Below are 45,604 nucleotides of genomic sequence, written 5' to 3' on the forward strand. Positions count from 1 at the left end.
TGACGCCAGGCAGCCCGTTCCATGCCTTCGGGTTCGCCTCCAGGTCGGCGTAGTCGTCGACGATCAGCGTGCCGCCGGGGGCCATGCGCGGCACGCATGCGGTCAGGCAGGTGTGGATGGAGTCGTAGTAGTCGCCGTCCAGGTAGGCGAAGGCGATCTGGTCCGGAAGCTGGTCGGGGAGGGTGTCGGCGAACCAGCCGGGGTGGATCGCCGGCGGGGTGCGGCCCCAGCGGGCGTGGAGGGCGAGCACTTGTTCCGGCTCGGCGCGCAGGTACCCGGTCTCGAACAGGTCCGGGTCCTTCGTCCCGGATTCGGGCAGGCCCTGGAAAGAGTCGTAGACGTGGACGCCGCGCTGGTGCTGTCCGGTGGCGTCGAGGACGGCGCGCATCCACAGCGCCATGGCGCCCTGGTAGCAGCCGAGTTCGATCACGGCACCGGGCACGTTACGTGCTGCGAGCTGTTCGAGTTCGGTGCGGATGGCGGGCAGGCGGTCGGCATCCACGGTGTCGTCGTGGTGTCCGAGGAGCCAGTCGTGCAGTTCCGCGAGGCTCAGCTCGGTGGTGGGAGGGAGGTACATGGTCACCACCGGTCCACGAGGACGTCGCGGTCGGCCGGGTTTCCGGCGAGTGCGTCGAGCAGTTGCCGGTTGACCCGCGGTAGCAGGTACTTGCCGCCGAACTCCTGAAGGGGCACCCACTCGAAGCCGACCTGGATCGGGTCGGGCGGGTCGGACTTGCGCGGGGTGGTGTCCTCGTCGAGGAGCTCGGCGAGGAAGTTGTGCTGGGTCTTGTGGACGGTGCCGAACTCGTCGTCGTACTGCTCGGGGACGTACTCGACGACGAATAACAGCCGCGAGGTGCGCACCCGCAGGCCGGTCTCCTCCTTGACCTTGCGCACGACCGCGTCGCGCAGCGGCTCTCCCACCTTCGCCTTGCCGCCGGGCAGGTTGTAGTGGAAGCCGGAGTGGTCGTCGTACGACATGAGCAGGATGCGGTCCTGGTGGACGATCGCGGCCTTGACCGACACGCTGATGCGGGGCAGGGGCGTCATGGCGCGGGTGTTCCTTCCCTCGTCGAGCCCGCCGCGGCCGACTGCCCGGCGGATGCTGGTAGTGCGGGGATGGAGCAGAGCGGAAGCTTGTGGAGCAGCGGAGCTCGGCGCCTTCTACAGGCAGGCGCGGGCGGTCGGGTCGGCGATCTGGAGGAGGTCGGCGACGTCGGACAGTGGCGTTCCGTCGGCGGTGAAGGAGCCGGTGGTCTGGAAGGAGGTGGCGGCGCGCCGCATTGCGGCGAGCGCGGCGCGCGAGAGCTGGTTGGCGTAGATGGCCAGGGCGAATCCGGCCGTGCCGAGATCGTCCGGGGCCAGGTGTGCAAACGCGGTGGGCACGGTCACCAGCGGCACCGTGCCTGTCCAGGCGGCGGCCGTGGCCAGGGCTTGCTGCCCGGTAGGGTCCTTGGAGTGGATGAGTACCGCGTCCGCGCCGCAATCCGCGTACGCTGCGGCCCGCTCCACTGCCTCCGTCACGCTTCCGCCGCAGATCAGGGTCTCGGTCCGCGCGATCAGGGCCACTCGCGTGCTGGCGACGTCGCGCATTGCGGTGAGCTGTTCGGTCACCGTCTCGATGCGGGCGAGCGCCTGGCTGCGGTGCAGGGCGAAGGAGTTGACCTTGGGGTAGGCGCTGTCCTCCAGGCAGAGGGCGGCGGCTCCGGCGCGGCTGAGGTCAGCGGCGAACCGGCGGGCCGTGGCCGGGGTGCCGCCAGCGTTGTCGATGTCCACGATCACCGGGAGCGCCGCCGTCCGTGTGAGGGCGAGGACAGTGTCGGCCAGGTCGCGCGGTCCCAGCACGTTCTCATCCGGCAGGCCGAGGGCCGTGGAGACCTCCAGGCCGGAAACCCACAGGGCGTGGAAGCCGGTTTCCACGGCGACCTTGGCGGCCACCGCGCTCGCGGCGCCGATTGCCCGCAGCGGGCGGCGGGCGCCCGCTGCGGCGGTGAGCCGCGTGACGAGCGGGGCTATGTCGGCCTTGGTGGGGGCGGTCACGACGCGGCTCCTTCGCGGTCGGGCAGCAGGCCGTGCTGGGCCAGCGCCTCCCAGGCGGTGTGCAGGACGGTGGCGCGGTCCTGCGCGGCATTGATCCGGACGACCTTTCCCAAGGCGGGGAACGCGCCAGGCGTGTCGGCCACGGACTGGTACACCTCCCGGACCGCGGTCTGAACGCCCATCACATCCCAGTCGGGGCGTGTGGCGTCCCCCGAGCGGTCGGCAGCCCGTTCCATCGCGGTCTCAGGTGTGATGTCCAGGACGAGCGTGAGGTCGGGCACCAGGTGAAGGTGCTCGGTGAGACGGGCGTACGTCTCCTTCGGGGCGCGGTCGTGCTTGACCGCGAAGAAGGCCAGCTCGGACAGCAGCCATCGGTCCGCGATGACCGGGCGGGTCGGCAGGCTGGGGGTGATCAGCCGTTCGGCGGTGGCCTGCTTGTCCGCCGCAAGTGCCGCCAGGTAGCGGTCGCGGTTCTCCTCGGTGGGCTGGTACTTGCCCTCCACCAATTCCAGCGCGACTTCCGCGTCGAGAAAGTTGGTGGTCAGTACGGCGAGCGGCGTGATGCGGAACAGGCCCTCGAAGAGGCGGAACAGGCCCTTGCGCAAGGTCGTCTTACCGGTGCCGTCCAGGCCCTCGATGACGATGAAGGGGTAGCGGTCCATCGAGTTACTCCACCTGCCCTGCGCCGGTGCCCCCGGCGTACTTCGTGAACCGACCGCGCCACGGGATCGACGTCGATACCAGGTCGACCAGCCGCAGCTCGCCCAGCTCGTCCAGCAGCCCGGGAAGCCGGCTCTCGACGACGATGCTCTCGGTGACCGCGCGGCAGTAGGCCATGCGTACTGCCTCGTCCGCCGAAGCGGTCCGCAGCTGCTCGGCGAGGATCCGCTGGGCGGTGCCGAGCGCCACGATGCTCGTCGCGCTCTGCAGTGTCTTGAGAGTGATCGCGGTATCGACAGGCTGGAGGGAGGTGTGATGGACGCCGAGGTGGCGGATGACAGCGAACGCGCCTGTCCACCAGGCCGACGCAGTGCACACGCCGGCCACCGCACCGCGGACGGCCCTATCGCTGACGCCCCCGAGCAGGGTGGCGGCGACCTGGTCGGCGCTCGCGGCCAAGGGGTTCGTCCCGGCGTCGGTCGTTCCGTACTCGGCCGGCATGTGCAGCCAGTACTGAAGTCCAGTCTGGTCGATCACGGCCTCGGCCGACGCGTCCGCGAGCGGGGCAGGGCGCGCGGTCAGCGCGCTCGGCGGGGTCTGCGCGAACAAGGCGATGCTACTGGGCGGTGCGAGGAGTTGCTCGCACAGCTGCGGCAGGTGCAGGGCCAGACGCTGGACCTGCAGGCCGTCAGCGAGCGTCTCCCAGGACGCGGACAGGTTCGGGCCTGGAGGGGAGAGGGTCACACGGGCTCCTTTCTCGGGCATGAGGACGCCCTTTCTGGACTCATCGGGGCCGGACGCACCACAGCGCCCGCGATCGCGGCGCACGGCCGTGTGCAGTCCGGGCAGCTGGAGGACGAAACCGGGCAAACGACCCTGATTCTAGATCTCGCGGGAGGGAGTCACAGAAGCACGGGAGTACTCGAACTTTCGTACGCATTCGAGAAGTTGGCTCGGTCCGGGCACTCGCGCCGACGGTTGTCATTGGCCTTCCTCCGTGTCGGCGGCATGGCCGATCCGGAACCAGACCTGCTTCCCGTACAACAGGGGCTGGCTCTGCAGCTCGTCGGCCAGGCAGGACAGCAGGAACAGGCCCCGGCCGCCCTCGGCATCCCCGTCGGGGTCCTTCACGGTCGGCAGCGCGTCCTCGAAATCGGTGACGCCGACCAGGATGCCGTCCGGCGTCTCGCGCACCAGCAGCTCGCAGTCGCCCGGCGTGTGCTTCAGGACATTCGTCAGCAGCTCGGTGACGCCGAGCTCGGTGACGAACTCCAGCTCGCTCTTGCGCCACATCCGCAGGAGGACCCGCACGATCTCCCGGACGCATTCCATGCTCTCGGGGTCGATCGCAGGCAGCGTCATGTGGTGCTGCCGAACTGGGCTGACCGCCATCACAGGCACTGACCCTCCAGGTGGCACGTGCGTCCACGGCGGAGATGGCGCGGTGTAACCGGGGCGCCACCGTCCGCTGGGTGAGCTTCGATAATGACGGCCAACTGCCCGTTCGACAAGCAGTCCTTGAGGAAAGTCTTTCCTCTCGGAGACTTGGCATATTCACGAACTGGCCCAGCCGCTAGTCTGGCGTAGAAATGGACGAGGAGGTTAGGGATGCCGGTCGAGCCGACGCCTCGGCGCCGTCGCCTGGGTGCTGAACTCCGGCGTATCCGCGAAGCCTTGGGCTGGACGCAGGAGGAGGCGGCGAGCCGTCTGGGCTACCGGTCCTTCTCCACGGTCAGCAAGATCGAGAAGGGGGTGCAGGGCCTCAAGATCCAGCAGCTGCCGCACTTTTTCGAGGTATACGAGATTACTGACCCCGAACTGCGCGAGGAACTGCGCGGCCTGGTCCGCCGGGCAGGGGAAGCCGACTGGTGGCAGCGCTACCAAGGTGTCGTCGACGACCCTCTCGGCGACTACCTCTCCCTGGTCGAAACCGCCAGCAACCTGTTCGTCTTCAACCCCGCAGCCATCCACGGGCTCCTTCAGACTCCGGAGTACGCCAGGGCCGTGACCGAGGGCAGCCGGGCCTGGAAGACGCCGGAGGACATCGACGGCTTCGTGTCCATGCGCCAGGAGCATCAGAAAAACATGCTGGAGCGCGACCCGGCGCTGAAGATCTGGGCCGTTCTTCCCGAGGGGCTCCTGCGCCAGGAAGTCGGAGGCCGGCCCGTCATGCGCGCCCAGATAGAGCATCTGATCGACCTCGCCCGCACAGCGCCCAATATCACCATCCAGGTCCTGCCGCACCGGGCCGGCGCACACGCCGGGATGGACGGACCGTTCATGCTCATGTCCTTCCCGACAGGGCGGGACTTGGTGTGCATCGAGTCCATGCGGGCCTCGCTCCACCTCAACGAGCCGGAGACGGTGGAGGTGTACCGCACCACGAGTGATCTGCTCAAATCTGACGCTCTCTCCCAGAAGGCGTCGCTGCCACTTCTCACCTCCATCGCCAAGGACCTTGCATGAACAAGAACGAACTCGACCCGGCCTGGGTCGAGTCCCAGCTGCGTGACGCCCAGTGGCAGACCAGCAGCGCCAGCAGCGGCGGCACCAACTGCGTCCAGATCGCCTTCCTCGACCAAGGCATCGTGGCCCTGCGTGATTCCAAGGACACCAACAAGGCTCCGCACCTGTTCACCGACTCCGAGTACGACGCCTTCGTCAGCGGGATCCAGAACGGCGAACTCCGCCGCCGCTGACCCCGGACGTACCAGCGAACACCGCTTCAGGCTCCTCATCTATGCGGGGGCACGGCTCGTAGCCGTGCCCCGACAATCTCGCCTCCATCACCGTGCGCGCCGCGGCATTTTCCAGCGACTAGTGCGAGTTCAACGCGCCAGGTCATTGCCCAGCGCATGCACCAGCCAAGCCGCTCGGGGACGGGCGGGGTGTAGGCGCGAGCGAGTTGGCGCTGGCCGTAGATCTGCCAGGCCAGGGTGTTGGTGTCCTCGGCGGGCACGGTTGCCTCCTGGTGGGCGGGTGTCCTGGGGGTCAGGTGTGGGTGATCAGGTAGGTGGGGCCCTCGCCACGTCGTGCTCGTTCGATGGCGTCGAGGCGGGCGAAGGCGCCGGGTGCCATCAGCTCCTGCCAGGTTGCAAGGTCATGGACGGCCCACATGTCGTGTTCCGCGGGATCGAGGCGGATCCGGTCGAGCTGGTCGGCGGTTACTGACCTTCAAAGCGTGGTGTCGGTAGGGCTGACCGCCCATGATCCCTGCGGTATGCCGAGTGCATGAGGTATGCCCAGGGCGGTGGCCTGACCGACGAACGGCGGGCCTTCCGTGAGAAGTTGCGGTTGGAGGCGGCCGAGCGGTTCCACCACGGCGATGAGAACACGGTCATCGCGCACGATCTGCGTGTCAGCGTCCGGTCGGTACAGCGCTGGCGCAAAGCCTGGTCCCGCGGCGGGCCGAGGGCCCTGGCCTCGAAGGGGCCGGCATCACTGCCGCTGCTGAGCGACGACCTGTTCGCCATACTCGAGCGGGAGCTGTTCAGGGGCCCTGTCGCGCACGGCTGGCCGGACCAGACCTGGACGCTGTCACGGATCAAGACCCTGATCGGGCGCCGGTTCCACAAGAGCTACACCGTCCAGGGTGTCGCCGCACTGCTCAAACGGCACGGCTGGACCTGCCAGGCCCCCGCCCGACGTACCATCGAGCGCAACGAGGCAGCGGTGGCCGGCTGGGTGAAGCAGACCTGGCCAAGCGTGGAAGAACCGTGGCGGCGCTCGACGCCTGGCTCGTCTTCGAGGACGAGGCCGGCTTCTCGATGACGCCGCCGACCACCCGCACCTGGTCCCGCCGCGGCCACACCCCCGTGGTCCGTGTGCGGGGCCGCTCCCGCCGCCGCTTATCCGTCGCCGCCCTGGTCTGCTACAAACCCGGCGAACCCTCGAGGCTGATCTACCGACCCTGCCCCGATGCCCGGCCCGACGGACGCAAAAGCTTCTCCTGGAAGGACTACCGCGACCTCATCCAGAGTGCCCACCAGCAACTCGGCGGCCCGATCGTGCTGGTCTGGGACAACTTGAACACTCACCTGACCGCCGGCATGCGCCGCTACATCGCCGACCGCGACTGGCTCACCGTCTTCCAACTCCCGCCCTACGCACCCGACCTCAACCCGGTCGAGGGCATCTGGTCCGTCCTACGACGCACCAGCACAGCCAACCGTGCCTTCGCCGACCCCGACGACCTGATCACCGCCGTCCGACGTGGCCTACGCCGACTCCAGTACCGCCCCGACGTCCTCGACGGCTGCCTCACCGGTACCGGCCTCCAGCGCGAGCCACTATGACGACACCACGCTTTGAAGGTCAGTAGCTGACCTCCGTCGAAGACGAGTCCCACCTTGTTCAGCGGCTGGCGCGGTCCGGCGTGCAGGAAGTGTGTCAGGAGCAGGGGCGGCGTGTTGAGGGCGAGTTCGAGGCCAGTTTCTTCGACCGCCTCGCGCCGGGCGGTCTGCAGCGGGTCCTCGCCTGGGGCGTCCAAGTTGCCGCCCGGGAACTGCCAGAGTCTTGAGCCGTAGACCGAGCGGAGCTGGATGGGCCGGTCGTGCTCGTCGCGAATGTACAGGCAGCCGTACACCGTGTGATGGGGGACGGTCTGCGCGTACTCCTCGGCTGTCATCGGCATGGGGCGGCCTGGCCGGGCAGGGCGGTGGTCGAACGCGAGGGCGAGAGCGCCGAGGGCTTCCTTGGCCGGCGCGTAGATGCTGCGGAGGTTGGCGAGCAGTTCGCCGGGCGGCCCGTCCGGGTCGATGCGTGCGGTGTCCTCCGAGCGGAGCAGGTTCTCGAAGGAGGGATACGGGGTGATCCGCTGCACGATGATGTCGAGTTCCCGGCCGGTGTCCCGGTCGTGGAAGACGACTGTGTCGGAACCTGTCAAAGCGATCAAGGCAGGTAGATCGTTCTAACGCTGTGCCGGGATCAGTGGGCCGTCTGGTGCCGGCTTGTTGATCCAGGCCGCTTCGGGGACCTTCGGGGGTTCCGGTGGTTTGCGGACGAAGCGTTCGGGGTGCTTCGCGTAGACGGCCCGCAGGACGTCGGTGCGCATCTCGCGGAGCTGATCGGCGAGGCCGAAGTGCACGTCGTAGGGGGTGTGCGGGCCGATTCCGGAGTGGCGGTGCGCCTCGTTGTACCAGGTGAAGAAGCGGGTGCACCACGTCCGGGCGTCCTCGAGAGATCCGAAGCGGTCGGGGAAGTCGTGCCGGTATTTCAGGGTCTTGTACTGGCTCTCGCTGTAAGGGTTGTCGTTCGACGTCTTCGGGCGCGAATGCGACTTCGTGACGCCGAGGCCGGCCATCATCTGGGCGACGTTCTGCGCGACCATCGGGGACCCGCGGTCCGAGTGGATCGTCAACCGGCCTGGCACGATGCCGTACTTGGCGATCGTCTCGGACAGGAACCGCTCGGCGAGATCCTTGTTCTCGTGGCCGGCGATCATTCAGCCCACCGTGTAGCGGCTGAAGATGTCGATGATCGTGTAGAGGCAGTAGTAGACGCCTTTGACCGGTCCCTTCACTTTGGTGATGTCCCAGCTCCAGACCCGGTTCGGGCCCTCGGCGACCAGCTCGGGCACCGTCCGGGGCGGGTGGACGGCCTGGCGGCGGCGTTCACGGACTTCGCCGCAGCGTCGCAGGAGCCGGTACATCGTCGACTCCGAGCACAGGTAGATGCCCCGGTCGAGGAGGGTGGCGTAGATCTCGGCGGGTGCCATGTCGGCGAACTCCGGGGAGTGGAGCACGTCGAGGACCCGCATTTCCTCCTCCGGGGTGAGGGCGCGGGGGTGCCGGCGCCGTTCCTGCCGCGGCCGCTCGGGGGCGGGGCTGCGGCGGTGGTGACGGTAGTAGGTGGCCCGGCTCACGCCGAGCGCGGTGCACGCCTGGACACGTCCGACCAGCCCGGTGAGCTCTTCGAGGGCCTGATCGCGGGCAGTGTCGAAAGCGTCCGTGGGGCCGGCCTTCGTCACTTGGTGTTCTCGCCGTTCTGGTTCGGGGCGCTGTCCGTGGCGAACTGGTCGAGCAGCGCGGAGAGTTTTCCCTGGACCTCAATGACCGTGCGGGCCTTGGCGAGGTCGGCCTCCAGACGGGCCTTCTCCGCCTTCAGCTTCGCGATCTCCCGCTCCCGCGGGTCCGCCTTCGGCCGTCCGGCCGGCGCGGCGAGCGCCGCCTGGGCGCCCTTGTCCCGCTGTTGCCGCCACGTCGTGATCAACGACGAGTACAGGCCCTCCCTGCGCAGCAGGGCACCCTTGCCCCTCTTGTCCAACGTCTCGTACTCCGCGAGGACCCTCGCCTTGTACTCCGCGGTATACCGGCGCGGACCGGTCGAACGGGCGTCCACCTGCGGATCAGGGGTCCCGTGGTCGTTGGTGCTGGCCACCCGGGCACTACTCCTTCTCCGCCCTCGACTCAATGAATCATCCAGTATGCCTGACTCAACCTATTCTGACAGGGAGGGGCGCCTACAGGTCGGCGATCACCCCGTTGGCCTTTCATGGAGTCCGCTTCGGTCACCTGCGGAGCCGACACTTTGGCTGGGCGCCCCATACCTGATCTCGAAGGACAGCCGCAGCTCCTCGTCGGTAAGCCCGGCCACCTCCGCAGTCACGATCGCCGTCATGGCATGACCATCCCCATTCAGCCACTCGCGCTTGACCCGCCCAGTCATGGCGCTCTCCGTATTGTCGCAGGACAGGGTGGCAGACTACGGACCTCACACCCATCTGGGTAGAGCGCGAAGTGCGGCGCAAAACCGCCTTCATGATTGTTGGAATGCAGGCAGCCTGCCTCCTTTCTGCCGATTGACCCTGTCATGACCAGAGCCAAAACCCTGTCAGCATTTCGTTCAAGGCTCACCCAATATTTATCTGAGCCCAACAGCAGTGCGACAGAGGTCACTTGCTCAGCAGCGGTTGCGCGCACCGTATGCACGATTTTCGGCGCTGCCGACTTCGGCCGGGGTTGCAGCAGGGCGGGCACTACCCGCTAGGATCACGGCATGATTACGGCGCGGTCACCCATTGGTGTGCTGCGGACCCGGGCCTCCCGGGGTCCGCTGCACGTCCTTTGGCTGGCTCTGCTCATGGTGGGCCTGCTGTACGCCCATGGAGGGAGCTCCGACAGCACCGTCCATCATCTTTCCAGCAGCGGCCTCGTCGCTTCTGTGACCTCGGGCCATGCGGCCGCCGATAACGCCAACCTTTCCCCGGACATGGCTGAGCCTTTCATAGAGGCGGGTGCGGAGCATCCCGGTGAGAGCTCGTCGCATCCGGGCGAAGAGTGCATGCCGGGACAGCCTCAGCAGGGGGCTTCCCTGCAGGTTCCCTGCACGGGCGTTGTGAGTCACGGTGCGCTCGAAGGTCAGGTGGCGCACCGTTCTGCCGTCACAGCCGGCGAGGCGAGCGGCCTTCCTGCGGCCGGTGCGAGAACGACAGGCGTCCTGCGGATCTAGGACTGGATCTTTCCTCAGAGGCGATCGACGGCCAGCGCAATCAGGCTGCGTCATGGGAGTTGTCCTGTGCGGTGGGCCCGGTGGAACCGGGGCGAGTCACCTATGCAGGTTGCGAACCTCTCTCAACGCTGTCGACGGCCCGTGCCGAGTAATTGATCTCAGTCCTTGCTTCCTTCTCCTGGAGCGACTCCAGGAGAAGAGAACCGCACGGAGGAACTGTGTCGTTCCACCCCCTCGACATTGTCGATACCACAGGCGCTCGAATGCGCCGTGCGCTCGTCGTATGTCTTCTTGCCGCGCTGACGGTCGCCGTCATTTGCTGTGCCGTCCATTCTCATACAACAGGCCATTCTCACGCTGAGACGTCATCGCTGTCCGAGGCGACGGCAAACGGTGTCGAATTAGCCAGTAACGCGCCTGCGGTGCCGGATTCGGCCGAGGTCTGCGTTCCGGCTGCCCGCACGCTGAGGGCGGTCCAGGAAGCGGCAGCGTCCAAGATGCCAGTCGGCGCGGTATCGGTCGTGGCCGTTGGCACCGCGTTGAGCATCTGGTCTTCGATCGCTTCGCGCTGGCGATTGAGAACTCCGTCCATATGCACGGGCCGCTGCACACTCATGCGCGTTTGTTGTTGGCGTCTTTAGACCTCACTCGTGCGGCCAGGACAACTGGCCGTCGCTGGGCGCTGCCGCTTGGACGGAAAGCTTTTCCCTTCAGGCGCGGCGCCGGGCGAGATGCGTACAGGAACCGTCATCTACGAACGAGAGTCGAAGAGATGTCCATTCCCCCCACGGCTGAGTCCACGCCGCCCGCTCGTACTGCCCTGTCCGGACTGGTCGGTGACACGCCACTGCTCCGGGTGTCCGAGCCCTTCACGCAGGATGACCGCGGCTTCTGGGCCAAGCTCGAAGGATTCAACCCCGGCGGCATCAAGGACCGGCCTGCCCTGCACATGGCTGAGCGCGCCCGCGCACGCGGTGATCTGCGTCCGGGCGCCAGGATCATCGAGTCCACCAGCGGCACGCTCGGTCTGGGCCTGGCGCTGGCCGGCATGGTGTATGGCCACCCGGTCACCCTGGTCACCGATCCGGGCTTGGAGATGTCCATGACCCGGCTGCTGACGGCGTACGGGGCGCAGGTCAACGTCGTCTCCGAGCCGCATCCCACAGGGGGCTGGCAGGAGGCGCGCCGCGAGCGCGTGAAGCAGCTGATGGCCCAGCACTCCGGATCGTGGTGCCCGGACCAGTACAACAACCCGGACAACACCACCGCGTACACCCCGCTTGCCCTGGAACTCGCCACCGAGCTGGGCCACATCGACGTGCTGGTGTGCAGTGTGGGCACCGGCGGGCACTCCGCCGGTGTGTCCCGCGTCCTGCGCCAGCTGTACCCGGAACTGGCGGTCGTCGGCGTCGACACCATCGGCTCGACCATCTTCGGACAGCCGGCCAGGTCACGGCTGATGCGCGGCCTGGGATCCAGCATCTACCCGCGCAACGTCGCCTACGAGAACTTCAGCGAGGTGCACTGGGTCGCACCCTCCGAGGCGGTGTGGACGTGCCGCCAGCTTGCGACGTCGCACTACGCGACCGGCGGGTGGAGCGTCGGCGCGGTGGCTCTGGTCGCCGGGTGGCTCGCACGGACGCTGCCCGCCGACACCCGCATCGCGGCGGTCTTCCCCGACGGGCCGCAGCGCTATCTCGGCACGGTGTACGACGACGACTTCTGCGCCGCGCACGGACTGCTCGACGGGCCACCGGCCCTCGAACCGGAGGTCGTCGGCAGGGCGGACGAGAAGGAAGTCGCCCGCTGGACCAGGTGCACGACGGTCGTCGACCCGCTGAAACTCTCCGAAGCCTCGACGCAGGCAAAGGCCCTGGTGTTGGACGGCGTCTCCGTCACCGAGGGCCAGACGGAGGACGAGGACCGGTGAAGGGCACACTCGCGCAGGTTCGTACCTACGAACGCAGCGTCCAACTGTTGATGATGAACCAGTTCACCATCAACCTCGGCTTCTACATGCTGATGCCGTACCTCGCCGCCCACCTGTCCGGCACCCTCGGTCTCGCCGGCTGGGTCGTCGGACTGGTCCTGGGCGTACGCAACTTCAGCCAGCAGGGCATGTTCCTGGTCGGCGGCACCCTCGCCGACCGGTTCGGTTACAAGCCGCTGATCGTGGCGGGCTGTGTCCTGCGGACGCTGGGCTTCGCCACGCTCGGTTTCGTGGACTCGCTGCCGGCCCTGCTGGCCGCCTCCGCGGCTACCGGCCTGGCCGGAGCCCTGTTCAATCCGGCGGTTCGCGCCTATCTCGCCGCCGACGCGGGTGACCGGCGGGTGGAGGCGTTCGCGCTGTTCAACGTCTTCTACCAGGCCGGCATCCTGCTCGGCCCCCTGGTGGGCATGGTGCTGACCGGCGTCGACTTCCGCATCACGTGCCTGGTCTCTGCCGGGATCTTCGCTCTGCTCAGCATCGTGCAGATCCGCAGCCTGCCGACGCGGCGGGCGGACGACGCGAAGGAGGCGAAGGACGGTGAGCGGGAGAGCGTCCTTTCCCAGTGGCGCGGCATCCTGACCAACCGTCCCTTCCTGCTCTTCTCCGCCGCCATGATCGGGTCGTACGTCCTGTCCTTCCAGGTCTACCTGGCCCTGCCGCTCGAAGTCCGGCGCCTGGGCGGGCAGGACACCTTCGGCACAGCTGCGGTCGCGCTGCTCTTCGCCGCCTCCGGGCTGAGCACGATCCTCTTCCAGACCAAGGTGACAGCCTGGTGCAAGGCCCGGATGGAGCCAGGCCGGGCGCTCAGCTGGGGATTGCTCGCGATGGGCGTGGCCTTCGTCCCGCTGCTGGCGGCCACGGCCGTGCAAGTACCGGACGGCGGTGTAGGACTGTGGTTGCTCGCAGCAGTGCCCCCAACCTTCGCCGCGCTGTTGCTCGCTCTCGGCACGATGATCGCGTACCCCTTCGAGATGGACACCATCGTCCGTCTCTCCGGTGACCGGCTCGTGGCCACGCACTACGGGCTGTACAACACCATCTGCGGCGTCGGCATCACCCTGGGCAATCTGCTCACCGGAGTGGCGCTGGACGCGGCCCGCGCGGCCGGCATGTCGGCGCTGCCGTGGATCGCGCTGTCCACACTCGGCCTGGCATGCGCCGCGGCCCTGTTCGGACTGCACCGCAGCGGCCGCCTCGCCTCGCCGCGCGAAGCACAGCCCGAGCCCGCGACAGCCTGACGAACCGCGGCCCCACGGCAGAGGGGCGGGCACGAAGCCATGCCCGTCCCTCCCCGGCCAGGTCCACCTCGGCCGTACGGACACTGGCCGGTGCCGGCGTGTTGCTGCCCCGCAAGTCGACTTCGTTCGGCCCCAAGCCAGGCGCCGGGCTCACCTTGCGTGTGCTCGGACAGCCCTGGCCCTGCCTATGCCACATTTGCTAGGAGCGATTCCTTTGCCCTCCGCCCAGCTCATCGAGCGACCCTACGAGACCTACGATCAGACCGGCCCTGGACCAGGGGGTCGGGCCGCACTCCGCAAAGCGCGGTCGCAGCGGGCCCGTAGGAAGGCGCTGCTGGCGCGCTACCTCGGTTATGTCGGCTATTTCGTCGGCGCCGGCCTCATCAGTGGCGCTGTCGTGCACCACCCGCTGGATCCCGCCCGCTACACGCCTATCGCCGGTTACGGTGTGCTGGTCTTCCTCGCCGCCACCCTGCTCAACGAATACATCCTCGCCGAAGAGAAGCCCGCCCTGCCCAGAATGGTCCAGGTCATGGGTGCTTCTCTGCTGCTCTCGTTCGGCATAGGCATGCTCAGCGGCGGCCTCCAGCATTTCGAGGACTTCCCGGACCGGGCCGCCATGCTCGTTCCTCTCGGCATCGCCCTTTCGTTCGTGGCGTATGTCCTCAAGGACGTCGAATCCTCGTGGCGCCGCATCTTCAGTCTGGCGGGACTGGCCGTGCTCCTCGCGGTCGCCGTCAGCTTCATGGGCCTGCGCTATGTGGCGTCGACCATCGACGTACCGGCAGAGGGCAGGGGACACAGCCATGGAAGTGGGGAAGAGGCAGAGGTAGAGGGGCATGAGGAGAAGGAACCAGGAGACGCCGCCCCCACCGCGGCTGTGCCGGAGCCGGGTTCAGCACCCGCGGATACCGATGAGGCGGAAGCACCTGGCCACAGCCACTGAGTACAGGGCACGCACGACCATTGCCGTGCCCGCGCGGAACCTTGCCACAAGCCCGCGACGAGCTTCTGGCGACACGAGAGCGCAGCGAGCGCCCGTCTGTCCGGCGGAGGGGCCGGCCGAAGAGACCGGTCGGCCCTCGCCCCACGTCGGGTCTCCGCAGGTGTCTACCTCCACCATTTTCTGCAGTCCTTCGATTTGCCGCAGCCGCCTGGTGACGGCTTCCTCGTGGTTGCTGATCATCGTCACTCTGTGTCCGGGCAGCGGTGTATGCGGCAGGCAGCGCAAGGCGCCCGCACTTGCCCGAGATACCCAGGGGGGGTATACATAACTCTGTGCCCCGACGGGTATGGATCTACTTGCTGGTCGTTTCTTGGGAGGAACCCATGTCCTGCTGCTCCACCGATGGCAACTGCTCCACCGAAACCGCTGCGACGCCCGCCACCCCGGGCTCGACCACTGTGTACAGCGTTGCTGGGATGACCTGTGGGCACTGCAAGGCCACGCTCACCAAGGAGATAGGCGCACTGGAGGGTGTGACGGCGGTGGAGGTCGACCTTGAGACCGGCCAGGTAGCTGTCACCACCCTCGGTGCACCTGATGACGCGCTGCTGGCGAAGGTCGTCGACGAGGCCGGGTACGAACTGACCGGCCGGGCCGCCTGAACGCGCGTCCCCGCGGGGCCTGTGAGCAAGCCCAGCGTTGCCCCTTCCCTTCTTCTTCCACCACCCTGAGGAGCGGTGATGACTACGACGGTCCATGACAGAGCCGAGGTCGAACTTGCCATCGGCGGCATGACCTGCGCTTCGTGCGCCGCTCGGATCGAGAAGAAGCTCAACCGCATGGACGGCGTCTCGGCCACGGTCAACTACGCCACCGAGAAGGCGAAGGTGGCCTTCGGTGACGGCGTCGGCGTGCCGGATCTGATCGCCACGGTCGAGGCCACCGGCTACACCGCCAGGGAGCCCCGGCCCGACCCTGTGCGGTCCGGGGCCGCCGACGGCGAGGGCGGCAGGGTCGAGGACGAGGAGAGCGCCGGACTGTGCGTGCTTCGCCAGAGGCTGGTCACCGCGGTGGTGCTCTCCGTGCCGGTGATCGCGATGGCGATGGTGCCGGCCTGGCAGTTCGAGTACTGGCAGTGGCTGTCGCTGACTCTGGCCGCGCCGGTGGTCACCTACGCCGCCTGGCCCTTCCACCGGGCCGCTTTCACCAATGCCCGGCACGGTGCGGCCACCATGGACACCCTGATCTCACTCGGTACCACGGCTGCGTTCCTGTGGTCGCTGTGGGCACTGTTCTTCGGCACCGCCGGAATGCCCGGCATGACACACGGCTTCGAGCTGACCATTGCCCGCTCCGACGGCGCCGGCAACATCTACCTGGAGGCAGCAGCCGGTGTGACGGCCTTCATCCTCGCCGGCCGCTACTTCGAGACCCGGTCCAAGCGCAAGGCCGGTGCGGCCCTTCGGGCGCTGTTGGAGATGGGCGCGAAGGACGTCACCGTGGTGAGGGACGGGCGCGAGGAGCAGATACCCGTCGCTGAGCTGAGGGCCGGTGACCGTTTCCTGGTCCGGCCCGGCGAGAAGATCGCCACCGACGGCACGATCACCGAGGGCGCCTCCGCGGTGGACGCGTCGATGCTCACGGGTGAGTCCGTGCCTGTCGAGGTCACGGTCGGGGACGCGGTCACAGGTGCGACGGTGAACGCCGGGGGGCGCCTGGTCGTGGAGGCCACCCGGGTCGGTGCCGACACCCAGCTCGCCCGTATGGCCAAGCTGGTCGAGGATGCGCAGAACGGCAAGGCGGCCGCCCAGCGGCTCGCCGACCGTATCTCCGGGGTCTTCGTACCCGTCGTCATCGCCCTGTCTCTGGGCACCCTGGGCTTCTGGCTGGGCAACGGATCGGGGCTGACGGCGGCGTTCACCGCCGCGGTCGCCGTGCTGATCATCGCCTGCCCGTGCGCCCTGGGCCTGGCCACGCCGACCGCGCTGATGGTCGGCACCGGGCGCGGCGCGCAGTTGGGCATCCTCATCAAGGGCCCCGAGGTTCTGGAGTCCACCCGCCGCGTGGACACGGTCGTCCTGGACAAGACCGGCACCGTCACCACCGGCCGGATGACGCTGCTGACCGTTCACACCGCCGAGAGCGCCGACGAGGTGGAGGTGCTGCGTCTGGCGGGCGCGCTGGAGCACGCCTCGGAACACCCGATCGCGCAGGCGGTCGCCGCCGGGGCCATCGAGCGCATCGGCGTCCTGCCCGTGGTGGAAGACTTCGCGAACGTGCCGGGCCTGGGAGTCCAGGGCATCGTCGAAGGCCACGCAGTACTCGTGGGCCGCGAGAAGCTGCTGCGGGAATGGGCGATGGACCTGCCCGAGCCGCTGGCTCAGGCCAAGGCGCGCGCCGAGGCCGGCGGCCGGACGGCGATCGCGGTCGCCTGGGACGGAGAGGCGAAGGCGGTCCTGGAGGTCGCCGACGCGGTCAAGGACACCAGCGCCGAAGCCATCACCCGGCTGCGCGCCCTCGGCCTCACCCCGATCCTCCTCACCGGGGACAACGAGGCCGTCGCCCGGGCGGTGGCCGCAGAGGTCGGCATCGAGGAGGTCATCGCCGAGGTCATGCCCGAGGACAAGGTCGCCGTCGTCAAGCGCCTGCAGAGCGAAGGACGCTCGGTGGCGATGGTCGGCGACGGTGTCAACGACGCCGCCGCGCTCGCCCAAGCCGACCTCGGACTGGCCATGGGCACCGGCACCGACGCCGCCATCGAGGCCGGCGACCTCACCCTGGTCCGCGGCGACCTGCGCGCCGCCGCCGACGCCATCCGGCTGGCCCGCAAGACCCTGGGCACCATCAGGACCAACCTGTTCTGGGCCTTCGCCTACAACGTCGCCGCCCTGCCCCTGGCCGCGGCCGGGCTGCTCAACCCGATGATCGCCGGAGCGGCCATGGCCTTCTCCTCGGTCTTCGTCGTCGGCAACAGCCTGCGGCTGCGCAGCTTCAAGGCAGCGCACTGAGAGCACTTGAGATCTTCTCATCCGCGCACGCGCGAGGGGCGGGGTCCGGCCGGACCCCGCCNTTCTTGTTCGGCAGGTCGCCGAGGATCGGGTAGTCCTTGCCCCGCCCCTCGCTCACTGCCTTCACCGACCCGCCCCCAGGAGACGTCCCCTATGACGCACAGGGAAGACCGCATGAACAACTTCGTCTACCGGGGCAGCGACGGCTGCCCCCTGCACGCCACAGTGCTGGGACAAGGACCGGGACTGGTCCTGCTGCACGGGGGCGGGCCCGACCGCTACAGCCTGCTGCCCCTGGCACGCTGGCTCGCCGACGGCTTCACCGTGGTCCTGCCGGACATCCGCGGCTACGGCCGCTCGGTATGCACCGACCCCGCCCGCCACACCTGGTCCCAGTACGCCGATGACGTCCACGCCCTGCTGGAGCATCTCGGACTGCAACGGGCGGCAGTGGGCGGCACGGGCCTGGGAGGCACCATCGCCTTGCGGGCTGCGGCCGCCAGGCCCGAACACGTTCGCGCCGCGGTCGTCATCAGCATGGAGGACATCGAAGACGACGCGGCCAAGGAAGCCGAGAAGAAGATGCTCGAAGATTTCGCCGCCCGAGCTCTGGAACAGGGCCTCGACGCGGCGTGGGAGCCCCTTCTGCCGCACCTGGCTCCGGTGATCGGGGCTCTGGTGCGGGACGCGATCGGCCGCAGCGACCCGGCCAGCATCGCCGCCGCCTGCGCCATCGGCCAGGACCGGGCGTTCACCGACGTCACCGACCTGGCGTCAATCACCGTGCCCGTCCTGGTCGTCCCCGGTGCCGACGAACGCCATCCCGCAGTCCTGGCGGCCCAGGCCGCCCGCACCCTGCCGCACGGCCACCTCGCCGCCGTGTCCCTGTCCGCCGACCTGCGCAACGCCGCCGACCTCGGCCGCGCGTTGGCACCGGTCCTGTCGGACTTCCTCCTCATGCACATGACCCCGCACTCAGACGCATCGCAGCGGCCCGCCGCCGGTTGAAGGCGGGCCGCGCCGCGCGACACGGCCCGTACCAAATAACCCGCGTGGGGCAACGAAGCAGACCGCGAGCCGACCTGAGGATCATTGGGCTGGCCGGATTGCAAGCGGTCTCGGGCCACGGGTGCCTGCAGAGCGACGACAGTGCGCTGCCCGCGACGCGGCGTTCCCCATGGCCGCCACGTGGAAGCCCATCGCCGACTTCCGGCTCAACGTTTCGGCGGCGCGGCAGGAGCGCTTACTCATGTGGTGCCTGCGTGAACGGGGTTCTTCCAAGCCGCTTCGCGCAGCAGACGCAGACCGTTGAGGCCGACGATGACGGTGGAGCCTTCATGGCCGGCGACACCGAGCGGAAGTGGCAGGGTGCCGATCAGGTCCCAGGCCACCAAGGCGGCGATGAAGATCCCCGCGATGACGAGGTTCTGCATGACCAGGCGCCGGGCGGCCCGGGAGAGGGCGACCACGGTAGGGATGGTGGCGAGTTCGTCGCGGACGACGACAGCGTCCGCAGTCTCCAGAGCAAGGTCGGAGCCGGCCTTGCCCATGGCGATGCCGGAGTGCGCGGCGGCCAGGGCGGGGGCGTCGTTGACGCCGTCGCCGACGACCAGCACCTTGCGGCCTTCGCTCTCCCACTGCCGGACCGCGGTCACCTTGTCCTGGGGCAGGAGACAGGCGCGTACGTCGGTGATGCCGACCTGGTCGGCCAGGTGCTTGGCGGCCCGCTCGTTGTCGCCGGTCAGCAGGACGGGGGCACGACCGGTCAGTTCGGTGAGAGCTGCGACGGTGGCAGCGGCGTCCGGCCGCAGCCGGTCGGCGATACCGATCACTCCGACCGGGGCGCTGTCGCGCAGCACCAGCACCGCGGTCTGTCCGGCGTCCTCAAGTTCCTGCACCACTGCCTGCACGGGTCCGGCGGCGGGCTGGAGGCGGGCGGGGGATCCGACCTGGATGGTGTGGCCGTCGATGGTGGCGCTCACGCCCTGGCCGGGTGCGGAGGTGAAGTCGGCCGCCTCTGACAGGGACAGGCTGCGCTCGCGGGCGGCGTCGACGACGGCGCGGGCGAGCGGATGCTCGCTGGGGTGCTCGGCCGCGGCCGCCAAAGCCAGCAGTGCCTCCTCTGTCAGGCCGGCCTCGGGCAGGGGGCGCAGATCGGTGACGCGCGGGGTGCCTTCGGTGAGGGTGCCGGTCTTGTCCAGGGCGACGGTGTCGATCTGTCCGAGGCGTTCCATGACGACGGCGGACTTGGCCAGGACGCCGTGGCGTCCGGCGTTGGCGATGGCGGAGAGCAGCGGCGGCATGGTGGAGAGCACCACGGCGCACGGCGAGGCCACGATCATGAAGGTCATCGCACGCAGCAGCGCGGACTGCAGGTCGCTGCCGAAGGCCAGAGGGATGGCGAAGACCGCCAGGGTGGCGATCACCATGCCGATGGAGTACCGCTGTTCGATCTTCTCGATGAACAGCTGGGTGGGCGCCTTGGTCTCGGAGGCTTCCTCGACCATCTTCACGATCCGGGCGATCACCGAGTCCGACGGGTCGCGCTCGACCCGCACACGCAGGGCGCCGGTGCCGTTGACGGTGCCGGCGAACACCTCGTCCCCGGTCTGTTTGGCCACCGGGAGCGGCTCACCGGTGATGGTGGCCTGGTCCACCTCGCTCTCTCCGGCGAGAACCTGACCGTCGGCGCCGACCCGCTCACCGGGCCGTACCAGGATCGTGTCCCCCACCTTCAGGTCCTCGGCTGCGACCGTCTCCTCGCCGCCCTCGGGCAGGAGCCGGGTCGCCGTGGAGGGAGCCAGATCGAGCAGACCGCGTACCGAGTCCGCGGTGCGGGCGGTCGCCACCGCCTCCAGCGCGCCGGAGGTCGCGAAGATGACAATCAGCAGCGCCCCGTCGAGGACCTGCCCGATGGCCGCGGCACCGAGCGCGGCGACCACCATCAACAGGTCCACGTCCAGGGTCTTGTCCTTCAGCGCCTTCAGACCCTCCCACCCAGGCTCCCAGCCGCCGGTGATGTAGGCGGCGGCGAACAGCGGCCCCCACGTCCACGCGGGGGCGCCGAGCAGGTCCAGCGGCAGGGCGATCAGGAACAGCACCAGAGAGGCCAACGCCCAGCGTGCTTCCGGCAGGGCCAGCACCCGGGTGCGGCGCCGCGAAGGGACCCGGGAGGGCAGTGCGGAGGGCGGCGCGGACCGCTGGTCCAGAACAGAAGACATGACAAAACAACCCTTCGCGGGCGGACGGTGGCAACACGCTCACCATACAGGAATGTCTGAACAGGTCTTCATAAGTCACGAGTAGGATGGCCGTATGGGCCACGGAACCGACACCACCAGCAGCGCCACCACCCGCGAGCGGCTCGACACGGTCGGTACCGCCGACGTCGCCGCGACCCTGCAGGCCCTGGCCACCCCCTCACGGCTGTACATCCTGGCCCGGCTCCAGGAAGGGCCCTGCTCCGTCAGCGATCTGGCGGCCGCCGTCGGCATGGAGTCCTCCGCCTGCTCCCACCAGTTGCGCCTGCTGCGCAACCTCGGCCTGGTCACCGGCGAGCGGCACGGCCGCTCGATCATCTACGCCCTGTACGACAACCACGTGGCCGAACTCCTCGACCAGGCGCTCTACCACGTGGAGCATCTGCGCATGGGCGTCCGCGACGCCCCGGCCGAACTGGCGGAGCCCGTAGCGGCCGAGTGACCCGGCTGCAAAGGGTCAAGCCCGGAGCCTTGCGGGTACCGCACAACTAACCGGAGTGTGGGGTCGTCCAGGCTGCGGTGAGCGCTGCAGCGAGGGAGACGGCGGTAGGACACCGAAGAGGGCGGCGGCGTATCCCTTCAGCGGCGCGGGTGAGCGGGGCCGCTACGGCGGCGCTTGTGGTCGGGGCCGCAAGGGTTCTGTCGTGAGCGGCGCCTCAATGGGTCGGTGACGGCGATGGCTCGGGGAATGAGGTTGCCGCGCACCAGGCTGGCCGCGATTGATATGCCGATCAGCAAGGCGTACGGGCCCGGTGTGATGGCGAAGGCGCTGGTCGTGATGCCGCCCAGTGCAACGAGGACCGTGGTCCGTGTCATGGCCGACGTGCGGCGGTGGCTTCAAGGGGCGGCCGGCCGACCCGCCTCGGTCGGAAGCTGGGTCCTTGTTCCGGTGTACTCACAACCGCAGTCGGGGTGCGGGCGCTGGTCCACCTCAAGTTCGATGAACGGCATGAGACGACCTCCTTCCCACCTCCTGTCCGCGCGACGGTGCTGGAACCTTCCCCAGGGACGAGGCCAGAATTCGTTCACCTCGGGTGGGGCATCTCATTCAAAGTGGGCGTCGGTGTGCTGCCGGGCCGGCTGGCAGTCGCACGCACAGAAGGAGGCGCCCACGGAACGTCGGCACCGTCTTCGCGCTAATTGCGACGGTGCCTGTCCGTCTGGCCATGGCGATGCTGACCGACGTAGCGGGCGTAGACGATGACGTTGCTGTCGTAGCCGCTGCCCTTGGTGTAGGAGCCGCCGCAGGTGATCAGTCTCAGGACCGGGGACGGGGCCGAGCCGTACACCGTGCGGGTGGGGAAGTCGGACTTCGCCACGACGGTGGCCGCCTCGACGACGTACTGGGCCACGGCACCGTCAGTTCGGGTGATGTCCACACGGTCGCCTCGCCGGGCTTCGCCGAGCCGGTAGAAGACGGCCTTGTTGTCGGGCAGCCGGCTGGAGTCGACATGGCCGAGGATGACCGTGGGGCCCCGCTGTCCGGGGGCGGCACCGCTTTCGTACCAGCCCGCCTTCGCGGCCTGGTCGGGAGTGGGGACCTCGACCGTTCTGTCGTCGTTGAGGCCCATCGGGAGCACGGTGGCGTCGATGGCGAGACGCGGTACTTCGATACGAGTCGGCGGTGAGAACCCCAGAGGCCGCGGTGCCGCCTTCAAGGCCGAGTCCGGTACAGCGGTCAAGACGGAGGAGGCTTCCCTGCGGTCCGGTTGCGGTGGGCTTTGCGGGGCGGTGACGAAACCCTGAAGCATCATGGCCAGACCCACGACCAGGCCGGTGGCGCCCGCCCCGAGCAGGCGGCCGCCACCGGCCCGGCGGGGCCGGCCCGGGTCAGACTTCGTGCGCACCGCGCCGCCGGCGCAGCGCGAATGCGCCGGCGCCCGCACCGGTCGCCGCCAGCAGCGCGCCACCGGCTACCAGCGGGGTGGCGGATGCCTGGCTGGCGCCGTCACCGGTGTCGGCCGCGCCCTTGGGCATGCCGTTGTGCTGCCCGTCGTCGTTGACCTGCCCGGACAGCCATGTGCGGAAGTCGGCGATCTCCGACTCCTGGGTGACGATCCCGGACGCCGCCGCCACCCGCAGCTGCGGGTGGACGGCCCGGGCCTGCGGCTCCAGGAATTCGATGACCCCGGAGGAGTGGTGGGGGATCATGTGGCGCACGAACTCGACGTCGAACTTCTTGCCCTTGCCGACGTGTCGCAGCTCGGAGGTCATGCGCTGTGTTTCCTGCTCCATCTTCTCCATTTCCCGGCGTGCCTCGTCCGGGACATGCTTCATGGCCTGCTCAGGCGTCAGCCCGTACCACTCGTGCAGCCAGCCGGTGAATTGCTCGATCTGGTGCCGCTGATTGGCGATGATGTTCTCCGCGTGGGTGCGGATGTCCAGGTCTACGCCACGCTCCAGCTCCAGCTTGGCCATCTCGATGGCCGCGTGGTGGTGGGGAATGATCTCCGCCAGGAAGGTGATCTCCAGCTTCTTGCCGGACAGCTTGGCCAGCGTCTCGCCGAGCTCGTACGCCACCGGGCCGGTTGGCATGGGCTGGTGGTGGTCGCCGGCCTCGCTGCCACCCATTGCGGCCGAGGACGTGAGGTTCGGGGCGCTGAAGGCGACAGCGGCCGGCGTGCAGGCGAAGGCGCCCAGGGCGACTGCGGTGACGCTGACACGCCGGAGGGTGGATATGTTCACGGAGGCGTCCTCTTGGCCAGAGCCGGCGCGGGTGTCCGCGCGGCAGATCGGAGTCTGAGGCGCCACGGTGTGACCTCCTCATCGCTCACAGTAAGAACCCCGATGTGCTGTCGCTCTTCGGTGTGCTCCGTTCGGCCGCAGCGCGGCAAGGGCGCATCAGCCGGCTCGATCGCCGGTCCGCTTGAGATGACCCGCCTTCGGCAGCAAGAACCCCGGCCACGGGGGCCGGGGCCGTGCGGGCGTCAGCGCGTGGGGAGCTGGCGTCAGCCGAGGGTGGCCAGCAGGTCGTTGCACGCCTGCTCGCATCGGCGGCAGGCTTCGGCGCAGATCCGGCAGTGCTCGTGCATTTCGGCGTGGGACTCGCACTCGTCCGCGCATGCCTTGCATGCGGTCGCGCACGCCTGCACGATCGCGCGGGTGATGTTGGCGTCGTAGCCGGTGTGGCGGGAGAGGACCGCGGCGGTGGTGGTGCAGATGTCGGCGCAGTCGGCGTTGGTGCGGATGCACTTGGTCAGCTCGCCGACCATGCTCTCGGACAGGCAGGCGTCCGCGCACGCGGTACACGTCTGGGCGCAGGCGATGCATTCCTCGATGCAGCGGGTGAGCTTGTCGCGGTCGATGCCGCCGAGGTCGGCCGGGTAGGTGGCCAGCATGTCCTTGACGTTGGTCATCGCTCTTCGCCTCCTGTTCTGTCCGGGGCCGGCGGGCCGGGCCGGCCGCACCTGATGACCCCGCACGTTCAGCGTGTGGCCGGGGCGAGGCGGGTGCAAACAGGAACAGGGCGCCCTCGCGGGCGCCCTGAACAGGCTGGCGGCGTCAAGTCCGAGGATCTTCTCGGTCAGTGGTAGGCGTGGACGACGGCGTGGCCCTTGCCCCGGCCGATCATCCACTTGTTGACCGGGGTCGTGATCAGGAAGGCGACAGCGAAGCCGCCCAGCAGCGCAGCCCAGAACAGTCCGTCGCCCAGGTGGGCGTCCATCGCGCCCGGCGTGAGGGCGATGATGCCGTTGTCGACGAGTTCCATGATGGCGATCGAGACGGTGTCGGCGGCCAGCGCGACCTTGAGCGCAGTCCTGAAGTCCAGACCGGCCCGGCGCACGGCGAGCAGCGTGAATGAGTAGCCGAAGACGAATGCCAGGGTGACCGCCAGGATCATCGTCGACACGTTGCCCCACATCAGGGCCGTGCCGATGACCATGCCGAGGATCTCACCGATGGCGCACCCGGTCAGGCAGTGCACGGTCGCCTTCGCCGCCGTACCCCAGGAGGCCCCCGCCTGTCCGCCGTGGTGTTCACCAGGGCCGGCGTGATTATGCGCAGCCCCGTGGGTCTGGTGAGCGGTGTGGTCCATGACTTTCATCCCCATTCCCGTTCAGTGCACGGCGTTCCTGTCCCTGCTTGCCCTACATACCCGAACCGTATACCCCCTAGGGGTATATGCCTAGTGGTCTCCGGTTCCCTCCGGGGGCCGGTGCAGTACTGCCCAGGTGCGGCCCGTGTCCGTGGATTGGTAGACCGTGTCGGTGCTGTCGGCGGCCAGGAGGCGCTTGCCGCTCACGGCGGTGAGCACAGTGGGGCTGCCCCGCCCGGGCAGGCGGCCGCCTTGCGTCCATTTTTGAGCGTCAAGGGTGCTGACGGTGCGGCCGTCTGCGGTGAGAGCGATGAGGAGTCCGGGCTCGGGTTCGTCGACCGCTACCAGGTCGGGGGCGCCTGGGACGGAGCGGAAGGTGGCTGCGCCGTCAGTGCTGCGTTGCAGGCCGTTGCCGGTAGCGGCCCATACCGTGTCGGGAGTCTTGGTGTGGGCGGCGAGGTCGAGCAGCGGCAGCTCGGCCCGCTTGTCCCAGGTGCGGCCGCCATTGGTGCTCGCCCATACCTTTCCGCTCTGGCTGTCGTACCCGTACAGCAGGTCACCGGCCTTTTCGAGGGCGTGGAAGTCTGCCTCGCCTTCGGCGGAGAGTGTGGTCCAGGTCCGGCCGGCGTCCGTGCTGCGGATCAGGCCCAGGTGCGGTGAGCGGGCGTCGGGATCGGTGGGGGAGGGATGGCCGCTGGCCAGGAACGTGGAGGGGCCGGTGATCGTGAAGCCCATGGTGTCCTGGTAGCGGTCGGCCATGCGTACGGCCTTGCCGTCGGTCAGACGGAAGACGCCGAAGTGGCCCGCGGCGTAGACGGCGTTGTCCGCGGAATTCACGCCGAGCCCGTGCAGGTGGCCTGTCCCGGGGTCAGGGGGAGATGCGTCCTGGGGGGTGCCCGGACTATCAGGGCCGGCGCAGGCGACGATCAAGAGGCCGCCGGTCATCAGGAGGAGTACGGCGCGCCCGCGGCGCCGGAGTTTACGGGCAGGAGTCATCGCGTCGGGTCCAAGGGGTGTCAGGAAGAAGACGGCCGGTGCGGGGCGTGCGTACACGCCCCGCACGGGCGTTCGGGTCAGTTCTTGTCGAGCAGGGTGTTCATCTGGGTGATCTCGGCGGTCTGCGAGGTGACGATGGCGTCGGCCATCTTCTTGGCAGGCCCGTAGGCGCCGTCGGTCTGCTCGCTCTTGGCCATGGTCACCGCACCCTCGTGGTGCTTGATCATCATCTCCAGGAAGGCGGTGTCGAACGCCTTGCCCGAGGACTTCTCCAGCTTGTCCATGTCTTCCATGGTCATCATGCCGCCGGAGTCGCCGTGCATGGAGTGGTCCATGGCGTCCTCGGCGGGCACGTCCTCGCCCCAGGAGGTGAGCCAGCCGGACAGCGTCTTGATCTCCGGGTCCTGGGCCTTCTTGATGTCGTCGGCGAGTGCCTTGACCTGTGCCGACTCGGCGCGGGTGGATGCCAGGTCGGCCATCTCCACGGCCTGGCGGTGGTGCGGGATCATGCCCTGGGCGAACGTCACGTCCGCGGCGTTGTGCTGTCCCTGGGACGCCGACGCCGACGCGGACGGCGACTTCGTGGTGTGGCCGTCGTGTCCGGACGTGGCGCTGTCGTCGTTGCCGCCACAGGCGGCGAGGACGACAGCAGCCGCGCCTGCCGTGGCCACGGCAACGGTACGGCGGACGAGGGATCGCTTGCTGTTCATGGTGGTGCAACTCCTTCGCGCGCGACGACGGCGCGCTGGATTCACGGAAATGAGGTCTGCCGAAGCGCGGCGCCACTACCCGGCGGGGCCGGGGCAAGGTGGTGCCGTGCGGGACGCTCTATATCCGCAGGAGTTGCAGTTCAGACAGGTCAGGCGGTGCCCGGCTGGCCCGGGCCGACACCGGCGCGGTCGCCGAGAACGGGGTCGCGGCGGGCGCGTCGACTGCGGCGGCGGTCAGCGCGGGCGGAGCGTACGGGGAGCCGACGCCGGTCGCGGAACATGTCCCGTCTGCGTGGTTGAGATGCCCCGGTTCGTGGTGCGCGTGCGAGCAGCCCTCACCCGAATGCGGAGCGTCCACCGTCCGGACCATTTCGTGCCCGGCATTCGCGTGTGCCGCGGGTACTCCGCCTGGAGCCAGAGCGTGCATGCCCAGTACGCCGGCCAGGACTGTCATCACCAGCAGCACAAGCCACCGCCCGGCAGGGCGGTGGCTCGGACGATGCGTACTGCTGGTCATGCGGCCCATCGTACGGGCCCTCGACCCCTGATGCCTGTGGTGTGGCCCGCGCCATGCGGCGCGGCACCCGCGAACCGGTGCGATTACTGCCGCTCTTTTACGGCCGTTCGGCGGTGACCAGCCACGCCGAACTGCGCAGCCGCACCCCTCCCTGAGCGTCTTCGCAGGGGCGGAGCGTTTCGGTGAGTCGGCGCCGTGCCCGGTCGCCGGTCTCCGTGTCCACCTGCTGCAGCAGGTGGCGGCCCGGACCTGAGTCGAGCAGGAAGTCCGCGGCGTCCCCGGCGCCTTGCCCCCACCTGCCGTGCGCTTCTACGGGCCGTATCCGGATGCGGGTGAACGCAGCAACCTTGAGCACCTCCTCCACCCGGGCGGGATCGGCGAGCGAGAACATGCCCGGCCCGCCGGTCGCCCCGAAGCCGCCGACCGGCAGGCAGTCCCGCAGCGAGGCGAGCGCTTCGAGCCACTCGTTGCCGTCGGCGCCGGCTGCGCAGATGAGCGCCATCCGGCCCCCGGGGCGCAGACCGCCGCCGATGTTGGTGAAGGCGGCCACGGGGTCGGCGAAGAACATGACGCCGTAGCGGCTGATCGCCACGTCGAAGTCCCTCCCGGCGAGCGGGTGCACCTGGGCATCGCCCTGCTCGAACGTCACGTTGCCGAAGTGCTCGGCGCGCGCGGTGGCGCGGGCCCGGTCCAGCATGGGCCCCGACAGGTCGACGCCCGTGGCCCGCCCCTCGGCGGCCCGGCGGGCGGCGAGGCGAGTGGTGGCTCCCGCGCCGCAGCCGATGTCCAGGACCGCGTCGGCGGGCAGGATCGCGGCGGCGTCGAGCAAGGAAGCGTTGAACCCTTCGTTGACAGCGTCCCATCGCTCCTGGTTGCGGGCCCAGTGCTCACCCTCGTAGCCGTTCCACGCCTGCTCCTGCTGGACGTTGACGCTCTGCCGCATGACGGGTCTCCTGACCTAGAATGGGCGTACGCCCAAACAGTATGGGCGCTTGCCCATACTGTCTACCCGTACCCACCCGTGACCGGAAGGTGTTTGATGTCCCCCCGTGGAGTAGCCGTCCCCGACGTCCGCGAACTGCTTTTCGCCGCCGCCGAACGCGTCGTCGCACAGGACGGCCCCGGCGCCCTGACCAGCAGGGCTGTCACGGCGGAGGCCGGCTGCGCGAAGGGCCTGCTGCACACGCACTTCGCGGGCGGGCTGGATGAGTTCGTCGCCGAACTCGTGCTGGACCGCCTCGCCGGCACAGCCGCACTGGCCGCCGACCTGCCAGATCGGGCGGGGCAGGGCACGGTCGCCGAAAACCTCTCTTCGGTGGCGAGGGCACTGCTCACCTCGGCCGGCCCGGCGATGGCCGGCCTGGCCCTGACCCGCCCCGGTGCGGCCACGCTCTTCCGCGAGGCACTGACCGCCGGCGCCCCTGGCTTCACCACCATCCAGACATCGATCGCCTCCTACCTGGCAGCCGAGCAGCACCTGGGCCGGGTAACCACCACCACGGACGCCGAAGCCTGCGCCCTCGCCCTGGTCGCCACCGCCCACCATCTGCTGATGACCAGCTGGCCCGGCGCGCCCGAACCGACGAGTCAGATGGACCGGATCATCGCGGCTCTCACCTGACACGGCCGACGACGCACACACCCCGTGGGACACGAGCCGCCCTCGGTGGGCTCAATGCATGCCGCGCCAAGCGATTCAACGGCGCCCACACTTGGAACGAGGTCACTAAGCTGCTTAGTATGCGTGCGTCGAGTCTTCGCCTGTTCGACCGCCCGCCCGGGGCGGCAGCGAGGACGCGTCGCATCGCGCTGCCTGCGCGAATCCGGGCCGGGTGCGTCCGGGGTGCGACGGCCGAGGAGAAGGAGCTCGCCCCAGTGGCGTCCCACCGTCGTCCCAAGCAGTCGAATGCCGCCTACGCCACTGTGCTCACCGCTGCCACCGCCGCCGCGGTGGCGATATCGACGCAGTCGGCATCCGCCGACCCGCTGCCGGACCCCAGCAAGAAGGGCGTCCAGGCACAGGTCGACCGCCTCTATGAGGAGGCGACCCAGGCGACGGAGAAGTACAACGGGGCCAAGGAGAGCGCGGACAAGCTGAAGAAGCAGGTGAAGGACCTGCAGGAGACAGCCGCACGCAAACAGGGTGACCTCAACGCCCTGCGGTCTCAGCTCGGTTCGGTGGCCGCCGCGCAGTACCGCAGCGGAGGCATTGACCCCTCCGTGCAGCTGCTGCTGTCCACCGACCCGGACGCCTACCTGGAGCAGGCCGCAGGGCTGGACCGGCTCTCCGCCCGCCAGTCGCAGACCCTGCAGACGTTCCTGTCCCAGCAGCGCGCACTGACGCAGCAGCGCACCCAGGCGGCCGGGAAACTGAAGGATCTGCAGGAGTCCCGCACCGAGGTGGCCGCGCAGAAGAAGAAGATTCAGTCCAAGCTGGCGAAGGCCCAGCAGCTGCTCAACACCATGACCGCCAAGGAGCGCAGTCAGCGTGCGGCGGAAGAGGAGCGCGCCAACCGGTCCAGCGAGCGGGTCGATCTGGGGAACGAGGCCAGCGCCTCCGGGCGTGCGGCCGCCGCTTTCAGCGCGGCCAAGTCCCGGGTCGGCCTGCCCTACGTCTGGGGTGCGACCGGCCCGTCGTCCTTCGACTGCTCCGGGCTGACCTCGTGGGCTTTCCAGCAGGCAGGTGTCTCCCTCCCCCGGACGTCGCAGGCCCAGGCCAATGTGGGCACCCGGATCAACTCCCTCAGCGCACTGCGGCCCGGCGACCTGATCATCATGCGCACCGACCTGAGCCACGTCGGCTTCTACGCCGGCAACGGCCAGATCCTGCATGCCCCCAAACCCGGCGCGCAGGTGCGCTACGAGTCCATCGCCCGCAGCGGCATGCCGTTCATGTGGGGCGTCCGGATGTAAGCTGTGCGGCCTGTCCGGCTATACGTCAGCAGGCCAGGGCCAGCGGAAGCACCGGCAGAGCGGCAGACACCGCCAAGGTCACCCACCTCGCGGCAGGGTGTGCGGCGGGCCCGGGTCTGAGGATGCGCTGCAGGCGTACCACCGCCGTGGGGCCCGCGGCGGACAGAGCCCCAAGCGGAGCCGGCTGCCCGGAGGCGATCTCGATCAGCGCGGCGGCGAGTACGCCGTGCGGGTAGCGGCGCAGGGCCCGGTCGTCGGCGGCCATCTCCAGCAGCAGCGGCATCTGCCGCAGCAGATGGCGGGCGAGCGGCAGCGGACCGAAAACGGTGGCGAAGCCGTGGACGGCCGCCAGCACCAGATGGTGACGGCCGGCGATGTGGGCGCGTTCGTGCTCGACGACGGCTCCGAGTTCAGCGTCGCTCAGGCGCTCGACAGCACCACGGCTGACGACGATCCGAGGATGCCGCCCGGGCAGGCAGTAGGCGGCCGTCGCCGGGTGCTCGATCACGGTGGCCCGCAGGGCGGGCGTACGGCGCCCGATCATGTCCAGCACAGTGCGGTGGCGGTTGCGCGCGCCCCGGGCCCGCAGCGCGTGAAACGCGAAGACACCGACGGGGGCACCGGCCACGACAGCCAGCGCGGTGATGCCCCACTTGGCCACCGCCCCCTCGCCAGGGCTGATACCGAGCGCGACCTGACAGGAATACAGCACACCGACGTGCGCGTCGGGAGTGAGCGCATGGACGACGGCCAGCGCAACGCACAAGGAAAACGACACGGCCAGGGCCGACCACAGAGCCGCAGCCAGCCGCGGTGACCGGTGCGGCCAGCGGGCCCGGGCCATGACCGGCGGCACAATCATTGCCACGGTGGCCGCATACCCCAGCAGAGCAGGCGCCGCGTTCACGACACCGGACGCCGTCCCGCGGCCCGCAGCGCCTCGCGCAACGCGGCGACCTCGTCCTCATTCATCTGCTCGACGAAGTGAGCCAGAGCCGCCGGGCGGTCCTCACTGACCCCGAGAGCGTCCTCCATCAAGGCCGCCGCATACGCCTCGCGGCTGCGCACCGGCGTGTAGAGCCATGCCTGACCCTGCTTCTGCCGGGTCAGCCACCCCTTCTTGAACAGGATCGTGGCCACCGTCATGACCGTGGTGTACGCCGCAGGACGGCGGATGTTGATGTCATCGACGACCTCGCGGACCGTGGCCGGTCTGCCCCACGTCCACAGGCAGTCCATGATCTCGGCCTCAAGATCCCCCAGCCGCCGCATGGCCCGCACCCCTTCTCTACCCACCGCGTTCACTCACGTCATCGTAGAGGCACACAAAGGCTTCCCCTCGGCGAGGGCTGAGGTCCAGAGGCGGACTGCGGCGAAGGCGCAGGCCGCCGCGAAGATCGAGAAGGCTCAAGAATGCGGAGATCACCACCACCTCCGGCCAACTGAACGCCTGGGGGGCAAGAGGCGGGCGGCAGCCGCCCCGGAATGTCCGCCTCGGGCGGGCGCGCCGCAGGCGCCTTCGCGCACCGCAACCGGGATGCTCGGACACCAGACCCACGGGATGCGCACACGTACCAGGATTCGATATGCCCCCCGGGGGTACGCGACGGAATCGGACGACGGGACGGGAGCAGGAATGGGAGCGGAAGAAATCCGATGGGGGCGGCCACGCGTCGGCCTCTGTCTGGCTGCCTCCGGGCGGCCGTACTCCGCCGCCCGGGAACACGGTGACGGCCGGTGAACGGCTTCACAGCCGTACTGTCCCTACTGGGTTTGGTCGCGCTCGCCATCGCCGGAGTTTACGGGGCGGGATGGGCGCTGCGTGTTTCCGCGGAGCCTCTGGCAGCCGCTCCGTTCGGGTCGGGGCTGGAGCCGGTCGAGCATGCGGTTAGCCGGTTCCATGTGCGCTGGTACACGATCACGATGCTCTTCCTCGCCTTCGACATGGAGATGGTCTTCATGTACCCATGGACGCTGGTCATCTCGACCATGGGACCCAGCGCGGTGATCGAGATGTTCGTCTTCCTCGCGATCCTGCTCGCCGGAGTCACCTACGCCTGGCGCGAGGGGGCCCTGCGATGGACCTGACCGCCACGATGCTGCGCGCGGCAGCCGCCCGACCCCGCGTCCTGGTGGCCAGCATGCCGGGCGGAGCGGCCGTGCGGCTGGCCGCCGAGCGGCACCTACGGCTTCGGGACTGGCCACCGGCCACAACCCCGGCGGAGGCCGATCTGTTGCTCGTCGCCGGCCCCCTCTGCCTGGACCTGCACGCGGCGCTGGAACGGCTGTGGCAGGACCTGCCCGCCCCACGCGTCCGCGCACATGCCCGCACCGCTGACGAAGTACCGGCCGCCCTTGATGCCGCACGCGCCCGCCTGGCCTCGTCGGCAGCCCAGCGCGAGCAGGCATCCCCGCCCGGACCTGGCGGCCGCCCACCGCACGATCACCATCATGAGCAGAGCGCGGAACAAGACGGAACTGGGGGCCGCGCCTCACCGGAGACGGCCCCCGGGGACGGCGAGCATGGCGAAGAGACCGAAGATCTTGATCAGGATAAGGACAACAGCCCGCACACCGGCTCAGGCGACGCTCACTCTTCTCAGGAGCACCACGGCAACCACGGCAAAGAAGAGGGGAGAGGTGACGGCGGCAACGCCCACGAAGACCATCAGGGCCACGGCGGGCATGAGGGGCACGGCGGTCATGGCGGGCACGGCGGAATGGAGATGCCGGGCGGGCTGCCGATGGCCGAGCAGGGCGAGGACCGCGACGGTCTGACGCTCGACCGGCTGCATGTGCCGCTGGGACCGTTCTTGTCCGACTGGCCCGCCGGGCTGACGCTCCGTCTCGTCCTGCAAGGTGACGTCGTCCAGGCGGCCGACCTGGACGAGGCAACTGTTCTCGTCCCGCGTCCTGTCGAGCCGTTCTGGGCGCAGCCCTGGCTGCGGGCCGCAACCGGTGAAGCGGTGAGTTCCGGAGAGGCGGCGCGGCGGCGGGCCGCGTCCCATCTGGACAGTCTGGGGCGGCTGCTCGCGGTGGCAGGCTGGCCCGCCGAAGCGACGAAAGCACGCCGACTGCGCGATGATCTGCTCGACGGTGCCCCTGCTGCCGCGCTCGCTTCCCGGCTGGAGCGCCTCGTCCGGCGGATCGGCCGGTCGCGAACCCTGTTCTGGCTGACGCGCGGCATTGGCGTGGTGACCGCGCAGGACGCGCAGCAGGCAGGGGTGAGCGGTCCCGCCGCCCGGGCCGGCGGGGATGTTCCCGCCCGTTACCGGCAGTGGCTGGCCGATATCCGCCACGACGTGGTGCGGCTGGGCGATCCTTCGCCGCTGGATCCGGCGCAGGAGAGCCCGCGGGGCCGGTGGGATGCGCAGGAGCCGCCGTCGGCCGCCTTGGTCGCCCTGCTTCCCCGGCTGCTGGAAGGCGCCGAGCTGGCCGCCGCGCGCTTGATCGTGGCCAGTCTCGACCCGGACCTGGACGAACTCGCCGCCTGCTCCGCGGAGGTGACGGCACGTGGTTGAGGCGGGGGCGTGGTGGACGCTGCTGGCCGCCCCGGCGATGCTGCTGGGCTTCGCCGTGCTGGCCGTGGCGGCCGATGCGGCCCTGGCCGCCCGGGACGCGGGCCGGCCGGTCACTGTGTCCGCCGCGATGCGGCCGCTGCTGGCGGTGCCGCGGGCGCTGGTGGCCCAGCCCCGGCGGATGCCCCCTCCCGACCGGCTGCTGTGGCGGGCCGGTGTGGTGACCGTGCCGGTGGCCGCCGTGCTGTCGACGCTGGTCATCCCCTTCGGGAACGTAGCGGTCGCCGACCTGTCGGTGGGACTGGTGTGGTTCAACGCCATGGAGGTGCTGACCTGGGCCGGTCTGTGGCTGGCCGGGTGGGGGCCGAACGCGGCGTTCTCCCTGGTCGGCGGCTACCGCTTCCTGGCCCAGGGGCTGGCCTACGAGCTGCCGCTGATGTTCGCCCTGATCTCGACCGCGACCGGCGCGCAGTCCCTGCGCATCGGCGACATCGCCGCAGCCCAGCACGGCCTGTGGTACGCGGTGTGGATGCCGGTCGCCTTCCTGGTGTACCTGGCCGGGGTGCTCGCCTTCAGCTTCCTGGGACCGTTCGCCTACCCGGCCGGACAGGACATCGCAGGCGGCGTGCTGAGCGAGACCTCCGGAGCCGACCGGCTGCTGTTGCAGGCCGGGCGATGGATGTGGCTGGCGGCCGGCGCGGCGATGGCGGTCCCCCTGTTCCTGGGAGGGGGTGCGGGACCGGGCCTGCCCGCCTGGGCGTGGTCGCTGGTGAAGACGGTGCTGGTGCTGGCTGTCCTGGCGTTCGCGGTGCGGCGGTTGCCGGTGATCCGGGCCGACCGGTACGTGGAGTTCGCCTGGGTCGTCCTTATCCCGCTGACGATCGTGCAGACTCTCGTCCCGGCTCTGGTCAACCTCAACCGATAGGAAGGAAGACCCGCTCGATGGGAACGACGGCCGCTGTGTTGCTGTGGACGCTGGGAGTGCTGGCCCTGGCCGGTGGCGTCCTGGTGTTCACACTGAACTCGATGGCCCGGGTCACGTTCGCGCTGCTGGGCTCCCTGGTGTGCGTCGGCGGCGTGGTGACCGTCCTGGGACTGCCCTACCTCGGGGTGGTCATCGTGCTGATGATGGTCATGGAGATGGTGATCATGGCGGTGTTCATGATCGCGTACATGATGAATCCGGCCGGTCTGATGCCGATGTCGATGCTGCACAACAAGCGCGGAGCACTGGTGATCAGCGGTGCGGTGTTCGCCGCGCTGACCGCCGGGATCTTCGTGGTGCCCTGGCCCGACCGTGTGCGAGTGCGGCCGGCGGACACCACCGTCCAGGTGGGCATGTCGTTGATGGGCGATCAGATGCTGACGATGGTCACGCTCGGGTTCGTCCTGCTGGCCACCATGGTCGGCGCAACCGTGCTGGCCACCCGACGTGGCCGCTACGACCGGTTCGGCGACGACCTCGACCAGCGGCCCGCCCGCGACCCGGCCGGCGGAGGGGTGGGCCGGTGACCTTCGAACTGCTCCTGGTCCTGGCCGCGGGCCTCTTCTCGATCGGCCTGTTCGGCGCCCTGTCCCAGCAGTCCATCGTCATGATCATGATGGGGATCGAGCTGATGATCGGCGGAATCATCGTCGCCGCCGCCGACTTCTGGCACTTCCTCGCTCCCGCCGTGGGCAGCGGTCAGGTGGTGATCGTGACGGCTGTGGTGGCCATGGCGGTGGAAATGGCGATGGGCTTCGCCGTCACCACCGCGATCTACCGGGCCCGGCAGGTCGACATGACCGACATGGCCGAGGACCTTAAGGGATGAGCTCACTGATCTGGTTGCTGATCGCCCTGCCCCTGGCAGCGGGGGCTGCCCTCGCGGTGACCGGGACACGCCTGAACCGGCAGGCACCTGCCCTCGGCGTGCTGGTGGCCGCGACGACGCTGGGCCTGGCCGTCGCTGCCGCGTTGATCGGGCCGTCGGCGAGCGTGCCGCTGTTCGCCGGAGTGCGGGCGGGAGTGGCGGTAGACGGCCTTTCCGCGGTCATGGCGATCACCGTCGCCGCGGTCACCACCGCCGTTCTGGTCTTCTCCGCCGGGGAATTCGGTGAGGACGAGAACCGGGGGCGGTTCTTCGGCCTGATGCTGCTGTTCGCCGGCTCCATGCTGGTCACCGTCACCGCGACGACGCTGCCGCTGCTGCTGATGGCCTGGGAGCTGATGGGCGCAACTAGCTGGGCACTGATCGGGTACTGGTGGCACGACCCGGAACGGGCACGCGCGGCGGACACCGCCTTCCTCACCACCCGTACCGCGGACCTGGGCCTCTACCTGGCGGCGGGCGCGGCCATGGCCGGAGGCGCCGGGACATTGAGCTTCGACACTCTCCCGCACACCGCGTCTCCCTGGCTCCACCTGGTCACCGCCGGAATCGTGGCCGCCGCGCTGGGCAAGTCCGCGCAACTGCCGTTCTCCTTCTGGCTCTCGCGCGCCATGCAGGGCCCCAGCCCCGTCTCCGCGTTGCTGCACTCGGCGACCATGGTCGCCGCCGGCGCCTACCTGCTGCTGCGCCTGCACCCGCTGCTGGCCGCAACCGACTGGGCGGGGCCAGTAGTCGCCTGGACCGGCGCCGTGACCGCCCTTGTTCTCGGCGTGGTGGCCGTGGCGCAACGCGACCTGAAGCAGCTGCTCGCCGCGTCGACCGCCTCGCAGATCGGCTTCATGGTGCTGGCCGCCGGCAGCGGCGGCGTGGCTGGCGGTACCTTTCAGCTCGTCGCGCACGCCGCCGCCAAGTCCGGTCTGTTCCTCGCCGCCGGGGCCTGGCTGACCGCACTGGGCACCAAACAGCTTCCCGCCCTGCGCGGCGCCGCCCGCACCCATCGTCTGGTCGGTGCCTGCTTCACCGTCGGCGCGCTCACACTGGCCGGGCTGCCGCCGCTGTCGCTGTGGTGGGCCAAGGACGATGTCCTCGCCTCCGCCCGCGCCGAGAGCACCGGCCTGTACGTGGTCGGACTGACGGCGGCCTCCGTCGCCGCCGTCTACAGCGTCAAGGCCCTGTGGTACGTCACCCGCCCGCTCCCCGAGAACCCCCAGGCCGGGTATGACACTGAGCGACCCGGCACCCGGCGTGTCCCCTCCGCTTCGGCTGCCCCGCTGCTCGTCCTCGCGGGCGCGGCGGCCGCCTTGGGCGTTCTCGCCCTGCCGGGACCGGCCGCGTGGCTGCGCGACCTGCTCGGCGTCCCCGGCGAACCCTCACCCAAGGCATGGGAGCTGGGATTGTCCGCCGCCGTCGCCCTCACAGCGGCAGCGATGGCCTGGTGGCGACCCTTCTCCCCACGCACCCTCCTGCCACCGGCGGTCGTGCGGTACGCCGAAGGCTGGCTGCACCTGGAACGCGCCGCCCACGCCATCGTCGTCAGGCCGGTGATAGCGACGGCCCGCGCGCTGGCCGTCTTCGACGACCGGGTCGTGGACGGTGCCGTGCGGCAGGCGGCCCGGGGCGGGCTCGCCGTCGCCCGTAGGGCGCGGCGTCTGGATGACGCGAGCATCGACGCCGCCGTCGAATCCGTCGGTCGCGGTGGCCTGGCTGTCGCCCGGCAGACGCGCCGTCTGGATGACGGCGGAATCGACGCCGCCGTCAGCGCCGTCGCCTCCGGTGCCCGGAGCCTGGGGCGGTGGGCACGCCGCCCGCAGACCGGGCTGCTGCACCAGTACTACGCCCAAGCCGCCGTCGGCTTCTGCGTGCTCGTCCTGATCGTCCTGTTGGTGAGGTAACCCCTGTGCTGTCCGCTGTGACCTTTCTGCCGCTGCTGGTGTGCGTGGCTCTGATGCTGTTGCCCGGCAGGTTCCCCGAGCGGGCGTACCTGTGGGTGTGGATCACCACCGCCGCCGTCGATCTCGCTCTGGTCATCGCGTTGTGGGCGGGGTTCGACTCCCGGGGCGGAATGCAGTACGAGCAGCGGGTGCGCTGGATTCCGGGCGCGGGGGTGAGCTACCACGTCGGCGTCGACGGCCTTTCCCTGCCGCTGGTCGCTCTGACCTGCGTACTGTTCCTGGCCGTCGCGGTGTACTCGCTGCGCGAGACGAGCCGGGTACGCCCGTACGTGTGCCTGTTTCTCTTCCTGCAGACGGCGAGTCTCGGACTGTTCGTCGCGCTCGATCTGATCCTGTTCTTCGTCTTCTTCGACCTGTCCATCGTCGGCATGTTCTTCGTCATCGCCGGCTGGGGCCACGGGGAGCGCGCCCGGGCGGCGGCGTTGAAGTTCTTCCTCTACACCTTCATCGGCTCGCTCGCCCTGCTGCTCGGTTTCATCGGCCTGTACCTGGCCGCCGACCCGCACACCTTCGACATCGTCGACCTCACCCGCGCCAACCCGCTCGCCGGGCACGGTCTGTACGCGGGCCTGGTGCTGCTGGCCATCGGCGTGGGGCTGGCCGTCAAGACCCCGACCGTTCCCTTCCACACCTGGCTGCCGCCCGCCCATACCGAGGCCCCCGCCGCCGGATCGGCAATCCTGGCCGCGGTCCTGCTGAAGATGGGCACCTACGGTTTCGTCCGCATCGCGATGCCGTTGCTGCCCGGAAGCTGGCGCCACTACGCCCTGGTCATCGTGATCGTCGGCGTCGTCTCCGTCGTCTACGGAGCCTTGGTCGCGCTCGCGCAGACCGACTTCAAACGCATGATCGCCTACACCTCGGTCAACCACATGGGCTACATCATCCTGGCCGTCGGCGCCGCCGGAACCCTGGCCGGAACCGACGACCAAGCCCGCTCCCTGGCTGTGACCGGCGCGGTCACACAGATGGTCAGCCACGGCCTGATCACCGGCGCACTGTTCCTGCTCTCCGGGGTCCTCTACGACCGCGGACAGACCTACAAGATCGACGCCTACTCCGGACTAGCGGCCTACGCACCTCGCTTCGCGGCCGCCACGGGCGTCGCCGCGTTCGCGAGCCTCGGAATCCCCGGCTTCTCCGGCTTCATCGCCGAGTTCCAAATCTTCACCGGCTCCCTCGCCTCCCAGGCCATCGCCACCGCGATCGCCGTGACCGGCATCCTCATCACCGCCGCACTGTTCCTTCGCGCACTGCGCGCCATGCTCCTCGGCGCCCCACGCCTGCCCGAGTCGGTGCACACCACCGGATTCGGTGACCTGAAGGCCCGCGAAGCGGTCTCCAGCATCAGCCTGCTCGTCCTCGCCCTGCTGATCGGTATCGCACCGCGCTGGCTGCTGGACGTCATCGAACCCGCCGGCCGCACCGTGACCGAATTGGTGGCGCGGTGAACGAGAACCTCGCCGCCCTCATCCCTGAAATCGCCCTGCTCGCAGCCGCCGTGATCGGCCTGCTCGCCGGTTCCTGGCTGCCGCGCCGCCGCCAGTGGATCGTCGCCGTCCTCGCTACCGCGGCCTGCACCGCCGGCCTGGTTGCCACGGGCATCACCATGGCCACCGGCCGCGTGCAGGCCGTCTTCGCGGACGCCTTCGCCGTCGACGCCGCCACCAACGCCGGCCGCCTCACCGTCCTGGGAGCCCTGCTGCTGGTCATCACCATGTCGGTGGAGACCGTACGCGGCCACAAACGCGAAACCGAGTACTGGGTCCTGCTCCTGCTGACCGGAGCGGGCACACTCGCCCTCCTTGGTGCGAACGACCTGCTGATGCTGTTCGCCGCCTACCTCCTCGCCAGCATCCCCGCCTACGCCCTGGCCGCCTTCGCCAAGGACGACTCCGGCACCGAAGCAGCCCTGAAGTACTACCTGATGGGCGCTCTCCTCGGAACCGCCATGCTCGCCGGCGTCGCCCTGTTCTACGGAGCCGGGCACGCCACCCTCTACCGCGAACTACGCACCACCTTGCCCGAGGCCCCTCATGGTCTCGTCGCCGTAGCCCTGGTGGCCGTTCTGGCGGGACTGCTGTTCAAGGCCGGGGCGGTGCCCGCCCACTACTGGGTCCCTGACGTCACCGACGGCGCATCCGCCCCGGTCGCCGCCTACGTCACCACCCTGCCTAAGATCGGCGCACTGATCGCCGGCTACCGCCTGCTCCATCAAGCCCTCCCCGACAGCGACGTCAACTGGCCACTCCTGCTCGCGATCCTGGCCGCCGTCACCATGTCACTGGGCAACCTGGCGGCCTTCTTCCAGACCTCCGTCAAACGACTGCTCGCCTACTCCACCATCAGCCAGGTCGGCTACCTCCTGATGGCCCTTGCCGTCGCCACACGCACCGACCTCGCCCAGAGGAGCCTGCTGTTCTACCTGGCCGCCTACGCCGTCACCAACCTCGGCGCCTTCGCCGTCGTCACCGCACTACCCGCCGCCCGCACCCTGGAGGACTACCGTGGCCTCGCCCGCCGCCACCCCGGCCTCGCGGCCGTTCTCGTGGTCTGTCTCCTCGGCCTGGTCGGCACTCCGCCCACCGGCGTCTTCCTCGGCAAACTGGAAATCTTCAGCGCCACCATCGACGGTGGCTACACCTGGCTCGCAGCTCTCGCCGTCGTCAACACGGTCGCCTCCCTCTTCTACTACCTGCGCTGGCTCGCCCCCCTCTTCATCACCACCACCAAATCCGCACCACTCGCCACCCACGCAGCCATGGGCCGCTGGACCACCGCCACTGCCTACACCGCCGGCACCCTCGCCCTCGGACTTGGGATCGCCGGCGGAGCAGTGCTTCCCTTCGGAAATGGGGACCTGCTGCCATGACACCCGGCGACGGTCTGCGGTAAAGATCCGGGAGGCTGGCCCACAACCCGAGCCTGAGACACGAGACGCCTGGACACAGAATCTGCTTGCATAACGTCGGGGACGAAGCGCCACGCCCAGGCTTGCTGTACGAGCAGCCGATCGGGGACGGGGCCGCGGTGGAGCGGACTGTCCCACAGGGGCCGGTAGCGGACGTGGACGTTGTGCCGGTCCAGTACCGGGACGTCGAGAACATGCCGACTGTCAGCGAGATGCGCGGTGGCGGTGTTGCCGAGCCGAGCACGGTAGGCGGCGAGCATGATCTGCCCGTCCACGGGGCGCAGCCGCTGGACCGCGTCCCGGGTTTCCAAGAAGGCGTACTCGGACAGCTCCTTGCGCGGCAAGCGGATCGCCTCCACCTGGTCGGGGGCGAGGGTTCCCCCATCGAAGACGAACCGGACCTCGCCAGGACAGTGCGTTCCGGGCTGAAGGTCGGGGTGGTGCGCGGAGAAGGAGTGGACGGCGAGCACGGCCGACAGCGGCAGGTCCAGGCCCAGTTCCTCGGTGATCTCGCGCCGGCAGGTGACGTGCGGGTGTTCACCGTGTTCGACGACACCTCCGGGCAGCACCCACGAGCCGTCCTCGCGATGGCGTCCCGCTGTGTGGTGTAGGGGATCTCCGCGGTTGAGTGCGCGGGTTCTGCTCCCTCGGGTGCACCGTCTGCCGGTGTCTGCTCCCTGCTCAACTGGCAGGCCACCGTGCAACTGTCCGGAGTGAACGGGCAGTTCGACCCCAGGGGGTGCACGGTGGCCTTGTCCCAGCATGACCTACTTCGCCTGCTTGAGTCACTACGTTCGGCCGATGGTCTTGAACTCGTCCGCGAGGTCGCCGAGCGGCTGCTGCAGGAACTGATCGAGGCCGAGGCCACCACGAAGATCGGCGCCGAGTGGGGCGAACACACCGACACCCGCACCACCTGGCGCAATGGGCACCGCGAGAAGACGATGACCACGCAGGCCGGCGACCTGGAACTCGCCATCCCGAAACTGCGGGCCGGAAGCTTCTTCCCCAGCCTCCTCGAGCGCCGGCGGCGCATCGACCAGGCTCTCTACGCGGTCATCATGGAGGCATACGTCCACGGCGTCTCCACCCGCTCCGTCGACGACCTCGTCAAAGCCCTCGGCTCGGACACCGGGATATCCAAGAGCGAGGTCTCCCGGATCTGCGCGGACCTCGACGCACAGCTCGACGCTTTCCGGACCCGCCCGCTGGACCACATCCGCTTCCCCTACCTGTTCCTCGACGCCACCTACGTCAAGGCCCGTGTCGACCACCGCATCGTCTCCCAGGCGATCGTCATCGCCACCGGCGTCACCCAGGACGGCGGACGCGAGGTCATCGGCGTCATGGTCGGCGACAGCGAGACCGAAGCCTTCTGGACCCAGTTCCTGCGTCACCTGCGCGAACGCGGACTGGGTGGCGTCCGCCTGGTCATCTCCGACAGCCACAGCGGCCTGGCCAAAGCAATCCGCAAAGTCATGCTCGGCGCCGCCTGGCAGCGCTGTCGTGTTCACTTCGTCCGCAACGTCTTCGCCGCAATCCCGAAAGGCTCGGCGGAGATGGTCGCCGCGACGATCCGCACCGTCTTCGCCCAGCCCACCGCGGACGCGGTCCGCACCCAGCTCGACACCGTCGCCGACATGCTCGGCCGCCAGTTCCCCAAGGTCAGAGAGATGCTGCTGGAGGCGAAGGAAGACCTGACCGCGTTCGCGGACTTCCCCCACCAGCACTGGAAGAAGATCCAGTCCACGAACCCGCTGGAGCGGCTGAACCGGGAAATCAAACGCCGCACCGACGTCGTCCAGGTCTTCCCCAACCCGCCCGCGGTCCTCCGCCTGGCCACCGCGGTCCTCGCCGAACTCCACGACGAGTGGATCGCCTTCCCCCGCCGCTACCTCTCCAACGAAAGCATGGACGCCCTCTACTTCGATGCCCCAACCGTCCTACCCGCCACGTCAGACGACTGATCGCCTACACCACGACAGGGGACATGACCGTCCTCGCGGTAGGTGGGGCGCACTAGCAGGACCTGTCCAACCTCGTTGGTGATGACAGCGGCGGCCCCGAGCCACGCGGCATGCCGGGACGCGGCGTACTGCGCTGCCGACGGAACGGCACGCGGTGTGTCGTGATCCGAAGGGGAAACGGGAGAGGTCACGTAGCTCTGCCTTCCGGGACGGTGGGCGTGGCGGGGTGGGGGATGGCCGCGGTCGGGGCGTACTGGGCGGCTTGGGCGTCGAACATGGCGGCGTATCGGCCGCGGGCGGTGATGAGTTCGTCGTGGGTGCCGTGCTCGGCGAGGTGCCCGTTGTTGAGGACGTAGATGTGGTCGGCGTGGCGGACGCCGGACATGCGGTGGGTGACCAGGACAACGGCCCGGTTCGGGGCGGCGAGGCGGCGGATGCGGTCGAAGGCTTCGATCTCGGCTTCGGGGTCGAGGGCGGAGGTCGGCTCGTCCACGATGAGGACGCCGTCTGCCTGTGATGTTGAGCTACGCCAGTGCGTGCGGGCCAGGCCGACTTTCTGCCATTCGCCGCCGGACAGTTCGATGGCGCCACGGAACATGCGGGCCAGCAGGCTACATAGTCCGTCGGGGAGTTTGGCGATGACGGGGCCAGCGGCGGCGTAGTCGACCGAGGGCTTCAGGTCTTCGTCGGTTGCCGGGTGGTCGGGGCGGCCGAGGCGGATGTTCATCGCGGCGGTCACGGGCCAGCGCTGGAAGTCCTGGGTGAGCAGGGAGACGCGCTCGAAGACCTGGGCCCGGTCGAGTTCGGTGAGATCCGCCTCACCCCAGCGCAGCGTGCCGGAGGCGGGCAGCAGCATGCCGGAGAGGATCTTCATCAAGGTGCTCTTGCCGGAGCCGTTCTCGCCCACCACGGCGGTGACCGATCCCATCGGCAGGGTTAGGGACACCCCGTCCAGGGCGGCGGCGTCCCGGTCGGGGTAGCGGTAGGTGACCTGGTCCAGCACGATCTCCTTGACGCGTTCCGGTACGGGCGACCCGCCGGCGGGCAGCGTCCGCCGGCCGGCCTCGGTGAGGAAGCGGCCGTGGTCGCGGACGTAGAGGCTCTCCTCGTGGAGCTGGTTGATGTTCATTACCAGCGCGCCCAGGCTCGCCGAGCCGGTGCTTACGGCGATGACGGCGGTCCCGGCGACGGCGAGGCTCATGTGCCCGGCCATGATCAGCCAGAACATGGCGCCGTAGGTCGCGGCCATGGCCAGGCCGGACAGTGCGGAGGCGACCCATTCGGTGAGGGCCTTGCTGGAGGCGAGGCGTTCCTGTTCGGCTTCGGCGCTTTCGGCCATGCGCTCGTAGCGGCTGAGGAGGAAGGAGCCGACGGCGTGGAGGCGTACTTCCTGCGCGGCGGTGCGTTCGGTGAGCAGGTTGCCGATCAGGCGGCTGGCCCGTACGTGCTCGATCCAGCTCATCACCGACACGTAGCGTTCCTGAGCCACGCGCATGGCACCCCAGCCGCGCGGGGCGGCGATGAGGATCAGCATGGGCAACAGCGCGGGGTGCAGCACGGCGAGAACGCCAGCGGTGGTGATCAGGGAGTGGACCAGGCCGACAAGGCAGAGTTGACGACGCCGATAATGGCGGCAGTCAGGAGACCGGGCAGCAGTGCGTGCAGCCGGTCGGTGCCGCTGCCGGTGCCGGCGAGCAGTGCGTGCATGATGGCGTTGACGGCAAGTAGGCTGGCGGCTGCGGCGATGCCCTGGCCGATCTCGCTGACCCCCGACCGAAAGCAGGGCACGCCGGTCGGCCTGCCACGCCATGCGTAGCGTGGAGCCGACGAGCGCGGGCATGGAGCGAAGCGCCGACAGCATGGTCAGGTCCAAGGTCGCGTGCTCGTGCTGGGACCAGCCCATGTCGTAGCGCAGGGGCCCGCCGAACAGCTCCTGTTCGGCGTCGGACACCTGCGGTTCGGCCATCGAGACCGGCCCGAAGAACCTCTTCACCGGGCGCCTCCCGCAGGCCAGTTGATAGCCCGGTAGCACGGGCCGTGGGTGAGCAGGTGGAAGATCGTGGCGGTGTAGGGGTGGCAGTCCGGCGACGGTCTTTGCATCGGCACCCAGAAGAGCCCTTCGTGCTTGTCCGGCTCGGCGTTGTACGGCGCACCCGTCCAGGACTGCGCGACGAACACGGCGGTGACCCGGTCCAGTCCGTCACCGGGGTCGTGGTGGTGGATGAGGCCGCAGAACTCCTGCTGCTCCGCGCTGAGCAGGATGCCCGTCTCCTCCTTCGCCTCGCGCCGCGCGGCATGATCGAGTGGTTCGTCGGCCTCCAGGTGGCCGCCTACGACGGTGAGCTGTCCCGGTGCGAGCGCGGTGCCCGGATTGCGGCGCACGCACAGGGCGGTGCCGTTGGACCGGAGCAGGACCTGGGCGACATCGGCGATGGGCAGGTGAGGCGACTCGCTCACGGACGGACCTCCTGCCGCACGCGTTTCACGATGCGCAGGCCCCGCGCAGTCACGAGCACATTGCCTTGCCAGGGACCGTAGGCGATGGCGCGCGCGGTCTCCATGACGGCGAACGCGGTCAAGCCGGGGCCTCCGTCTCGGACAAACGCTGGCCGTACCCCATGCTCGGATCGGTCGGCCTCAGCGGCGTGGTGGCGTGATTCATGCCAGACACCTCGTATCCAGTCGCGACCTACGGGTGGACCGCGTTGCGGTCGACGGCGGAGTGCGAAGGGGCGCCCGAGGAGCCGGTCGTGTTTTCGAACACGGGATGAAGGAGGGCAGGGAGGCGTACGGCATTCATGGGGGCTCCTCGGGAGAGATGCGGACTAGTGATCGGATAACGGGAGCCCTTGTGTCGCCGTAACGGGTGGAGGCGGGCGAAATCTAGAACCGATATTCGAATACAGGGCCCACTCCTTCTGTGGTCGAGCGGGGCGGGCTGTGATGCCGTGTTCGATCACTCATGTGGGTTGCGGTACCTCCTTCAGGGGATTGCCTGAAGCCGCCCAGTCGTATCGGAGAAGCCGCTGCAGCTCGGCTTCGCCGAGGGCGACGGACTCGGTCAGAGACCGCTGGTACCTGCGGGCGCGACGGTCAGCCCGGTGAGATGGTTGATGCGCTCCTGAAGCGAGAGCGCGTGTGGCGGGTCAAGGGGATGCGGCTGGCTATCGCGGGGATCATCGGCTCAGCCTTTGCGCGCCCAGTCGACAACCAGTCGGCTGTAGGGCTTGTCGACGGCGAAGCGGGCGTCGTCCACCGTCAGCCGGTCGCGCGAGTCGGCAGTGGCCATTCGGAAGCTTGGTTCGGGGGCGTTGTTGCCGCCGCTGGCGTCCCAGGCGCGGATCTCGCTCACGACGCGCTCGGCGAGGTCGCCGCCGCCCTCGCCGTGGCCGATCACGCCAACCTCCCAGTACCGGCCCTTCTCGTCCTGCCCCTCGCGGATGGTCAAGTTGAGGTTCCCCCTGTCGGCTGGACAGCTTGATACTGGGACGGATGGTCCTGGAGGAAGCAGTCACAGGTAGTGAGCAACAAGAGCAATATGAGCAAGCGGTACACGACCGAGTTCAAGCGGGACGCGGTCGCCCTGGCGTTGTCCTCGGAGAAGACGGTCACCGAGGTCGCG

The 45,604-nt window shown here is 69.2% G+C and carries 45 protein-coding genes and 4 pseudogenes (1 of these 49 running past the window's edge); 22 read left to right on the top strand and 27 right to left on the bottom strand.

Annotation, left to right across the window (positions count from 1 at the left end):
* The 6 genes from HTV45_RS16475 to HTV45_RS16500 form a co-directional block, all read right to left on the bottom strand.
* On the bottom strand, nucleotides 1-577 hold the 5' portion of the coding sequence (locus tag HTV45_RS16475) for a TylF/MycF/NovP-related O-methyltransferase (protein ID WP_215206577.1). The gene continues 113 nt to the left of window position 1, outside the view; only the first 577 of its 690 coding nucleotides appear in the window; the start codon lies at nucleotides 575-577; its stop codon lies beyond the left edge, outside the window.
* A gap of 2 nt (nucleotides 578-579) precedes the next feature.
* Nucleotides 580-1,050, bottom strand: a complete 471-nt coding sequence (locus tag HTV45_RS16480; RefSeq protein WP_215206533.1) for an NUDIX domain-containing protein — start codon at nucleotides 1,048-1,050, stop codon at nucleotides 580-582.
* 114 nt (nucleotides 1,051-1,164) lie between these two features.
* Nucleotides 1,165-2,040 carry an isocitrate lyase/phosphoenolpyruvate mutase family protein gene (locus tag HTV45_RS16485; protein ID WP_308309683.1) on the bottom strand — a complete coding sequence of 292 codons (876 nt, stop codon included), beginning with the start codon at nucleotides 2,038-2,040 and terminating at the stop codon, nucleotides 1,165-1,167.
* Nucleotides 2,037-2,702 carry a thymidylate kinase gene (locus HTV45_RS16490; protein ID WP_215206534.1) on the bottom strand — a complete coding sequence of 222 codons (666 nt, stop codon included), beginning with the start codon at nucleotides 2,700-2,702 and terminating at the stop codon, nucleotides 2,037-2,039. Before HTV45_RS16490 ends, HTV45_RS16485 begins: the two co-directional genes overlap by 4 nt.
* A 4-nt stretch (nucleotides 2,703-2,706) precedes the next feature.
* Nucleotides 2,707-3,444 (bottom strand): hypothetical protein, encoded by a 738-nt coding sequence (locus HTV45_RS16495; RefSeq protein WP_215206535.1) that lies wholly within the window; start codon nucleotides 3,442-3,444, stop codon nucleotides 2,707-2,709.
* 237 nt (nucleotides 3,445-3,681) lie between these two features.
* Complete coding sequence (locus HTV45_RS16500; RefSeq protein ID WP_215206536.1) at nucleotides 3,682-4,062, bottom strand: ATP-binding protein; 381 nt, start codon at nucleotides 4,060-4,062, stop codon at nucleotides 3,682-3,684.
* A gap of 246 nt (nucleotides 4,063-4,308) precedes the next feature.
* Between HTV45_RS16500 and HTV45_RS16505 the strand changes: the two genes are divergently transcribed.
* Nucleotides 4,309-5,166 carry a helix-turn-helix transcriptional regulator gene (locus tag HTV45_RS16505; RefSeq protein ID WP_285899649.1) on the top strand — a complete coding sequence of 286 codons (858 nt, stop codon included), beginning with the start codon at nucleotides 4,309-4,311 and terminating at the stop codon, nucleotides 5,164-5,166.
* Nucleotides 5,163-5,399 (top strand): DUF397 domain-containing protein, encoded by a 237-nt coding sequence (locus HTV45_RS16510; protein WP_215206538.1) that lies wholly within the window; start codon nucleotides 5,163-5,165, stop codon nucleotides 5,397-5,399. Before HTV45_RS16505 ends, HTV45_RS16510 begins: the two co-directional genes overlap by 4 nt.
* Nucleotides 5,400-5,691: 292 nt before the next feature.
* Here the strand turns inward: HTV45_RS16510 and HTV45_RS34830 are convergent, their stop codons facing one another.
* Nucleotides 5,692-5,817 carry a hypothetical protein gene (locus HTV45_RS34830; protein WP_285899650.1) on the bottom strand — a complete coding sequence of 42 codons (126 nt, stop codon included), beginning with the start codon at nucleotides 5,815-5,817 and terminating at the stop codon, nucleotides 5,692-5,694.
* Between the two features lie 114 nt (nucleotides 5,818-5,931).
* Between HTV45_RS34830 and HTV45_RS16520 the strand changes: the two are divergent.
* Nucleotides 5,932-6,333, top strand: a pseudogene (locus HTV45_RS16520) (winged helix-turn-helix domain-containing protein); the annotation flags it as partial.
* Nucleotides 6,327-6,995, top strand: coding sequence for an IS630 family transposase (locus HTV45_RS16525; protein ID WP_251692216.1), 669 nt, complete (start codon nucleotides 6,327-6,329; stop codon nucleotides 6,993-6,995). The pseudogene HTV45_RS16520 and the gene HTV45_RS16525, both read left to right, overlap by 7 nt.
* 122 nt (nucleotides 6,996-7,117) lie before the next feature.
* Here the strand turns inward: HTV45_RS16525 and HTV45_RS34315 are convergent.
* From HTV45_RS34315 to HTV45_RS16545, 4 genes and pseudogenes are all read right to left on the bottom strand, one after another.
* Nucleotides 7,118-7,333, bottom strand: a pseudogene (locus tag HTV45_RS34315) (NUDIX hydrolase); the annotation flags it as partial.
* 276 nt (nucleotides 7,334-7,609) lie between these two features.
* Nucleotides 7,610-8,599 (bottom strand): annotated as a pseudogene (locus tag HTV45_RS16535) (IS3 family transposase).
* Between the two features lie 65 nt (nucleotides 8,600-8,664).
* Nucleotides 8,665-9,078, bottom strand: a complete 414-nt coding sequence (locus HTV45_RS16540; RefSeq protein ID WP_215206540.1) for a transposase — start codon at nucleotides 9,076-9,078, stop codon at nucleotides 8,665-8,667.
* A gap of 1,423 nt (nucleotides 9,079-10,501) precedes the next feature.
* Entirely contained in the window at nucleotides 10,502-10,765 is a 264-nt protein-coding gene (locus HTV45_RS16545) for a hypothetical protein (protein WP_215206541.1), read from the bottom strand.
* Between the two features lie 156 nt (nucleotides 10,766-10,921).
* On the opposite strand from HTV45_RS16545, the gene HTV45_RS16550 reads away from it, so the two are divergent.
* From HTV45_RS16550 to HTV45_RS16575, 6 genes are all read left to right on the top strand, one after another.
* Nucleotides 10,922-12,079 (top strand): PLP-dependent cysteine synthase family protein, encoded by a 1,158-nt coding sequence (locus tag HTV45_RS16550; protein ID WP_215206542.1) that lies wholly within the window; start codon nucleotides 10,922-10,924, stop codon nucleotides 12,077-12,079.
* Complete coding sequence (locus HTV45_RS16555) at nucleotides 12,076-13,377, top strand: MFS transporter (RefSeq protein ID WP_215206543.1); 1,302 nt, start codon at nucleotides 12,076-12,078, stop codon at nucleotides 13,375-13,377. The genes HTV45_RS16550 and HTV45_RS16555 overlap by 4 nt, the downstream gene beginning before the upstream one ends.
* A gap of 214 nt (nucleotides 13,378-13,591) precedes the next feature.
* Complete coding sequence (locus HTV45_RS16560; protein WP_215206544.1) at nucleotides 13,592-14,323, top strand: hypothetical protein; 732 nt, start codon at nucleotides 13,592-13,594, stop codon at nucleotides 14,321-14,323.
* Nucleotides 14,324-14,781: 458 nt separating this feature from the next.
* On the top strand, nucleotides 14,782-14,985 hold the full coding sequence (locus HTV45_RS16565) for a cation transporter (RefSeq protein ID WP_308309687.1): 204 nt from the start codon (nucleotides 14,782-14,784) through the stop codon (nucleotides 14,983-14,985).
* 78 nt (nucleotides 14,986-15,063) lie between these two features.
* Nucleotides 15,064-17,331 (top strand): cation-translocating P-type ATPase, encoded by a 2,268-nt coding sequence (locus tag HTV45_RS16570; protein WP_215206546.1) that lies wholly within the window; start codon nucleotides 15,064-15,066, stop codon nucleotides 17,329-17,331.
* A 153-nt stretch (nucleotides 17,332-17,484) separates the two neighbouring features.
* Complete coding sequence (locus HTV45_RS16575; RefSeq protein ID WP_215206547.1) at nucleotides 17,485-18,339, top strand: alpha/beta fold hydrolase; 855 nt, start codon at nucleotides 17,485-17,487, stop codon at nucleotides 18,337-18,339.
* Nucleotides 18,340-18,578: 239 nt separating this feature from the next.
* Here HTV45_RS16575 and HTV45_RS16580 read toward each other — a convergent pair whose 3' ends face one another.
* The gene (locus HTV45_RS16580; protein WP_215206548.1) at nucleotides 18,579-20,552 is read right to left on the bottom strand and encodes a heavy metal translocating P-type ATPase; all 1,974 of its coding nucleotides are present in this window, start codon (nucleotides 20,550-20,552) and stop codon (nucleotides 18,579-18,581) included.
* A gap of 94 nt (nucleotides 20,553-20,646) precedes the next feature.
* Between HTV45_RS16580 and HTV45_RS16585 the strand changes: the two genes are divergently transcribed.
* A complete protein-coding gene (locus tag HTV45_RS16585) occupies nucleotides 20,647-21,033 on the top strand; it encodes a metalloregulator ArsR/SmtB family transcription factor (RefSeq protein WP_215206549.1) in 387 nt (128 codons plus the stop codon).
* A gap of 694 nt (nucleotides 21,034-21,727) precedes the next feature.
* Here the strand turns inward: HTV45_RS16585 and HTV45_RS16590 are convergent.
* From HTV45_RS16590 to HTV45_RS16620, 8 genes are all read right to left on the bottom strand, one after another.
* Nucleotides 21,728-22,273 carry a class F sortase gene (locus HTV45_RS16590; RefSeq protein WP_215206550.1) on the bottom strand — a complete coding sequence of 182 codons (546 nt, stop codon included), beginning with the start codon at nucleotides 22,271-22,273 and terminating at the stop codon, nucleotides 21,728-21,730.
* A 148-nt stretch (nucleotides 22,274-22,421) separates the two neighbouring features.
* The gene (locus HTV45_RS16595) at nucleotides 22,422-23,276 is read right to left on the bottom strand and encodes a DUF305 domain-containing protein (protein WP_308309684.1); all 855 of its coding nucleotides are present in this window, start codon (nucleotides 23,274-23,276) and stop codon (nucleotides 22,422-22,424) included.
* Nucleotides 23,277-23,539: 263 nt separating this feature from the next.
* The gene (locus HTV45_RS16600; RefSeq protein ID WP_215206551.1) at nucleotides 23,540-23,947 is read right to left on the bottom strand and encodes a four-helix bundle copper-binding protein; all 408 of its coding nucleotides are present in this window, start codon (nucleotides 23,945-23,947) and stop codon (nucleotides 23,540-23,542) included.
* Nucleotides 23,948-24,114: 167 nt separating this feature from the next.
* Nucleotides 24,115-24,627: a DUF4396 domain-containing protein gene (locus tag HTV45_RS16605; protein ID WP_215206552.1), complete on the bottom strand. Its 513-nt coding sequence runs from the start codon at nucleotides 24,625-24,627 to the stop codon at nucleotides 24,115-24,117.
* A gap of 90 nt (nucleotides 24,628-24,717) precedes the next feature.
* Entirely contained in the window at nucleotides 24,718-25,623 is a 906-nt protein-coding gene (locus HTV45_RS16610; protein ID WP_368860848.1) for a F510_1955 family glycosylhydrolase, read from the bottom strand.
* 77 nt (nucleotides 25,624-25,700) lie between these two features.
* Nucleotides 25,701-26,333: a DUF305 domain-containing protein gene (locus tag HTV45_RS16615; protein WP_215206554.1), complete on the bottom strand. Its 633-nt coding sequence runs from the start codon at nucleotides 26,331-26,333 to the stop codon at nucleotides 25,701-25,703.
* 118 nt (nucleotides 26,334-26,451) lie between these two features.
* A complete protein-coding gene (locus HTV45_RS34320) occupies nucleotides 26,452-26,850 on the bottom strand; it encodes a DUF6153 family protein (RefSeq protein ID WP_251692182.1) in 399 nt (132 codons plus the stop codon).
* A 97-nt stretch (nucleotides 26,851-26,947) separates the two neighbouring features.
* Nucleotides 26,948-27,793, bottom strand: coding sequence for a class I SAM-dependent methyltransferase (locus HTV45_RS16620; protein ID WP_215206555.1), 846 nt, complete (start codon nucleotides 27,791-27,793; stop codon nucleotides 26,948-26,950).
* Nucleotides 27,794-27,889: 96 nt separating this feature from the next.
* Here HTV45_RS16620 and HTV45_RS16625 point away from each other — a divergent pair, with 96 nt between their 5' ends.
* Together HTV45_RS16625 and HTV45_RS16630 are read left to right on the top strand one after the other, a co-directional pair.
* Entirely contained in the window at nucleotides 27,890-28,471 is a 582-nt protein-coding gene (locus tag HTV45_RS16625; RefSeq protein WP_215206556.1) for a TetR/AcrR family transcriptional regulator, read from the top strand.
* 254 nt (nucleotides 28,472-28,725) lie between these two features.
* Nucleotides 28,726-29,763, top strand: a complete 1,038-nt coding sequence (locus HTV45_RS16630; protein ID WP_215206557.1) for a C40 family peptidase — start codon at nucleotides 28,726-28,728, stop codon at nucleotides 29,761-29,763.
* A 25-nt stretch (nucleotides 29,764-29,788) separates the two neighbouring features.
* On the opposite strand, the gene HTV45_RS16635 is transcribed toward HTV45_RS16630, so the two are convergent.
* Together HTV45_RS16635 and HTV45_RS16640 are read right to left on the bottom strand one after the other, a co-directional pair.
* On the bottom strand, nucleotides 29,789-30,625 hold the full coding sequence (locus HTV45_RS16635) for a M56 family metallopeptidase (protein WP_251692222.1): 837 nt from the start codon (nucleotides 30,623-30,625) through the stop codon (nucleotides 29,789-29,791).
* Between the two features lie 41 nt (nucleotides 30,626-30,666).
* The gene (locus HTV45_RS16640) at nucleotides 30,667-31,035 is read right to left on the bottom strand and encodes a BlaI/MecI/CopY family transcriptional regulator (protein ID WP_215206580.1); all 369 of its coding nucleotides are present in this window, start codon (nucleotides 31,033-31,035) and stop codon (nucleotides 30,667-30,669) included.
* A 465-nt stretch (nucleotides 31,036-31,500) separates the two neighbouring features.
* Here HTV45_RS16640 and HTV45_RS16645 point away from each other — a divergent pair, with 465 nt between their 5' ends.
* Genes HTV45_RS16645 through HTV45_RS16680 form a run of 8 tightly spaced genes read left to right on the top strand, consistent with a single transcriptional unit; the run spans nucleotide 31,501 to nucleotide 39,976 of the window.
* Complete coding sequence (locus HTV45_RS16645) at nucleotides 31,501-31,851, top strand: NADH-quinone oxidoreductase subunit A (RefSeq protein WP_215206559.1); 351 nt, start codon at nucleotides 31,501-31,503, stop codon at nucleotides 31,849-31,851.
* Nucleotides 31,842-33,284 carry a hypothetical protein gene (locus HTV45_RS16650; RefSeq protein WP_215206560.1) on the top strand — a complete coding sequence of 481 codons (1,443 nt, stop codon included), beginning with the start codon at nucleotides 31,842-31,844 and terminating at the stop codon, nucleotides 33,282-33,284. The genes HTV45_RS16645 and HTV45_RS16650 overlap by 10 nt, the downstream gene beginning before the upstream one ends.
* The gene (locus tag HTV45_RS16655) at nucleotides 33,277-34,206 is read left to right on the top strand and encodes an NADH-quinone oxidoreductase subunit H (protein WP_308309685.1); all 930 of its coding nucleotides are present in this window, start codon (nucleotides 33,277-33,279) and stop codon (nucleotides 34,204-34,206) included. The genes HTV45_RS16650 and HTV45_RS16655 overlap by 8 nt, the downstream gene beginning before the upstream one ends.
* 17 nt (nucleotides 34,207-34,223) lie before the next feature.
* The gene (locus HTV45_RS16660) at nucleotides 34,224-34,793 is read left to right on the top strand and encodes an NADH-quinone oxidoreductase subunit J (RefSeq protein ID WP_215206561.1); all 570 of its coding nucleotides are present in this window, start codon (nucleotides 34,224-34,226) and stop codon (nucleotides 34,791-34,793) included.
* Nucleotides 34,790-35,095 carry an NADH-quinone oxidoreductase subunit K gene (locus HTV45_RS16665; RefSeq protein ID WP_215206562.1) on the top strand — a complete coding sequence of 102 codons (306 nt, stop codon included), beginning with the start codon at nucleotides 34,790-34,792 and terminating at the stop codon, nucleotides 35,093-35,095. The genes HTV45_RS16660 and HTV45_RS16665 overlap by 4 nt, the downstream gene beginning before the upstream one ends.
* Nucleotides 35,092-37,044 (top strand): NADH-quinone oxidoreductase subunit L, encoded by a 1,953-nt coding sequence (locus HTV45_RS16670; RefSeq protein ID WP_215206563.1) that lies wholly within the window; start codon nucleotides 35,092-35,094, stop codon nucleotides 37,042-37,044. The genes HTV45_RS16665 and HTV45_RS16670 overlap by 4 nt, the downstream gene beginning before the upstream one ends.
* Nucleotides 37,045-37,049: 5 nt before the next feature.
* A complete protein-coding gene (locus HTV45_RS16675; RefSeq protein ID WP_215206564.1) occupies nucleotides 37,050-38,555 on the top strand; it encodes a NuoM family protein in 1,506 nt (501 codons plus the stop codon).
* A complete protein-coding gene (locus HTV45_RS16680; protein ID WP_215206565.1) occupies nucleotides 38,552-39,976 on the top strand; it encodes an NADH-quinone oxidoreductase subunit N in 1,425 nt (474 codons plus the stop codon). Before HTV45_RS16675 ends, HTV45_RS16680 begins: the two co-directional genes overlap by 4 nt.
* Here HTV45_RS16680 and HTV45_RS16685 read toward each other — a convergent pair.
* Nucleotides 39,892-40,779 carry an NUDIX hydrolase gene (locus HTV45_RS16685; RefSeq protein ID WP_251692183.1) on the bottom strand — a complete coding sequence of 296 codons (888 nt, stop codon included), beginning with the start codon at nucleotides 40,777-40,779 and terminating at the stop codon, nucleotides 39,892-39,894. The two genes, HTV45_RS16680 and HTV45_RS16685, sit on opposite strands and share 85 nt — an antisense overlap.
* Here HTV45_RS16685 and HTV45_RS16690 point away from each other — a divergent pair.
* Nucleotides 40,762-41,982: an IS256 family transposase gene (locus HTV45_RS16690; protein ID WP_215206566.1), complete on the top strand. Its 1,221-nt coding sequence runs from the start codon at nucleotides 40,762-40,764 to the stop codon at nucleotides 41,980-41,982. The genes HTV45_RS16685 and HTV45_RS16690 overlap by 18 nt on opposite strands.
* A 187-nt stretch (nucleotides 41,983-42,169) precedes the next feature.
* Here the strand turns inward: HTV45_RS16690 and HTV45_RS34835 are convergent.
* From HTV45_RS34835 to HTV45_RS16705, 4 genes and pseudogenes are all read right to left on the bottom strand, one after another.
* Nucleotides 42,170-43,948 (bottom strand): annotated as a pseudogene (locus HTV45_RS34835) (ATP-binding cassette domain-containing protein).
* Nucleotides 43,949-43,971: 23 nt separating this feature from the next.
* Nucleotides 43,972-44,439: an NUDIX domain-containing protein gene (locus tag HTV45_RS16700; RefSeq protein ID WP_215206567.1), complete on the bottom strand. Its 468-nt coding sequence runs from the start codon at nucleotides 44,437-44,439 to the stop codon at nucleotides 43,972-43,974.
* Entirely contained in the window at nucleotides 44,436-44,561 is a 126-nt protein-coding gene (locus HTV45_RS34840) for a hypothetical protein (RefSeq protein ID WP_285899651.1), read from the bottom strand. Before HTV45_RS34840 ends, HTV45_RS16700 begins: the two co-directional genes overlap by 4 nt.
* Nucleotides 44,562-45,166: 605 nt before the next feature.
* Complete coding sequence (locus HTV45_RS16705; protein ID WP_215206568.1) at nucleotides 45,167-45,430, bottom strand: hypothetical protein; 264 nt, start codon at nucleotides 45,428-45,430, stop codon at nucleotides 45,167-45,169.
* Nucleotides 45,431-45,604: the final 174 nt, after the last annotated feature.

Source organism: Streptomyces sp. CHD11 (genome assembly GCF_018638295.1).
GTDB lineage: Bacteria > Actinomycetota > Actinomycetes > Streptomycetales > Streptomycetaceae > Streptomyces.

Bases quoted from the DNA above. Each gene is read 5' to 3' on its own strand.
- HTV45_RS16620 (WP_215206555.1), bottom strand. From the start codon at position 27,793: ATGCGGCAGAGCGTCAACGTCCAGCAGGAGCAGGCGTGGAACGGCTAC.
- HTV45_RS16480 (WP_215206533.1), bottom strand. From the start codon at position 1,050: ATGACGCCCCTGCCCCGCATCAGCGTGTCGGTCAAGGCCGCGATCGTC.
- HTV45_RS16685 (WP_251692183.1), bottom strand. From the start codon at position 40,779: ATGCTGGGACAAGGCCACCGTGCACCCCCTGGGGTCGAACTGCCCGTT.
- HTV45_RS16545 (WP_215206541.1), bottom strand. From the start codon at position 10,765: ATGAGTGTGCAGCGGCCCGTGCATATGGACGGAGTTCTCAATCGCCAG.
- HTV45_RS16615 (WP_215206554.1), bottom strand. From the start codon at position 26,333: ATGAACAGCAAGCGATCCCTCGTCCGCCGTACCGTTGCCGTGGCCACG.
- HTV45_RS16670 (WP_215206563.1), top strand. From the start codon at position 35,092: ATGAGCTCACTGATCTGGTTGCTGATCGCCCTGCCCCTGGCAGCGGGG.
- HTV45_RS16650 (WP_215206560.1), top strand. From the start codon at position 31,842: ATGGACCTGACCGCCACGATGCTGCGCGCGGCAGCCGCCCGACCCCGC.
- HTV45_RS16570 (WP_215206546.1), top strand. From the start codon at position 15,064: ATGACTACGACGGTCCATGACAGAGCCGAGGTCGAACTTGCCATCGGC.
- HTV45_RS16640 (WP_215206580.1), bottom strand. From the start codon at position 31,035: ATGCGGCGGCTGGGGGATCTTGAGGCCGAGATCATGGACTGCCTGTGG.
- HTV45_RS16505 (WP_285899649.1), top strand. From the start codon at position 4,309: ATGCCGGTCGAGCCGACGCCTCGGCGCCGTCGCCTGGGTGCTGAACTC.
- HTV45_RS16510 (WP_215206538.1), top strand. From the start codon at position 5,163: ATGAACAAGAACGAACTCGACCCGGCCTGGGTCGAGTCCCAGCTGCGT.
- HTV45_RS16585 (WP_215206549.1), top strand. From the start codon at position 20,647: ATGGGCCACGGAACCGACACCACCAGCAGCGCCACCACCCGCGAGCGG.
- HTV45_RS34320 (WP_251692182.1), bottom strand. From the start codon at position 26,850: ATGACCAGCAGTACGCATCGTCCGAGCCACCGCCCTGCCGGGCGGTGG.
- HTV45_RS16580 (WP_215206548.1), bottom strand. From the start codon at position 20,552: ATGTCTTCTGTTCTGGACCAGCGGTCCGCGCCGCCCTCCGCACTGCCC.
- HTV45_RS16500 (WP_215206536.1), bottom strand. From the start codon at position 4,062: ATGACGCTGCCTGCGATCGACCCCGAGAGCATGGAATGCGTCCGGGAG.
- HTV45_RS16610 (WP_368860848.1), bottom strand. From the start codon at position 25,623: ATGACTCCTGCCCGTAAACTCCGGCGCCGCGGGCGCGCCGTACTCCTC.
- HTV45_RS16600 (WP_215206551.1), bottom strand. From the start codon at position 23,947: ATGACCAACGTCAAGGACATGCTGGCCACCTACCCGGCCGACCTCGGC.
- HTV45_RS16575 (WP_215206547.1), top strand. From the start codon at position 17,485: ATGACGCACAGGGAAGACCGCATGAACAACTTCGTCTACCGGGGCAGC.
- HTV45_RS16490 (WP_215206534.1), bottom strand. From the start codon at position 2,702: ATGGACCGCTACCCCTTCATCGTCATCGAGGGCCTGGACGGCACCGGT.
- HTV45_RS16625 (WP_215206556.1), top strand. From the start codon at position 27,890: ATGTCCCCCCGTGGAGTAGCCGTCCCCGACGTCCGCGAACTGCTTTTC.
- HTV45_RS16605 (WP_215206552.1), bottom strand. From the start codon at position 24,627: ATGGACCACACCGCTCACCAGACCCACGGGGCTGCGCATAATCACGCC.
- HTV45_RS16660 (WP_215206561.1), top strand. From the start codon at position 34,224: ATGGGAACGACGGCCGCTGTGTTGCTGTGGACGCTGGGAGTGCTGGCC.
- HTV45_RS16635 (WP_251692222.1), bottom strand. From the start codon at position 30,625: ATGATTGTGCCGCCGGTCATGGCCCGGGCCCGCTGGCCGCACCGGTCA.
- HTV45_RS16550 (WP_215206542.1), top strand. From the start codon at position 10,922: ATGTCCATTCCCCCCACGGCTGAGTCCACGCCGCCCGCTCGTACTGCC.
- HTV45_RS34830 (WP_285899650.1), bottom strand. From the start codon at position 5,817: ATGTGGGCCGTCCATGACCTTGCAACCTGGCAGGAGCTGATGGCACCC.